We start from the raw sequence: 49,822 nt of genomic DNA on the forward strand, positions 1-49,822 counted from the left end.
CGGGCGGCCCCCCGGCCGCCAACCTGACCCGGCCGGGCGGCAGTCCGGTGCCCGTTCTCGTCTTCCACGGCCCCGACGACGGCATCGCTCCCTGGGACGCCTCGCGGGAGCTGGCCGGGCGGCACCCGGAGACCACCACCCTGCACACCGTCGCGGGCGCCGGGCACGCGGCGATGTGGAACGCCGACCCCGAGGGCTACGAGGAGCAGCTGCGGCGGTTCCTGATGCCGCTGATGTGAGCGGAACACCCCCGGGGCCGAACGGCCGGGGCCGGAAAACCGGCAGGAAACCGGGCGGAACCCGAGCGAAGGCAAACGAAAGCCGGACAGTGCCCGAGTAAAACCCGGGCAAAACCCGAGCAGAAGCAGGGACGAACCAGAGCAGAATCCGGGCAGAACCCGCACGGACCCGGCCGTCCGCGGCCGCGCGCCGGCCGCGGAAACCGGGTGGTCCCGCGGGGTCATCTGGGGCTCTGTGCGGGGGGTTTGGGCTTTCGCGGCCCGAGCGGTGAAACTGCTCCGGTGACGTCCCGAACTCCGCGTGAGCCCCGGTTGCGACTTGTCCCCCTCCCGCCCGCAGGGCACGCCGTCTCGAACCGGCGCCAGAAGGAGGGCAGACGCACGGCGAGGCCGCCGAGAGGCGTCGCCCCCCAGCCCCGGCTCGCCCGCCAGGCCAGGACGCTGCTGTCCGAGGCCGTCCGGCTGGCACGCTGGGCCGACCGCACCGGCACCTCCCCCGAGGCGGACGTCGCCCAGGCCGCCGCCGAACTCGGCCTGACGGTCGGCCAGGTCCGCGACCACTGGAGCCGGGCGCGCCTTGCGGGCCTGGTCGAGACCGGGGTGGAGGCCGGTTCCGACGGCTCCGCGGCCACCGTGCGGGCCGGCTGGCGGCTGCGCGCCTGGGAGCGCGACGACAGCGCCGTGCTGCGCGGCTGGGTCGCGCTCTTCGACGCCTGGTCCCTCGCCCGCCCGGCGCCGCCCGACGCCGACCCCGGCCTCGCCGCCGACGTCGTGGCCGCCGTTCCGCAGCTGCTCTCCGTCATGTTCCTCTCGGACGGGCCGGTCACCGGCGCCGGGCTGATCGACCTGCTGCGGCAGCGCATCACCGAGCTGCGCGCCGAACGCCCCGCCCCCGGCATAGCCGCCACCGGGGAAGGCGAGCCCGCGGCGGCGCGCGTGGCCACGCTCCCGCGCCAGGGCAGGCGCCCGGCGGCGGAGCCAGGGAGCACCGGGAGCACCGCGGGCACCGGGAGCACGGGCGGGGGCGGCGAGGGCGGCGGAGCCGCCGTCCGCGCCGGAGCCGCCGCGGACGAGGCCGAGCTGGTCAGGCTGCTCGGCTGGGCCCTGGACGCGCTGGCCTCCGTCGGGGCGCTCACCCTCCACGCGCGTAGCCGCCACCCCGAGCGGGCCCGGCTGACCGACCTCGGCGGCTGGGCGATGTGGACCAAGCTGGAGCAGATCTGCATCGCGGCCCAGAGCCCGGCCGGCGGCAACATCGAGCAGTCCGCCGTGGCCATGCTGCGCGGCTGCGCCGGCCTCACCCCCGGCCCCGCGCGGGACGAGTACCGCGCCTGGCTCGCCGCCCGCCCCACCGCCCCGGCCGTCACCGAATTGCTGGAGGCGGCCCGCGGGGAGGACGCCCTCATCCGCGGCCTGGCCTTCGAGGCGCTGCGCGTCGTGGGCGCCCCGGCGCTCGCCGCGGTGCGCGCGGTCGTCGACGAGCCGGTGCTCAGGCCGTACGCGCTGCTGTGGCTCGCCGACCACCAGGGCATGGACCCGCGCGACGAGGCGGGCTCGGCCCGGGGCGTGCTCACCCGCGCCGAGGAGACCTGGCTGTGGGTGGACACCGCCTCCGCCGCCCAGGAGCACGGGGCGGAGGGCGTGCTGCTCGACCACCTCGACGCGGCGCCCCAGCCGTCGGTCACGGAGCTGGTGGACGAGATCCGCACCTGCGGGCACCCGCGCACCGTGCAGGTGCTGCTCGCGCTCGCCTCCGCGCACCCCGACCCGGCCGTCACCAAGCGGGTGCGCCGGGCCGCCTTCCAGGTGCACGCCGGCGGCGCCTGAAGGACCGGCGCCGCGCGCGAGCCGCGAAACGAGCCCCCGGGCGAGCCCGGGCGACCCCCCGAGCGGGCCGGGAAAAGCGTTTGCCCCCGCCGTTAGAATGACCGCATGGACATTCAGCTCCTCGACTAGCGGGCGCCCTTCCCCCAGCCGTCCCTGCCTCACGCCTCATCCCGCTGGAGACCGTCCATGATCACCGCAACTGGCATCGAGCTGCGCGCCGGAGCCCGCATCCTCCTGGAGTCCGCCTCCTTCCGCGTGGCCAAGGGCGACCGCGTCGGCCTCGTCGGGCGCAACGGCGCCGGCAAGACCACCCTCACCAAGTGCCTGGCGGGCGAGGGGACGCCGGCCGGGGGCACCATCACGCGCAGCGGAGAGGTCGGCTACCTCCCCCAGGACCCGCGCACCGGCGACCTTGACGTCCTGGCCCGCGACCGCATCCTCGCCGCCCGCGGCCTGGACAGCGTGCTGCGCGGCATGCGGGAGAGCGAGGAGCGGATGGCCGGCGGCCCGGGGGCCACCCGCGACAAGGCGATGCGCAGGTACGAGCGCCTGGAGACCGAGTTCCTCACCAAGGGCGGGTACGCCGCCGAGGCGGAGGCCGCCACCATCGCCGCCAGCCTCGGACTGCCGGAACGGGTGCTGGCCCAGCCGCTCGGCACCCTCTCCGGCGGCCAGCGCCGCCGGGTGGAGCTCGCCCGCATCCTGTTCTCCGACGCGGACGTCCTGCTGCTCGACGAGCCCACCAACCACCTGGACGCCGACTCCATCACCTGGCTGCGCGACTTCCTGCGCACCTACCGCGGCGGGCTCGTGGTGATCTCCCACGACGTCGACCTGGTCGAGACGGTGGTCAACCGGGTCTTCTGCCTGGATGCCAACCGGGCCGCCATCGACGTCTACAACATGGGCTGGAGGCAGTACCAGGCCCAGCGCGAGGCCGACGAGAAGCGGCGCCGCCGCGAACGGGCCAACGCCGAGAAGAAGGCCGCCGCGCTCAACGCGCAGGCCGACAAGATGCGCGCCAAGGCCACCAAGGCCACCGCGGCGCAGAACATGGCCCGCCGCGCCGAGCGGCTGCTGGCGGGACTCGAGGAGGAGCGGGTGCGCGACAAGGTCGCCAAGCTCCGCTTCCCCGACCCCGCCCCCTGCGGCAAGACCCCGCTGACCGCGGAGGGCCTGTCGAAGTCCTACGGCTCGCTGGAGATCTTCACCGACCTCTCGCTCGCCATCGACAAGGGCTCCCGGGTCGTCATCCTCGGCCTCAACGGCGCCGGGAAGACGACCCTGCTGCGGCTGCTCGCCGGGATCGAGAAGCCCGACACCGGCCGGGTCGTCCCCGGCCACGGCCTCAAGCTCGGGTACTACGCGCAGGAACACGAGACCCTCGACCCCGAGCGCACCGTGCTGGAGAACATGCGCTCGGCCGCCCCCGACATGGACCTGGTGGAGGTGCGCAAGATCCTCGGCTCCTTCCTCTTCGGCGGCGACGACGTGGACAAGCCGGCCGGGGTGCTCTCGGGCGGCGAGAAGACCAGGCTGGCGCTGGCCACCCTCGTGGTCTCCTCGGCGAACGTCCTGCTGCTCGACGAGCCCACCAACAACCTCGACCCGGCCAGCCGCGAGGAGATCCTCGGCGCCCTGCGCGGCTTCGCCGGCGCCGTCGTGCTGGTGACCCACGACGAGGGCGCGGTGGACGCGCTCCAGCCCGAGCGGATCATCCTGCTGCCCGACGGCGTGGAGGACCTCTGGAGCCCCGACTACGCGGATCTGGTCGCCCTGGCGTGATCAACCGGGCCACCCGGCATCCGGCGTTTGTGATCACCGTCGGTGGATCATTCGGCCGACCCTTGATCATTCATCTGAGTGAGGCCGCTACGTATCCCGGTGTGTCGGCACGCCGGGCACCCGCCTGGGGGCCCGGGCCGGTCGCGCCGCTGTGACCTGGGCCTTCGCCGCGCCGGCCGGCGCGGGGGCGGGCCGGGAGGCCGCCCCGGGGGCCCGGCCCGTGGTCCGCTTGTCGTACGGACCTCGACGAATGGGTGGCCAGGAAGCTGGATAGGGGTGATCATGAGAGTCCAGAGCGCACTTCCTACGAGGAGGCACGGGTGGCCGAGACTCTGAAGAAGGGCAGCCGGGTGACCGGCCCTGCGCGCGAGAAGCTCGCCGCAGACCTCAAGCGCAAATACGAGTCGGGGGCGAGCATCAGGGCGCTGGCCGAGGAGACCGGCCGGTCCTACGGGTTCGTGCACCGCATGCTCAGCGAGGCGGATGTGACGCTGCGTGGCCGCGGCGGCGCGACGCGCGGCAAGAAGGCACCGACGGCCTGAGGCCGCGCCCGGCTCGCCGGGCCGTACCCGCCCGGCGCACCCCGGGCGGCCGGGCCGCACGGTCTGCCGTTACCCTGCGGGCACTACCGCCGAGTAACCGACCGGAGGCCCTCCATGAGCCTGCTCGACCGCGATGGTGTGCGGGTCACCGTCGACGGCGCCGTGGCGACCGTCGTCCTTACCGACCCCGCCCGGCGCAACGCCCAGACCCCCGCCATGTGGCGGGCCCTCGTGGAGACCGGGCGCCGGCTGCCGGGCGACGTGCGCGTCGTGCTCCTCCGCGCCGAGGGGATCTCCTTCTCGGCCGGGCTCGACCGGCGCGCGTTCGGCCCCGAGGGCATCGACGGCGAGGCCTCCCTGCCACAGCTGGCGCGCCTGCCCGACGCCGAACTGGACGCCGCCATCGCGGGGTACCAGGAGGCGTTCACCTGGTGGCGGCGCAACGACCTGGTGAGCGTGGCCGCCGTCCAGGGGCACGCCATCGGCGCGGGATTCCAGCTTGCCCTCGCCTGTGACCTGCGGATCTGCGCGGACGACGCCCAGTTCGCGATGCGCGAGACCTCGCTGGGCCTGGTGCCCGACCTGGGCGGCACCCGCCCGCTGGTGGAACTCGTCGGCTATGCGCGCGCCCTGGAGATCTGCGCCACGGGCCGCGCGGTGCACGCCGCGGAGGCCGAGCGGATCGGCCTGGCCAACCTCGTGGTGCCCGCCGCGGAACTCGCCGGCGCCGCCGCCGACCTGGCCGCCGCCCTGCTCGCCGCCCCGCGTGACGCCGTCATCGAGACCAAGGCCCTGCTGCGCGGCGCCCTCGGCCAGTCGCACGCGGCCCAGCGCGCGGCCGAACGCGCCGCCCAGGCACGCCGCCTGCGCGACCTGGCGGGCCTGGGGGAGTAGGGCCTGTCGTTCGCGCATCCGGCGACGCGATCCGCTCCCGCAAGAGCCCGCAGAGCCCGGAGAGCCGGGAGAGCCGGAAGAGCCCGGCGAGCCGGGAGAGCCGGGAGAGCCACACGACACGGCCTCGCGGCCCTCAGGCGGGAGGTGGCCCCAGGACGTCGGTGATCAGCAGGGACACGCGGGTGGCCGCGCCCGTGGCCGGTTCCGGCACGGCGCCGGCCGCGGCGGCCCGGATGGCCCGCGCCACGTCCAGGGTTCGCCGGGAGCCGTCCACGACCAGCCCCAGGCGCAGCAGTGGGCCCGAGGAGGTCTCGGTGGCGCTCACGGCCGCGCCGCGGCCGCCGTGGGCGGGGGCGAGGCCCAGGACGCCGGGCACGGCGAGCACCGCCGCGGCCACCGCGCCCTCCGGGCCCATTCCGGGGGCGGCGGACGCGGCCTGCCCGACCCGCGCCCCGGCCCCTGCTTCCCGTTCCTCCGGCACGTCCGCCTGCGCGCCCGGCGGCCCGTCGAGCAGGTCGGCGATCGTCACGTCCACCCCGGCCAGGTCGAGGCCAAGGCGCTCGCGCGCCGCCGAGGCCAGGGCGTGGCGCACCTCGGCCGCCCGCTCGGGCAGCGGGCGGCCCGGAGCCACGGCGCACCGCGCCCGGACCAGAACGGGCCCCGGCGGCAGGGCGCCGGGCGGTGGCGGCACCGCGGGCGGGCCGGCCGCCGCCGGGTCGGCCACGGCCAGCCGCACCCCGTCGAGCCGCACCCCGCGCACGCCCGCGTGGACGGCAGCGCGCAACACCGGAACGGCGGCGCGTTCCGCCACCCATGCGCCGTCCGCCGCGGTGCCCAGCGGCGCGAGCCGACCCAGGCTCAACTCCCGCCGCACCGCCTGCAACAGCCCTTCCGCTTCCATTCGCCACCCACCTTTCGCCCCGTTGACCGGGCTCAACGAGCGCATAGTGGGTACAGCATCTCGTATGTGCGGGCCGTCGCCTCGGCGTTCGGGCGCGTTCGGATATGTTCGGGTGCCGGTGGCCCGGCGGCGCGGGTCAGGCGTAAGGAAGAGTCACCGGGGCAGGGGACTGACCTGGCGTTCGGAAGGGAGCGAGGGCACGTGACCGACACCGTTGCGAACGAGACCACCATCGAGGCGCCCGGGCCCAAACCGCCGGGCACCCGCAGGGGCACGGGCGATCCCGCCACGCGCGGGCGCACGACCATCGCGGACGGGGTCGTGGCGAAGATCGCGGGCATGGCGGCCCGCGACGTGGTGGGCGTGCACGCCATGGGCAGCGGACTCGCCCGCACCTTCGGCGCGGTCCGCGACCGGGTGCCGGGCGGCAGCAAGTCGGCCGCCCGCGGCGTCAAGGCCGAGGTCGGCGAGGTGCAGACGGCGCTCGACCTGGAGATCGTCGTGGAGTACGGGGTCTCCATCGGCGAGGTCTCCCGTACCGTACGGGAGAACGTGATCTCGGCGGTCGAGCGCATGACAGGTCTGGAAGTGGTCGAGGTCAACATCAACGTCGGCGACGTCAAGCTGCCCGACGACGAGGACGAGGACGAACGGCCGCCGTTGCAGTAGGCGCGGCGCGTGCCCGAAGGAGCACACGATGAGCATGGCCCTGGCCGGCATGATCGCCGGCATGGCGCTTGGCTTCGCCGGGTATTTCGGCGGCTTCGCGGCCTTTCTGCTGGTCGCCGCGCTCGGCGCGATCGGCTTCGTTCTCGGCAGGTTCGCCGACGGCGACCTGGAGCTCGGCGACTTCTTCCGGGCCCGGGAGCGCGAGGACAACCGGCGGCGGTGAACGATGGAGACGGTGATTCCCCCCGGGGAGCGGGGGGCGACGCGGATCGCGGAGCGGGTGGTCGCCAAGCTGGCGGCGCAGGCGGCCCGCGAGGCGCTGCGGTCCGAGCCGGACGGGCCGCCGCTGCCGCCCGGCACCGGCGGCTGGGCGGAGGCGACCGCGCAGGTCAGCCGCCCGCCGGGCACGGCGGGGGCCGGGCTGGCCGGCGTCCGGGTCGCCGTGGAACTCGGCTACCCCACGGACATCGCGGCGCGCTGCACCGCCGTCAGGCACCACGTCACGCGCCGGCTCAGGGAGCTGGCCGGGATGGACACTTCGCACGTGACCGTCGCCGTGGAACGGCTGCGCTCGGACCACTTCGGCGGCGAGAGCCAGGGGAGGGTGTGGTGAGCGGGAGATCCGACGCGGGGACGAGATGCGGGAGGCGGCCGTGAGCGAGGAGCCGGCCCCGGCGCCCATGCTGGAGAAGGCGCCCACGCCGGACGAGCGGGAGCGGGAGGACCCGCGGGAGCCGGGCGGCGAGCGCCTCGCCAAGTCCGCCTCGGCCGCCCGCTACGAGCCGGAGGGGGAGCCGCCGGGAGGGGCGGGGCGCTTCTGGTCGGAGCGGCGGGTCGCCGCGGTCCTGGTCTCCTGCGTGCTGCTGATCGCCGCCGGGCTGCTGCTGTACGACATCGCCTCGGTGCGGGCCGACGGGTCCGCCGCCGAGTGGCGCCGCCGCCTGGCCCACGAGCTCGCGACCCGCGAACTCGGCGAAGGCGCCGTGGTCCTGACGGCCCTCGCGGCCACGCTCGCCGGGGCCTGGCTGATCACCCTCGCCGTCACGCCGGGGCTGCGCGGCCTGCTGCCGATGCGGCGGGAGGACGAGGACCTGCGGGCCGGGATCGAACGGTCCGCCGCCGCGGTGGTGTTGCGGGACCGGGCGATGGAGGTCTCGGGGGTGCGCTCGGTGCGGGTGAGCGTCGGCCGGCACCGGGTGCGGGTGCTCGCCGAGTCGCACTTCCGCGACCTCGACGAGGTCAGGAGCGACCTCGACGCCGTGCTCGACCACGGCATCAGGGACCTGGGGCTCGCCAGGCATCCGGCTCTCGCGGTGCACGTGCGCCGCCCCGGCAGAAGGTGAGGTGCCCGCAGTGCTGCGCATCGTGAACCGCGTCCTGCTCGGACTGACGGGACTGGTCCTCCTCGGCTTCGGCCTGGCCGCGCTGATGGCGGCTCTCGATCTGCCCGGGCGCCTCGGCTTCGGCCTGCCCTCCGGCTGGTCCTGGCGCGACCCGCACGACGTGGTGCTGACCGACGCCGACCGGCTGCGCTGGCGGGACGAGGGCTGGTGGTGGCCGACGGTCATCGGCGCGGCGGCCGTGCTCGTGCTGCTCCTGCTGTGGTGGCTGCTCGCCCAGCTGCGGCGCCCGCGGCTGGACGAGGTGGTCGTCGAGTCGGGCGAGGGCGGGGACGGCGTGGCGGCGCTGCTGCACGGGCGCGCCCTGGAGGACGTGGTGGCCGCGGAGGCCGAGTCCCTGCCGGGCATCGACCGGGCCCGGGTCACCCTGACCGGGCGCAGGACCCAGCCCCGCGCGAGGATCGGCCTGCTGCTCGCGCCCCAGGCGGAGCCGGCCGAGGCGGTCCGCCGGCTGCGGGAGGAGGCCGTCGAACACGCCCGCCGGTCCACGGGCCTTGAGGCCCTGCCGGCCGAGGTGCGGCTGCGCTCCGCGCACCACGCGGCGGAACGCGTCTCCTGAACCCCCGCCGCGGCCCGCCCACGGCGTTCCGCGCTCCGGCCCTTCCCACGGTCCCGCCGCCCCTGCGGTCCCCCGGCGTCCGGCGGTCCCCGGGGTTCCCGCGGTTCCGCCGCCCCGCGGCCTTCCGGCGCCACCGGCTGTGCCGGTGCAAGGCGTGCGCCAGGTCACCTGGCGCCGCCGGGCCGCCCGGCCGGCGGCTTCCGCTTCCGCCGGGGCAACGGGCGTGCCGGGACAACGGGCGTGCCGGGGCGCCGGGTTCGTGCGGGCACCCGTCCGGGGCGCCGGGTTCGTGCGGGCACCCGTCCGGGGCGGCCCTGCGCGGAGTGTGCGGCCCGGCGCCTTATCCCGGTGCCGCGGGCACGATCTGCCGCGCCGTGGCACGTCCACCGCGCCGCGTGCGCGGGGGCCGCGCCGGGCGGGCGCGGGGCGGGGGATCAGCGGGGCGCGGGGGAGCCGAGGCGCCCGGCCCCGGCCTCCTTCGTGGCGGCGGGCCCGGCCGCCTCGTCCCCGGGGGCCTGGGCCTCCCCGGCAGCGCCCGCGGCGGCCCCGGAGTTTCCGGCCGTCCCGGCCCCGGCGGCGGCCCCGGTGTCACCGGCGGGCCGGGCCGTACCGGCCGCCGCCCCCGTGCTCCCGGCGGGCTCGGCCGGGCCGGCGGCGCGGCCACCGGCCGCGGGGGCGTCCCCGGCGCCCGAGGGCCCGGGGCCGTCGGCCGCGGCGCGGGCCGCGGGGGGCCTGCGCCGGTCCTGCACCTCGCGGCGCAGCAGGAAGTACCAGCCGACGGGCACGCCCGCGGCGAAGATCCACCACTGGACGGCGTACGCGAAGTGCACGCCGATCCCGGTGTGGTCGGGCTCGGGCAGCAGCTCCGGCTGCGCCTCGGCGTCGCCCGGGGCCGGGGAGGTCTCGGCCAGCTCCAGGTACCCCCCGAGCACCGGCCGGCCCAGCTCCTCGGCCGCCCGCTCGCTGCTGATCAGCATGACCATGCCCTCGGGCAGACCCGAGCGGTCCCTGATCCCCGTGTTCCCGCCGGTCTCGTCCTCCATCAGGCGGCCGGTCACCCGCACCTCGCCCGTGGGCGGCGCGGGCACCTCGGGCACCGCCGTCGGGTCCTCGCCCGGCGCGACCCAGCCCCGGTTGACCAGCACCGCCGTGCCGTCGTCCTGGATCAGCGGGGTGAGGACGTCGTAGCCGTTGGTGCCGTCGCCGTTCGGCCGGTTGCGGACCACCGTCTCGTGCGCCGGGTCGTAGCGCCCGCTCGCGGTCACCGTCCGGTACCTGTCGGAGGGGTCGGGGCCGCCGTCCACCGAGCTCAGCTCGGCCATCGGCACGGCCGGCGCCTCCAGGCTGCGGGTGATCAGGTCGTTGCGCGCCACCCGCTGCTCGTGCCGGTGCAGCTGCCAGAACCCGAGCTCGATCATCGTCGGGATCAGCAGCAGCGCGACGAGGGTGAGGATCACCCACTGCCGTGACAGCAGAAAGCGGTACACAGCCCTCGACCGTACCCGAAGAGGGTCACACCTCCCGCACCGGGGGCGCCGCCGCGGCGCCCCGCCCGGCGGGCCCGGGATCGGCGGGTGCCACGTCCCGCAGCAGCTGCGTGAACGCCGCCTCGTCGAGGATCGGCGTGCCCAGCTCCCTGGCCCTGGTGACCTTGCCCGTCGCCGCCTCCGGGTAGTTCGTCACCAGCAGGCTGGTGAGGCGCGACACGGAGGAGGCGACGTGCAGCCCGGCCTCGAAGGCCTGGTCCTCCAGCAGCTCGCGGTCCACCGAGGTGTCGCCGGAGAAGGCCACCCGCATGCCCTGCCGCAGCCGCCCGCCCGCCTCGAAGCGCCCCGGGTTCGGATACGGGCAGGCCGGGCGCCGCTTCGGCTGCCGCCAGCCGCCCCAGCGCGCGGTGCGCCCGCCGCCGGACGGGGGCGCGTCGGACCACTCGGTGATCGGGCGGCACACCAGCAGGGGCAGCGGCAGCCGCTGCCGCGCCGCCCGGTGCAGGCTGGGCCGGAACGCCTCCGCCAGCACCCTGGCGTCGTCCAGGGCGTGGTGCGCCCGCCGCTGCTCGACCCCGAAGTACGCGGCGAGGCTCTCCAGCTTGTGGTTGGGCAGCGGCAGCCCCAGCGCCTTGGCGAGCAGGATCGTGCACAGCCGCTGCTCCACCGGCGCGGTGCGGGAGGCCCTGGCGTACTCCCTGGCGATCATCGTCCAGTCGAAGACCGCGTTGTGCGCCACGAGCACCCGGCCCGCCAGCCGGGCGGCGAACTCCCCGGCGACCTCGGCGAAGACGGGCGCGTCGGCCAGCATCTCGGCGGTCAGGCCGTGCAGCCAGGTCGGGCCCGGGTCGCGCTCCGGATTGACCAGCGTGTACCAGTGGTCCTCCACCTCGCCGCGGGCCGTCAGCCGGTAGACGGCCGCGGACACGATGCGGTCGCCCGGGGCCAGGCCCGTGGTCTCCACGTCGACCACGGCGTAGCCCTCCGGGTAGCTCTCGGGCCACGCCGCCTCGGCGGGCGGGGCGGCGGCCGGCCCGCCCGGCACCAGGCGCGGGTCCGGCTGCGGTGACGTCTGCTGGACGGGGAGGCGGGCCGCGGGTGCCGTGTGGTCTTCGAGCATGGTCCCTGAGGATACGGGCCCGCACCGACAGTGCCCGCCGCGCGGCGGGGAGTTGAGGCGCCCTCAACCCGCGGCGGGAAGGGTACCGGCGGCAGTTCGGCGGGCTGTCACGGGCGTGACGTACGCTGCGAGACAACTGCCCGAGAGCGGAGGCCGCCCATGCTGCGCGACACCTACGGCCGGATCGCCACGGACCTCAGGGTTTCCCTCACCGACAGGTGCAATCTGCGCTGCACCTACTGCATGCCGGAGGAGGGCCTGTCCTGGCTCGCCAAGCCCGAGTTGCTCACCGACGAGGAGATCGTGCGCCTGGTGCGGATCGCCGTCACCGAACTCGGCGTCACCGAGGTCAGGTTCACCGGCGGCGAGCCCCTCCTGCGCCCGGGCCTGCCCGGCATCGTCGCGCGCTGCGCCGCGCTGCGCCCGCGCCCGCGGCTCTCCCTGACGACCAACGGCATCGGCCTGGAGCGCACCGCCACGGCCCTGCGCGAGGCGGGCCTGGACCGGGTCAACGTCTCGCTCGACACCCTCGACCCCGAGGTCTTCCACCGGCTCACCCGCCGCCGCAGGCACGCCGACGTGCTGCGCGGTCTTGCGGCGGCCAGGGCGGCGGGCCTGGCCCCGGTCAAGGTCAACGCCGTGCTGATGCGCGGGGTGAACGAGGCGGAGGCGCCCGGCCTGCTGGCCTGGGCCCTGGAGCAGGGCTACGAGCTGCGGTTCATCGAGCAGATGCCGCTCGACGCCCAGCACGGCTGGCAGCGCGAGGAGATGGTCACCGCGGAGGAGATCCTGCGGGCGCTGCGCACCCGTTTCACGCTCACCGCCGAGGAGCCGGAGCGGCGCGGCTCGGCGCCCGCGGAGCGCTGGCTGGTGGACGGCGGCCCCTACCGGGTCGGGGTCATCGCCTCGGTCACCCGGCCGTTCTGCCGTGCCTGCGACCGCACCAGGCTGACCGCGGACGGGCAGGTGCGTTCCTGCCTGTTCGCCCGGGAGGAGTCCGACCTGCGGGGGGCGCTGCGGGGCGGCGCGGGGGACGCGGAGATCGCCCGCCTGTGGCGGGAGGCGATGTGGGGGAAGAAGGCCGGTTCTGGGCTGGACGACCCGCGGTTCGTGCAGCCGCAGCGGCCGATGTCAGCGATCGGCGGATGATTCCCACTCGGAAAGCGGCACCACGTCCCTGAGGAAGCCGCGCACCCCGAGGAAGTTCCCCAGGTACTCCCGGTGCTCCGCGCAGGCCACCCACGTCTTGCGGCGTTCCGGGGCGTGCAGCTTGGGGTTGTTCCAGGCGAGCACCCACACCGCGGGCGCCCGGCAGCCCTTTGCCGAGCACACCACCGTCTCCGCCTGCGTCTCGTTCACCACGGAACCCACCCAACCCCCTCTCCTCGCACACACGTGCCTCTCATCCGGCAAAAGGACGACGCCGGGCAGCCACGGGGGGAGCCGCCCGGCGTCGATCGGTCGCTCCGACGGGGGATACGGAGCGCCCTTGCAGTATGACATGCAATGCACCGTTCGGCGCAGCCGAATGCCTCAATTGGCCGGGGCACTTCCCGGCCTTCGCACACGGAAGCCTCAGCTCCGCTTGTGAAGCTCCTCGCCGCCGGGCGGCAGCGCCCGGTGGGCGGTCCCCAGCAGCCCCGAGGGCAGCGCGGAGACGTTCTCCCGGCCCGCGTTGGCGATGACCACGGCGAAGTACGGCAGCACGGCGCCGACGACGAGGGTGACCGCGGCCACGGGCCTGCTGACGTTCCACAGCAGCACGGTCAGCAGCACGGCCGCGGTCCGCACCAGCATGGACAGCACGTAGCGCCGCTGCCGTCCGCGGACGTCGTCCTGCAGGCTCTGCCGCGCCTCGGTGATCCGGAAGACGGCCGGCTCGGGGCCGCCCTTCCGCGCAGAATGCCTCTCGGGCTTCTTCACGGGGTTCCTCACGCGCACGATGCCTCACCACCCGGGACCACGGTACGCCCCCGCCCGGCACCGGCTACCGGCGGACCTCGGCCAGCTTCCGGCCCGCCTTCAGGAACACGCCCTTGGGCTCCTCGCCGGTCCCCTCGGCGCCGGCGAGCGACTCGCCGAGCACCTCGGCGAGCGGGCGCAGCGCGTCCGCCTCCGCGAGCACCCGCTGGCGCTGCTCCCCGCCGGCGAACTCCAGCACGAGCCGCAGCCCGTTCTGCTTCGCCAGCCGCCGGGCCGCCGAGGCGCTCGGCGTGAAGCCGAGCGCGCCGGTGAGCACCGCGGTGACCGGCTCCGCCCCGTGCTCGGCGAGCGTCACCTCGGGCAGCGCCGCCACCTCGGCGAAGCTCTTCCTGGAGAACTGCGCGGCGAAGTCCGCCCTGGCCCGCATCGCGGCCTCCACGCCGTGCAGCGCCGCGACCACCTCCCCGGCCAGCACCTTCTTGAGGTCCATCGGGTGCAGCGAGGAGTCGGCGAGCCGCCCGGTCACCAGCGCGAGCTCCTCGTCCGTCCACTCCGTCCAGGCCCGCAGGTAGGACTCCATCAGCCGGTCGGGGATCGACATGATCTTGCCGAAGACGTCCTCGGCGGTGGCGGTGAGGCCGACGTAGTTGCCCTTGGACTTGGACATCTTGGCGCCGGTGCCGTCGGTGCCCTCGATCAGCGGCATGGTGACGATCAGCTGCGGGTCGAGGCCGTAGATCTCCATGACCCGCCGGCCCATCTGGATGTTCAGCAGCTGGTCGGCGCCGCCCAGCTCGATGTCCGCGTCGATCTCGGCGGAGTCGATCGCCATCGCCACCGGGTAGATCAGCTCCGACATCGCCAGCCCGTGCCCGCCCTCCAGGCGGGTGCGGAAGTCGTCGCGCTGCAGCAGCGCCGAGACCGGCACCTGCGCCAGGATGCCGATCAGCTTGGGCAGCGTGATCCCGGCCAGCCACTCGCTGTTGCGCCGGTACCCGACCCGCTCGAAGTCGAAGAACGGCCGCACCTGCTCGCGGTAGCCCGCCAGGTTGCGCGCGATGTCCTCGTCGGTCAGCGGGGGGCGCTCCTCCGACCTGCCGGTCGGGTCGCCGATCTTCGCGGTGATGTCGCCGATGATCAGCGTCACCTCGTGCCCCATCCGCTGGAAGCGGCTGAGGACGATCATCGGCACCGTGTGACCCAGGTGCACGTCGGCCGCCGTGGGGTCGATGCCGAGCTTGACGTGCAGCCCGCGCCCGGCCGCCCGCGCGGTCTCGATCCGCTGCTCCAGCGTCTCCACCGAGGGCAGCACGTCCACCGCCCTGGCCGCGATCAGCCGGGCCTGCTCCGCCGCGCTCAGGTCCGTCAGGTCGAGATACCGCCGCGAGACCGACTCCTCCAGCAGCCGGCGCACGGTGCTGTCGGAAGAGAGGTCCTGCGCGAGCAGCGCGGAGGCGCGCCGCACGGATTCGCCGAGGCGTGTCACGATCCGTCCTGAGGGTCGGGGAAGCGGGGCCGGAAGCGGCCGGGGGCGCCATTCTACTGGCGCAACGCCGCCGCCCCGCGGGAGTGCCCCGGGGCGCCCGGCGGCCTCAGGCGCCGGGCTTGACGGCCACCCCGGCCCAGAGACTGACCTCGGCGTCGCCGATCGGCTCCGCCGACCCGAGCCCGCTGTCCTTGGGCCGCCACCGGTGGGCCAGGACGAGCCCGGGGGAGACCAGGTCGAGCCCGTCGAAGAGGGCGGCCACCTCCTCGCGGGTACGCAGGTGCAGCGGGGCGCTCGTGCCGCGGTAGACGCGCACGATGCCGTCCCACAGTTCGGGGTCGAGGTCGCGGGTGGCGTGGGTGAGGGCGAGGACGCTGCCGGGCGGCAGCGGGTCGAGCAGCGTGCCGACGATCTCGCGGGGGCCTGCGGGGCCGTCGGGCACGAAGTGCAGCAGCGCGTTCAGGCTGACGGCCACCGGCTCGTCCAGGTCCAGGGTGCTGGTCAGCTCCGGCGCGTTGAGTATGGTCTCGGGGCGGGTGGCGTCCCCGTGGACGTAGGCGATGCGGCCCTCGGGGCGGCCGTCCATCAGGGCCGCGGCGTGGGCGAGGACGATCCGGTCCTTGTCCGCGTAGACGATCCGCGCGTCCGGCCGGATGGACTGCGCCACCTCGTGGAGGTTGGGACTGGTCGGGATGCCGGTGCCGATGTCGAGCCACTGGCGGATGCCGCGCCCGGCCAGGTACTCGGTGACCCGGTGCATGAAGGCGCGGTTCACCCTGGCGACGGTCCTGGCGTGGGGGTGGACGCGCATCGCGGCCTCGGCGGCCTCGCGGTCCAGCGCGTAGTTGGTCTTGCCGCCGAGTAAGTAGTCGTAGATGCGGGCGGAGTGCGCCCGGTCGAGCTGAAGGTCCAGCGTGCCGTCCTGCTCCGTGCCCTCTGCCGTCACGTCCGCCTCCCCGTGTTTCTGGGTCTTTCCGGGTCTGCCTGGGTCTGCCTGCGTCTGTCCGCTTCGGCACGTCGCCGGCCTTCCCCGACCCGGTATGCCGGTGTCAACTCCCGTGTGCGCATGGTAACTCCCGGGTGCCGGCGCGGGGCCGCCCGTGCGGGCCGCCGGCCGGCCCCCGCCCGCGCCCGGCCGGGCCCGCCCGCCGGCGCGCGGCCGCTCACCCCTGCGTGAGGAGCCGCTCGATCAGCCGGGCCGACTCCCGGGGGCCGAGCGCCTGGGCGCGCAGGATCTCGTAGCGCTGGCTGAGGTCGCGCACCGCGTCGCTCCTGGTGCGCAGGGCCCCGAGGTCGTGCGCCTCGACGTAGGCCGCCATCGGCTCGCCCTCGGCCCGCATCAGCAGCAGCGGCCCGCCGGAGCCGGCGTGGTCCTCCCGGTCGGTCGGCATCACCTGGAGCTCGATGTTGCGCTGCTGGCCGAGGCGCAGCAGGTGCTCGCGCTGTCCGCGCAGCACGTCCGCGCCCCCGAAGGGGCGGTGCAGCACGGCCTCCTCGACGACGAAGCTCATGGCCGCGGCGGGCCTGCGCTCCAGCAGGGCCTGCCGGGCGAGGCGGGCCGCGGTGCGCTCCTCGACCGTCTCCTCGTCCAGCATCGGCCGCTGCATGCGGAAGACCGCCCGGGCGTACTCCCTGGTCTGCAGCAGTCCGGGCACCACCTGGTTCTCGTAGGAGTGGTACTCGACCGCCCGCTCCTCCAGCCTGGCCGCGTCGCGGAAGAAGGCCGGCAGGCAGGCCTTGGCGACCTCGCGCTTGGCCAGCTTCAACAGCCCGCCGGCGCGCAGCACCTCGTCGGCGCGGTCGAGGAAGTCCGGCTCGGGCGGGCGCCGCAGGCCCTGCTCGACGGAGATCACCGTGTGCGTGCTGTACCCCACCCTGGCCGCGAACTCCTCGCGTTCCAGCTGGGCGTTCATGCGCAGCGACTTCAGCTGCGCGCCGATGAGCCTGACGATGTCGGGGCCGGCGTCCTCGCCGGCGTCAAGGGGCCTGATGTCCGTCATGGTGCCCACCCTCCGTGCGGTCCGGCGCGAACCTGACGCGTCGGCGCGGCTTCCTACCCACGCGTCTCACTCGCCTCACCCATTGTGTGCAGGCGGAGCGCCCGGCGTGCTGTTGTTGCCGGAAGTCCCGCCGGAAATCCCGGCGGAATTCACGGAGCGGCAACGCGGCGGGAGCGCTTTGAAGCAATGCAAGGGCGCGCGTGAGTCGAGCGCGCCCCCCGTGATTCGCCCTTGTGTTCCCTTGGTTGTTCTCTCCTTCGGTTTCCTCGTTCATTTTTCTGCCTTCTGAAGCACGGACTTCGCGCCGCGCGCCCCTCGTGCACCGTGAACTCGCGTGCTGATTCATGGTTTTCCCCTCACTTCTCGACCCGAGCGCCACGCCTATGGGGAAAGCTGGGGGATCGAGGGGCGAGTGTGAGCCGATGCCAGAGGAGGCAGGAAAACGTGATCCGGTTATTACTCGTGCACGACGACAACCTGGTGCGCTGCGCGCTGGCTTCGCTGCTGGCGGTCCACGAGGATTTCGGCGTGACGACGGTTTCCTGGGCCGAGTTGACCGGCGGCCCGGCCCAGGCCGCCCACGGGGAGGCCGGCCTGTGGCTGCTCGACGTCGCGTGCCCGGGCTCGGCCGGGCTGGCGGAGGCGGTGGCCAGGCGGCGCACGGAGGGCGCCGAGAGCGCGGGGCTGATCGTGCTCGCGCCGGCGGGCAGGCCCGGCCTGCTGCACCGGGCGTTCGAGGCGCGCGCGCAGGGGTACGTCAGCAAGGACGCGCCGCCCGAGCGGCTGATCGAGGCCATCCGCCGGGTCGCGGACGGCGGGCGCTACGTGGACGAGGGGCTGGCCTACGACTTCCTCAGCGCCTCGCGGATGCCGCTGACGCCGCGGGAGCTGAGCGTGCTCTCACTCGCCGCCGACGGCGCCCCCGTGCCCGAGATCGCCAGGTCCCTGTGGCTCGCCGAGGGAACGGTGCGCAACTACCTGGCCGCCGTCATCCGCAAGACCGGCGCCCGCAACCGCGTCGACGCCATACGCATAGCCCGCACCGGCGGCTGGGTCTGAGCCGGGGCGCGGGGCCTCCACGGGCGGGGCGGGCGGCACCGGGGGCAGGCCCATCAGCTCCCGGTAGCCGGCCGAGCGGGCCAGCAGGTCCGCGTGACGGCCGTGCAGCGCCCGCCCGCCGTCCAGCATCAGCACCCGGGCGGCCCGCCGCGCCGAGCCGGGCCGGTGCGCCACGACCAGGAGCGTGCCGCCCGGCCTGGCGGCGAAGGCGCGCTCCGCCCGGGCCTCGGCGGCCGGGTCGAGGTGGCAGGTGGCCTCGTCGAGCAGCGCCAGGGGCGCGGGCGACAGGTAGGCCCTGGCCAGCGCGAGCAGTTGGCGTTCGCCCGCGGAGAGCGCGGCGGGCTCGACCCGCCCGGCGAGGCCCCCGAGCCTGGCGACGAGTTCGGCCGCGCCCACCGCCTCCGCCGCCGCCAGCAGGGCCGCCCCGGGCGTGCCCGGGCCGCACAGGTAGCCGAGGTTGGCGGCGACGCTGCCGGAGAAGACGTACGCCTCCTGCGGGATCACCACCCGCCGGGCCGCCGGCGGCGCGCCCGGCTGCCCGGTCGCGGGCACCCCGCCGAGCAGCACCTCGCCCGCGTCCGGGCGGAGCAGGCCGGCCACGAGTGCGGCCAGGGTGGACTTCCCCGCGCCGCTCGGCCCCACCACCGCCAGGTGCCCGCCCTCGGGCACCACCAGGTCGAGCCCCCGCAGCACCGGCGCGGCCCGCCCGCCGTAGCCGAAGCCGACCCCGCGCAGCTCCAGCGCCCCGCGCCCCCGCGCTCCCGCCCGCGCGCCGGTCGCGGGGGCCGCGCCGCCGCCGGGCGGCTCAGCGCGGCGGGCCGGTGCCGCCTCCCGGCCGCCGGCCGCCGGCCCCGGCGCCGCCCGGCCCCGGGGTGGCGGCCCCGGGGGGCGGTGCCTCGGCGGGGCGGGGGAGTCCAGGAGGCGGGTGAGGACGACCGTCAGCCGGGCACCCGCCCCGCCCAGGCCGTTCACCAGGCTCTGGAGGGCAGGCAGCAGCGCCTGGGTGACCAGGGTCAGGGCGCCGACGAGCTCGCCAGGGGACACGCCGTGCGCCAGCAGCCAGGGCCCGAGGAACAGCAGCGCGAGCAGCGGGCCCCGGCCCCCGACCGCGGGCGCGAGCGTCCTGATCACCCCCCAGCGGGCCAGCGCCACGGCCGCCCGCCGCTCCCGTTCCACGTGCCGCCCCACCTCGGCCGCCGCGCGTTCCTCCGCCCCGCAGGCGGCGATGTCGCGCAGCCCGGCGGCCACCTCGCCCCACGCCCCGGCCAGCGACTCGTCCGCGGCGAGCAGGGCCCGCTGGTGCCGGGCGAGCGGCCCGAGGGACCACAGCAGCAGCCCGAGGCCGAGCAGCAGCGGGGCCGCCACCAGGGGCAGCAGCACCGGAGCCAGCCAGGCGAGACCGCCCAGCGCCCCGGCCAGCGTGACCAGGAAGCCCTGGGCCACCAGCACCAGGCCGGCGAAGCTGTCCCTGGCGATCTCCACCTGATGGGTCAGCCGGGAGACCGCGGCGGTGCCGTCCGCCCGCCCCTCGCGCACCGCCCCGTCCAGGGCGCGGCGCACCACCTCCCGCACCAGGGCGTCGCGCAGCGGCTCGGCGAGCGCCCCCACGGCCCGCTGCACCCCCGCGGTGCCGAGCGCGCCCGCCGCCACCCCGGCGGCGGCCAGGCCGAGCCAGCCGAGGCCGGCGCCCGTGCGCCCCGCGAGAAATCCCTCGTCCAGCGCCCTGGCCAGGCAGGAGCCGAGCAGGAAGGTCTGGCCGCCCTGGAGCAGCGACCAGCAGCCGAGGGCGAGCAGCGTCCGCGGCCGGTCCCCGAGGAAACACAGCCAGGCCCGTGCCGTGCCCCGCCGCGGCGCGGCGCGGCGCCGGGTGCCCCGGGCGGCCCGGCTCACCGGAGGCCGCGCTTCCCGGCCCGCCGCGCCCCGCCCGCCGTGCCGTCCGCCGCCCCTTCTGCCGTCCCGTTCGCCGTCTCGTGCGCCGTCCCGTTCGCCAGGTCGTGCGCCGCCGCGTGCGCCGCCGCGCCTGACGACGCCGCGTGCGCCGCCGCGCCTGACGACGCCGCGTGCGCCGCCGCGCCTGACGACGCCGCGTGCGCCGCCGCGCCTGACGACGCGGCGGGCGCCCCGCCTGACGACGCGGCGGGCGCCCCGCCTGACGACGCGCCCGACGACGCGCCAGGCGCCCCGGCTGACGCCTCATCTGACGCCCCGTCCTGGGGCGCCGCGTCCGCCGCCCACAGCGCGCGGTAGGCGGCGTCCGCCCACAGCGTGCGGTGCGGGGCGAGCGCCCGCACCCGCCCCCCGTCGAGCCAGGCCACCAGGTCCGCCCCGGCGGCCAGGGCCTGGCGGTGGGCCACGATCAGCCGGGTGCGGGCGCCCGCCTCGCCGAGCAGGGCCCGGGTGATGCGCCGCTCCGTGGCGGAGTCCAGGCTCGAGGTCGCGTCGTCGAGCACGAGCAGCCGCCCGCCGTGGGCGAACGCCCGTGCCAGGCCGAGGCGTTGCCGCTCGCCCCCGGACAGCGGGGCCTCGGCGCAGCGGGTGGCGTACCCCTCGGGCAGCCTGCCGACGAACGCGTCGGCCCCGGCCGCGCGGGCCGCCGCCCGCACGCGCCCGGGCGGCAGGGGGCGCGGGCCGTAGCCGATGGCGCCCTCCAGGGTGCCGCCGAGCAGCGCCGGGCGCGCGAAGGCGTAGCCGACGGCGCGGCGCACCTCGGCCCGCTCCAGCGCGTGCAGGGGCACCCCGTCGAGCAGGACCAGGCCCGCGTCGGGCTCGGCCAGCCGCCCGGCGAGCGCCGCGAGCAGCGACTTGCCGGCGCCCGACCTCCCCACCAGCGCCACCGTCGCGCCGCCCGGCACCACCAGGTCGAGGCCGCGCAGCACCTCCCGCCCGCCGCGCCGGGCGGTGACCTGGCGGAACTCAAGGCGGCCCGGGCCCGCCTGCGGCAGCCGGGCCGCGCCCCAGGCGGGGGGCGGCTCGGCGAGGACCTCGCCGAGCCTGGCGGCGGCGGCGCGGGCCCGCAGCAGCAGGTTGAGCCGGCCGAAGGCCGTGCCGATCCCGGCGGCGAGCGCCGCGTAACGGGTGGTGGCCACCCACTCGCCCACGCTGAGGCTCCCTTCGGCGAGCAGCAGGCCACCCGCCGCGAGCACGGCGAGCTGGAGCCCGGGGGAGAGGACCGCGGCCTGCCCGGCGGCCCGGGCGTTGATCCGCCACATGCGGCGGCCCTGGGCGGCCAGCGCGGGCAGCGGCGCGAGCACCCGGTCGCGCTCCCGCCGGGACGTGCCGGCGGCGGCGATGGTGCGGGCCCCGCCGAGCGCCTCCACCAGTCGGGCCGCGAGGCCGGCCTGGAGCTCCTGGTACGCGGCGACGTTCCCGGTGACCGAGCGGGTGAAGGACCGCAGCAGCCACGCCAGGGCGGGCAGCCCGGCCAGGAAGGCGGCGGCCAGCCGCCAGTCGAGCAGGGCGAGGGCGACGGTGGCGCCCAGCGGCGCGGCGGGCGCGGCGAGGGCCTCGCCGAGCGCGGCCGGAAGGGCCCCGGCGTGCACCGCGTTCCCCGTCGCCCTGGTGATCAGGTCGCCGCCGGGAAAACGGGCCGCGGCGTCGGGGCCCAGGGCCAGCAGGTGCCGCAGCAGGCCGCGCCGCAGCCAGGCGGTGGCCCGCGCGCCGGTGGTGCCGGCCAGCAGGGACGCCGCCGCGGAGAGCAGGGTCTGCGCGCCGGCCAGGCCCGCGCAGCGCAGGCTCCAGGCCCGGGTCTCGGCCGCCGGGGCCCCGCTCAGCAGCGCGTCGAGGGTGCGGCCGAGGGCCAGGGGGAACAGCAGCGCGGCCACGGAACCGGCCAGCGACGCCAGGCACAGCACGGCGGCGCGTGCCGCGCCGTGCCGCGCCGTGCGCAGCCACAGCCCGTCGGCAGAACGCCCCAACGCGCCTCTCCTTCCGCGATACGGTGCGCCACGGGGGCGGCCCCGCGCGGTGCTCTCGCGCGGGGCCGCCTTCGTCCGCGGGGGACGGTCAGAGACAGATGATCACGCTCTGCGAGCTGTGGGTGTCGCAGAGCAGGAGGCTGGCGCTGCTCTGGTCGCCGTCGTCGCCGCCGTGCCCGGCGTCCAGGGCGGTCGTCTCCGGCTCCATGGCCTGCAGGTCGAGAAGGGACATGACGTCTTCCTTTCGGTTCGTTTCCGGTCGGCGGCTTGCGCCGACTGCTCGCCGGGTTGCGCTGTTTCCTCCGGCTCGTGCCGGGGGCGGTCGCGGAACTCAGCTCGCGGGGGACGGATGGTGCGTGGTCCGCCCCCGCCCCGGGCCCTGGGGCGCCGGGGCGGAGGGGGTCTGTGGGCGGTCTGCCGTGGGAGGAGAGACCGCGGGGGCGGCGACCGCGTCGAGGAAGGGCAGCCGCGGGGCGGGCCGCGCCCCGCCCGCGTGGTGCGCGGCGCCCAGGGCCAGCAGGCAGCCGGCGGTCCCGGTGGCCAGGTCCATCGACAGGCGCATCATCTGGTCGCCGGGGAAGGCGAGTTCGCCGCGGTAGGACATGGCGTACCAGTCCATGGCCGCGACCTGCCCGGCGAGGCCGTCCGCGCACCGGTCCGCCGCGGCGCCCGCCGGTTCGGCCGCGGCGGCGCGGGCCAGGTACCAGACCATCCCGGCCCGGCCGCGGAAGAGCCCGGGCTGCGCGTAGTAACGCAGCATCGCCGCGGGCAGAATCCGTGCCCGCGCCTCGGCGAACCGCTCCGCCTCGCCGGCCGGCCGGTCCGCGCCCCGGGCCCCGGCGCTGGTGAGGTAGTCGTCGAGCACGGCGGCGACCCCGACGCTGCCCTCGCCGAGGTAGGGCATCAGGCGGTCGCCCTCGTCGAGCAGCCAGACGCCCTGCCGGTCGGGGCGCAGGTGCTCCAGGTCGCGCCGCAGCGCCGTGGCGGCCAGGCCGAGGAACTCGCGGTCGCCGGTGCGGGCCAGGCGCCGCAGGAAGAGCAGGGCCGCGCCGCTCGCGCCGTGGAGCAGCCCGGCGCGGCGGCGACCGGGCGGCTCGGGCGGGCGCGAGGACAGCTCGCGCACGCGCCGGGCCACCAGTGCGGTGGCCCGCGCGGCCTGCGCGGCCAGCTCCGTCTCGCCCGTGGCCGCGGCGAGGTCGTCCAGGACCAGGGCGAGGCCGCAGAGACCGCCGTACAGGTGCGTGGGCAGGCCCTGCCAGCGCTCGCCGAGCGCCCGGTGCGCCAGGTCGAGCGCCGCCTGGCGGTGGCCCAGGTGGTGCAGCACGTACGCCACGCCGAGCAGCCCGTCGTACAGGCCGAGCGGGGTGCCCTCCGGCGGGGCGGCGGCCCGCCGCAGCAGCCAGCGCTCGCCCTCCTCGTAGCGCTCGCCGCAGACCTCGTGCAGGGCGTGCAGGACGCCGGCCGCGCCGTGCGCGAGGCCGAGTCCCCCGCCCGCGGCGAACTGCGCGATGTCGCCGGGAAAGAGCCGGTCCTCGCGGTCCGGGGTGGCGGAGGCCAGCATCGCGCGGACCATGGACTCCCGGGCCCGCGGCCACTCCAGGGCCCGCGGCCACTGCCGCGGGGCCGCGGGTTGCCGCCGGCAACGGGCCGGGGCGCGGCGCGCGCCGTCCGTGCCGCGAATCTCCGCCACGGCCCCGGCGAGGAACGCGTCCGGAATGCCGGGGAACTGCGCGGCGGCGATCTCCGCGAGGTGCTCCGCCTTCGCGGGGTCGATGGCGAGCAGCGTGGTCATCGGGACGAAGAGGGCCAGCCGCAGGCAGGCCAGGGCGTAGCGGTCGACGGCGAAGCCGGTCCGGTCGGCCGGCGCCAGGAAGCCGGGGTGGGCCACGACCTGGCGGCGGTTCTCCGCCACCGTTGCCGCCGCCTCGAAGTCGAGCAGCGTCACCTCGGGCGGGGCCTGCGCCGCCTCGCCCCAGGCGCCCTGCGCCGCGCGCTCGCCGCCCGCCGCCTCGTGCGTCTCGTGCGTCTCGTGCGTCTCGTGCGTCTCGTGCGCCTCGGTGAGGATGACGTTGAACATGTGCAGGTCGTGGAAGACCAGGCCGCGGCCGTGCAGGGCGGTGATCGCGCGCTCCACCGCGGCGTGGACCCCGAGCGCCCAGCGGGTGTACGCGGACAGGGCCGCCGGGTCGGGCTCCCGGGTCAGCAGTGGATGGCGCCGGGCGAAGAAGGAGTTGAGGGTGCGGCCTGGCACGAAGTCCATCACGAGGAAGCGGTGTTCGCCGACCGTCAGCCAGTCCCGTACGGCGGGCGCGACGCCGAGCCCGGCCGCGGCCTCCAGCGCCGCGCGCTCCCGCTTCAGCCGGGTGACCGCGTCGGCCCCGTCCGCCGCGAGACCCGCGTGCGGCCTGGCCTCCTTGAGGACGACCCGCTCCCCGGTGCGGGTGTCGACGCCCCGGTAGACGCCGCCGCCGTTGGAGAAGTGCAGGGCCGCCTCGATCCGGTAGGGCAGCCCCTCCAGGGTCACCGCCTGCCGGGCGGCGAGGTGGGGGCGCAGGAAGGCGGGCAGCGTCACCCAGTCGGGCAGCGCGAAGCCCGGCGTCCTGCGATCGGGCACCAGGCGCCCGTGCGGGTCCTCGACGGCCGGGACCAGGACGCCGGAGCCGTTGTCGGTGCGGCGGGGCACGAAGGCGCCCCAGCGCACGTACAGCGGGCCCTCGCCCCAGCGCAGGTCGGTGAGGATGTAGGGCCCGGGCTCCCCGGCGAGGAGCCCGCCGAGTTCGGTGAGCACCGTGTGCGTCTCGGCCTCGTCCGCGGGATAGAGGGTGGCGAATTTCCCGCTGGACTCGCGTCCGGCGTACTTGGAATTCCGCAGGAAGAGCAGCGGCAGGCTGGGCACGAATTTGAAGGGCAGGCGCCGCGGCACGCAGTAGTCCCACACCTTTTCTGCCAGCGCGGCGGCATTGCCGAGGCAGGCCGAGACGTGGATCTTCCAGCCCTGCCCGGGCAGCGAGGCGGCCACCGGCTGAACGTGCAGCCAGTCGCCGGAACGCCGGGTGCGCCAGCCCGCAGGGACCGGGCGGCGCGCGGCCTCGAACAGGTCTTCCCGCGCCGTGCCTTCCGCCGTGGCATCCGTCCCGGCATCCGCCGTGGCGCCCGCGTTGCGTGCGGCCAGGTCGGGCGTCTCGTAGAAATGCCGGTCCAGCAGGCAGAAGACCTCGTACCGCTTGTCCATGAGCGCCGGAATCCCTCCCGCTTTTCCCCGCCTGCCCGGCCGTTCGCCCCCTCGTTCGCCGCGGGAAGCGAGAAAGAGATTTCCACGGCTGCGGGTTCGCCGACAGTCACGCCTGTCATCGGACGGGCGTGCACTCTGCACGGCCCGCGCCGCCGCCGCGGCCCCCGCGGCGGCGCCCGGAAGCGCGCGGCCGCTGTGGGAAACCCACAGCCGGGCGGCGGCGCGCCTGTCGCGGCCCGCGCTCCGCCGAGGTGGCCGGGGAGGCTAGCGTGGTGCGGGACCAGACGCATCAGGACGGCAGGAAGCAGGTGGCCCCTTGAGCCGCTCGGTACTCGTCACCGGAGGCAACCGCGGAATCGGCCTGGCCATCGCCCGGGCCTTCGCCGAGCACGGCGAGAAGGTCGCATTCACCTACCGCTCGGGAGAGCCCCCGCAGGACCTCGTCGCGCGCGGGTGCCTGCCGGTGAAGTGCGACATCACCGACCCGGAGCAGGTGGAGCAGGCATACAAAGAGATCGAGGAACGGCACGGCAACGTGGAGGTCCTCGTCGCCAACGCCGGGATAAACCGCGACGGGTTGATCCTGCGCATGTCGGACGACGACTTCACCTCCGTCCTCGACACCAACCTCACCGGCACCTTCCGGGTCGTCAAGCGCGCCTCCAAGGGCATGCTGCGCGCCCGCACCGGGCGGATCGTGCTGATCTCCTCGGTCGTCGGCCTGCTCGGCTCCCCGGGGCAGGTCAACTACGCGGCCTCGAAGGCGGGCCTCGTCGGCTTCGCGCGTTCGCTGGCGCGCGAGCTCGGTTCCCGCAACATCACCTGCAACGTGGTCGCCCCCGGCTGGGTGGACACCGACATGTCGCGGGCGGTGAGCGAGCAGCGGCTCGCCGAATCCCTGGCGCAGGTGCCGCTCGGCCGGGCCGCGAACCCGGAGGAAATCGCGGGTGTGGTCCGGTTCCTGGTCTCGGACGACGCCGCTTACATCACTGGAGCCGTCATTCCCGTTGACGGCGGATTGGGCATGGGGCACTGAACATGAGTGGACTTCTCGCCGGCAAGAACATCCTGGTCACCGGGGTCATCACCGACGCCTCGATCGGCTTCCAGGTGGCCAGGCTGGCCCAGGAGGAGGGCGCCGAGGTGGTGCTCACCGGCTTCGGCAGGGTGTCGCTCGTGGAGCGGTTCGCCAAGCGGCTGCCCAAGCCGGTCCCGGTGATCGAGCTCGACGTGCAGAACGGCGAGCACCTGGCCACCCTCGCCGACCGGGTGGCCGAGCAGCTGGGCGAGGGCATGACCCTCGACGGGGTGGTGCACTCCATCGCCTTCGCGCCCCAGGACGCCCTCGGCGGCAACTTCCTCGAAACGCCCTGGGAGTCGGTCGCCACGGCCGTCGAGGTCTCGGCCTACTCGCTGAAGTCGCTGACCATGGCGCTGCTTCCGCTGCTGGAGCGGCGCGGCGGTTCGGTCGTGGGCATGGACTTCGACGCGCGGGTTGCCTGGCCCAAGTACGACTGGATGGGCGTCTCCAAGGCCGCCCTGGAGGCGACGGCCCGTTACCTGGCCAGGGACCTGGGGGAGAAGAACATCCGGGTCAACCTGGTGTCGGCCGGGCCGATCAAGTCGATGGCCGCCAAGTCCATCCCCGGCTTCGACGAGCTGGCCAACGTGTGGAACACCCGCGCCCCGATCGGCTGGGACCTCAGCGACGCGGAGCCCGCCGCGCGCGGCGTGGTGGCCCTGCTGTCCGACTGGTTCCCGAAGACGACCGGCGAGGTCGTCCACGTCGACGGCGGCGTGCACATGATGGGCGCCTGAGCGGCCCCGCACCGGGCCCGCCGCCCTGGACCCGCCCGCGCCTCGCCCCTCCACCGGGGCGGGGCGCGGGCGCGTGTGGGGGCGCGCGGGATGCGTGGGGCGCGTGAGGTCTCAGAGGCAGGCGCCGGCGCGGCAGACCCGCGCGTAGGACCCGGCCTCGGCCGCGGCGGCCCCCGCGTCGCCCCGGCGCACCGCGGCCACCAGGCCGGTGTGGTCCACGTGGTCCTCCGGGCGCAGCACCTCCCCGACGTCGCTGCGCAGGAAGGCCCGCAGCACCGCGCCCAGGTCGGCGTACACCGCGCGGAGCACCTCGTTGTGGGAGGCCCCCACGACCGCCAGGTGGAAGGCGGTGTCGGCGCCGACGAACCGCTCGGCGTCCCCCGAGTCCCAGGCGGCCTCGCGCCGCGCCAGCAGGGACTCCAGCTGCCGCAGCTCCTCCTCCGTGCGCCGCTGCGCCGCCAGCCGCGCGGCCTCGGCCTCCAGCGCGCCGCGCAGTTCCGAGACGTCCCGCGGGTCGGCGTCCGCGAAGCGCCGGTGCATCACCCCGGCCAGCTCGCTGGTGGCCGCCACATAGGTGCCCGAGCCCTGCCTGATGTCGAGCAGGCCGTTGTGCGCGAGCGCCCTGACGGCCTCCCGCACGGTGTTCCTCGCCACACCGAGGCGCTCGACCAGTTCGGGCTCGGTCGGGATGCGCGAGCCCACCGGCCATGCGCCCGAGGTGATTTCCCGGCGCAGCCGGACGATCACCTGGTCGGCGAGGGCGGAGCGGCGGGGCGCGGTCAGTGTCATAACTCTCCCGGAACGTCCGGTCCCCAGGCGAGGGGATTCATCCCATGATTCTATGATTGGGTTCATGGAGTCGATGAGGGACGACCGTACTCCGCCCGCGAACCCGAAGGCCACCGAGGAGCGCACCCCGGCAGCACAGGGCCCGGCGGGCGGCCCTGCCGCACCCCAGGCCACGGCCACCAGGACCGCGCCCGCGGCCCCGCGAGCCGGCGCGGAGCAGGCGGCGGCCGGGCGACCGGCCGCGGCCACCCCGGCCGCCTGGCTGATCGTCGCGGGCCTGTTCCTCGCCGCGTTCAACCTGCGCCCCGCCGTCGCCGGGCTCGGCCCCCTGCTGGAGGAGGTCCGCGACGGGCTCGGCATGAACGGCGCGGTCGCGGGCCTGCTGACCTCGCTGCCCGCGCTCTGCTTCGGCCTGTTCGGCATGGCGGCGCCCCGGCTGGCCCGCCGGCTGGGTCCGGGAACCGTGGTCGCGGCCGGGATGGCCGCCATCGCCGCCGGCCTCGGCCTGCGCGCCGCCTCCGGCTCCACCCCCGTGTTCCTCCTGTTCAGCGCCCTCGCGCTGGCCGGCATCGCCGTCTCCAACGTCCTGATGCCGGTGCTCGTCAAGCGCTACTTCCCCGACCGCGTCGGCGCCATGACCGGCCTGTACTCCACCGCCCTGGCGCTGGGCACCTCGGCCGCCGCCGCGTTCACCATCCCGCTCGCCGACGCCGGGGGCGGCTGGCGTTTCGGCCTCCTCTTCTGGGCGCTCACCGCCGCCGCGGCCGTGCCGGTGTGGTCGGCCGCGCTGCTGCGCCGCCGCGCCGCGGACCGGGCGCGGGAACGCCCGGACCAGAGGCCGGCCGCGGCGGCCCCGCCGGCCGCCCCCGAGGCGCCGTTGCGGCTGTCCCGCTCGCCCACCGCCTGGTCGCTCGCCGTCTTCTTCGGGCTGCAGTCCACCGCGGCCTACATCACCATGGGCTGGGCCCCGCAGATCTACCGCGACGCCGGGGTGCCCGCGACCACCGCCGGGCTGCTCCTCGCCCTCGTCATGGGCGTCGGCGCCCCGCTCGGCTTCGTGCTGCCCACCCTCGCCGCCCGGATGCGCCACCAGGGCCCGCTGGCCGCCGGGCTCGGCGCCTGCGGCCTCGTCGGCTACGCCGGCCTCTGGCTCGCCCCCGCGGGCGGGGCCTGGGCCTGGGCGACCCTGCTCGGCATCGCCAACTGCTGCTTCCCCGTGGCCCTCACCATGATCGGCCTGCGGGCCCGCACCAGCCAGGGCGTCGCCCGGCTGTCGGCCTTCGTGCAGGGCATCGGCTACCTGATCTCCCTGCCGGGCCCGCTGCTCGTCGGCATCCTGAACGAGGCCACGGGCGGCTGGGAGGTGCCCCTGGCCTTCACCACCTGCCTGCTGATCGCCCAGATCGCCGTCGGCCTGCGGGCCGGGCGGGACCGGTGCATCGAGGACGGCGACTGAGTGGAAGACTGGGCACATGCCAGCGCTCGACCCCAACCCCACCGGCGGCCACCGGATGCTGCTGATGATCCTCGGCGCCATGCTCGGCGTGACCGTCCTCATCGGCATCATCGCGACCGTCGCCTCCCCCTGAACCGCCTCCCCCTGCCGCCTTCCGCTCGACCCTGACCCCTGACCCCCGCCCCCCGACCTCGCCGGCCCCGGCGCCCCCGGCCCCCGGCCCCCGGCCGCGCGGCGCGCCCGCCCGTGCCGTGCGCCCGCCCCGCGGCCGGCTCAGGGCGACCGGTCAGGTCCCGGCGCCAGCCGCCGCGCCAGCTCGTCCGGGTGGAGCCCGGCGCGGTCCGCCGCCTCGGTGCGGTAGGCGACGCGGCCCACGACGTGCCCGGTCACCGGGGCCGTCAGCAGCGAGAACACGGCCAGGAGCAGCAGCGAGGGAATCTCCGTGGCCGGGGCGGTGAGCGAGGCCCCCACCACCGTGAGCAGCAGCCCGAGGGTCTGCACCTTCGACGCCGCGTGCAGCCGCGAGACCGTGTCCCGGAAACGCACCAGGCCCACGCCGCTGAGCAGGCAGAACGCGGCCCCCGCGAGCAGCAGCGCGGCCGAGGCCGCCTCCAGGGCCGCCCTCACCGCATGTCCTCGCGCCGCTGGACCAGACGGGCCGCCGCGAGGGTGCCGACGAAGCCCAGCAGCGCCAGCACGATCACCACATGGCCCCCGGCCGCCTCCCCGCGCAGCCGGGAGCCCACCACCGCCCCCGCCACCAGCAGCGTGACCAGCGCGTCCAGCGCCACCACCCGGTCCAGCACCCGCGGCCCGCGCAGCAGCCGCCCCAGCACCAGCAGCCCCGCCGCGACCACCATCGCCAGCGCGGCGAGCGCCGGCCCCCTCACGCCGCCCGCCCGCCGGGCCGGAACACGCGGTGCAGCCGCCGCTCCACATCCGTCACCTCGCGCCGCCGCCGCTCGGCGTCCCCGGGTCCTTCCAGCGGCAGCGCGTGCAGATACAGCAGCCGGCGCGCCCGGTCGACCTCAAGCACGAGCGTGCCCGGCATCGTCAGGCTCAGCAGCGCCGTGGAGACAAGCAGCAGCTCGCTGTCGCCGCGCAGCCGCACCTCCACCACGCCTGTGGAGGCATCGGGCCCCCGGCGCAGCGCCTGCCAGGCCACCACGAACGAGGAGGTCAGCAGCTTGCCCAGCAGGTGCCCCAGCAGCCCGGGCAGCCGCAGCGGGCGGTAGGGCACCACCCAGCCCACCGGCGGCATCCGCGTCAGGGCCGTCACCCCGGCCGCCACCAGGAGGCCCCCGGCCAGGACCGTCCAGGTCGGCCTGCCCCACAGCAGGACCCACAGCAGCACGAGCGCCGACAGCGCAAGAGCGCGGCGCAGCAGCCTGCCGGGCGCGGCGCGGGGAACGTTCCGTGGTCTCATCCGATGCTTCCTCCCAGGACGGCGTGGCGATACCCCTCCCGCTCCAGCAGGGCGTGCGCGGCCCGTTCGCTGATCCCGCTCAGCTCCGCGGCCCCGGCCGCCACCCCCACCCCCACCAGCACGATCGCCGCGGTGGCGCCCAGCATCAGCGCCTCGCCGCGGCGCGGCCCGGGCGGCGGCCGCCGCGGCCCCGCCCCGAACACCGCGCGCCACACCCGCAGCACGGCGTACAGCGTCAGCAGGCTGGTGAGCAGGGCCGCGGCGACCAGTACGGCCGCCGCGCCGCCGCGCCCGGCCGCGGCCCGCAGCAGCGCGAACTTGGCGACGAACCCCGAGGTCGGCGGCAGCCCCGCGATGCTCATCGCCGGCAGCAGGAACAGCACCGCGACGGGCGCCGGGGGCGGGGCCGCCGCGGCCAGCCGGCTGAGCGAGGAGGTGCCCGCGGCCCGCACCGCGAGGCCCACCGCGAGGAACAGGCCGGTCTGCACGGCGATGTGGTGGACCGTGTACAGGACGGTGCCGGTCAGCCCCGCCTCGTCGAAGAGCGCGAGCCCGAAGAGCAGGAAGCCGATGTGGCTGACCAGCACGAAGGACAGCAGCCTGTTGACGTCGTCCTGGGCGAGGGCGCCGAGCCCGCCGACGAGCAGCGTGGCCACCGCGGCGACCGCGAGCAGCGTCCAGTCGCCCTCCCGGGGGAAGAGCAGCGTCTGCGTGCGGACCAGGGCGTAGACGCTGACCTTGGTGAGCAGGGCGGCGAAGAGCGCGGTGACGGGCGCCGGGGCGGTCGGGTAGCTGTCCGGCAGCCAGAAGTGGAGCGGCACCACGGCCGCCTTGATGCCGAACACCACCAGCAGCAGGACGCTGAGCGCGGCCCGCACGTCGCCGGGAACGCCGCCGATCCGCCCGGCGAGGTCGGCGAGGTTGACGGTGCCGGCCGCGGCGTAGCACAGCGCGATGGTGCTCAGGAAGAGCAGCGAGGAGGCGAGGCTGGTCAGCGTGTACGTCATTCCGGCGCGGAGGCGGGTGGGGCCCGCGCCCAGGGTGAGGAGCACGTACGAGGCGGTGAGCATCAGCTCGAAGGCCACGAACAGGTTGAACAGGTCGCCCGCCAGGAAGGCCAGCCCGACGCCCGCGGTCAGCAGCAGGTAGGCCGGGACGAAGGCCACGGAGGAGACGGAGGCGGCGCGGCCGGCGTCGGCGAGGTCCTGCCCCGCGGAGAAGACGAGCACGGCCAGGGCGACCGCGAGCGAGACGGTCAGCAGCAGCGCCGACAGCCGGTCGGCGACCAGGGTGATGCCCAGGGGCGCGGGCCAGCCGCCGAGGGTGGCGGCCCGCGGCCCGCCGCGCTCGGCCAGCACCAGCAGCGCCACCGCGTCGGCCAGCGTGCAGCACAGGACGGCCACGCCGAGCAGCTGCCGCGCCGCGTGCCGGCCCGGCAGGGCGAAGGAGATCCCGGCGGCCGGCACCGGAAGCAGCAGCGGCGCCGCAAGCAGCCAGGCGATCACGGGGCGCGCCCCCCGCCGCCCTGGCCCGTCCGCCCCGCTGCCTCGCCGGGACCGGCGGGCGGGGCCGCGTCCTCCCGGTCGTGCACGGTGCCGATCCGCCGGTCCTCCAGGTCGTCGCGCACCTCGTCGTGCCCGTCGAGCTGCCAGGCGCGGTGCACCAGGGCGAGCAGCAGGGTGGTCACGCCGAAGGTGATGACGATCGCGGTCAGCGCCATCGCCTGCGGCAGCGGATCGGCGAGCCTGCCGTGCCCGGGAACCAGCGGGGCACGCCCCGGGGCGCCGCCGGACAGGAGCAGCAGCAGGTTGGCGGCGTGACCCAGCAGGAGGACGCCGAGCAGCACCCGCATCAGCGCCCGGTCGAGGAGCAGGAAGAAACCCGTCGCGAACAGGCCGCCCACCGTCACGGCCATCGCCAGGTCGAGCGTGGTCATCCGGCCGGCTCCCGGTCCTGGAGCCGGGCCGCGGCCCCGCCCGCCCCCTCTGCCCTGTCCAGCGCGCACAGCAGGGTGAGGCACACCCCGGCGACCAGCAGGTAGACGCCGATGTCGAAGAAGAGGTTGGTGGCGAAGGAGACGGTGCCAAGCGGCGGCAGCCGCAGGTGCAGCTCGGTCGCGGCCAGCGGCGGCGCCCCGAAGGCCAGCGGGGCGAGCGCGACCGCGGCGGCCAGCGCCAGCCCGCCCCCGGCCAGGACCCGCGGCGTGACCCCGGCCGGCAGCACGGCCCCGGCCCGGCGGCCGGCCAGGTACCGCAGGAAGCACGCCTGCCCGGCGACCAGGCCGCCGGCGAAGCCGCCGCCCGGCCGGTAGTGGCCGGCGAACAGCAGGTGGCAGGAGAGCAGCAGCACGGCGGGAAACAGCAGCCTGACCACCGGTTCGAGCAGCAACGACCGCTCCGCCCCGGGCAGCAGGTCCGCCTCGGGCAGCCAGCGCTCGCGCGGCACGTCCCACTCGGCGGCGCGGAAGACGCCCGCCTCCCCGGCCCCCGCGCCGGGCGGGCGGCGCGAGCGGTGGGCGAGCAGCGCCCCGGCCGCGATCGCGGTGCCGAGCAGAACGCTGATCTCGCCGAGCGTGTCCAGCGCCCGGAAGTCGAGCAGCAGCGCGGTGACCGCGTTGTGCGAGCCCGTCTCCCCGGCGCGTTCCAGCACGGTGCGGGAGAGCGCGAGGGACTGCCGCACCGCCGTGGCCGACACCGCGAGGCAGGCCACGCAGGCCCCGGCGAGCACCGCGACGCAGGCGCGCAGGGCCACGAAGGTGCCGTGCGGGCGTTCCGGCGTGAAGCCGGCGGGCAGCCGGCGCAGCACCAGGACCACGATCACCACCGTGAGGGTCTCCACGAGGAACTGGGTGAGCGCCAGATCCGGCGCGCCCTGGACGAGGAACAGCGCGCCCACGGCGTAGCCGGCCGCGCCCGCGAACAGCACCGCGGTGAGCCGGTGCCTGATCACCACGAGCGCCGCGCAGCAGGCCAGCACGAGCAGCGCGAGCGGCAGCTCCACGGGGGAGTGCCAGGGCACGACGTGGGGCAGCGGGGGCCGGTGGACGAGCAGGGAGCCGCCGGGCACCAGCACCACGGTCAGCAGCAGCACCGTCAGATACGCCGGCAGGGAGCCGACCTGGGTGTGCCGGGTGAGCCACACGGCCGCCGCCTGCACCCCGCGCACCGACAGCTCGTACCCGCGCCGCCCCTCGGGCGGGACCGGCAGCCGCCCGGCGGCGCCGGCCAGGGGGCGCCGCGCCAGGTGCAGGGCGATGCCCAGCACCACCGCGGCGGCCGAGAGCAGCAGCGGCCCGCTCAGCCCGTGCCACAGCGCGGTCCGGTAGGGCGGGTGGGCGTCGGCCACCAGCCCCGGCGCGTCGGCGTAGGGCCCGGCCAGGCCGCCGGTGAGCGGATAGCCGATGCCGAAGACGAGGGAGACGGCGGTGAGCAGCCAGATCGGGCCGAGGGCGTCCGCGCCCGGGCGGGCGGGCGAGGAGTCCGCGAGCCCCGGCTTGCGGGCGAAGGCGCCCCACAGGAAGCGCGCCGAGTAGGCCGCGGTCAGCAGCGAGCCGAGGGTCAGGGCGGCCAGCGCCCACCCGCGCCAGGAGAAGGGCGCGTGCGCGTACCCGTCGTAGGCGGCCTCCTTGCCCAGGTATCCGATCAGCGGCGGAAGCCCGGCCATCGACGCGGTGGACACCACGGCCGTCGCGCACAGCCACGGCAGCCGGCGGCCGAGCCCCGACAGCCGCCGCGCGTCCCGGGTGCCGGTGGCGTGTTCGAGGGCGCCGACGGTCAGGAACAGCGAGGACTTGAACGCGGCGTGGGCCAGCGTCATCTCCTCGCCCGCCAGCCCGGTGGTGCGGGTCCCGGTGCCGAACAACGCGAGGAGCAGGCCGAGTTCGCTGACCGTGCCGTGGGCGAGCAGCAGCTTGAGGTCGGTCTGGCGCAGCGCCTGCCAGGCCCCCAGCACGAAGGTCAGCAGCCCGGCCGACACCACCAGCGGCCGCCACGGCCCGAAGCCGGCGAAGCCGGGAGCCAGCCTGGCGACCAGGTACACCCCGCCCTTGACCATGGCCGCCGCGTGCAGGTACGCGCTCACCGGGGCCGGGGCGACCATGGCCGCGGGCAGCCAGGCGGCGAAGGGGCCCTGGGCGGACTTGGTGAACGCCCCCAGCAGGACCAGCAGGAGGGCGACCAGGGCGGGCCCGGTGTGCGGCGGGTCGGCGACCAGACCCGAGAGGCTGGGGGTGCCGGACTCGGCGGCGAGCAGCACCAGGCCGAACAGCATCGGCAGGCCGCCGGCCACCGTGGTGAGCAGCGCCTGCTGGGCGGCCCGGCGGCGCTCCGCCTCCCGCCCGTCGCCGGCAATCAGCAGGAAGGAGATCACCGAGGTGAGCTCCCAGAAGACGTAGAGCGCGATCAGGTCGTCGGCGGTGACCAGGCCGAACATGACGCCGGCGAAGGCGAGCAGCAGCCCGGCCTCCCGCCCGCCGCCGTGGAAGTAGCCGGCGCCGTGGATCAGCACCAGGGCGCCGACGCCGCTGACGAGGAACACCATCAGCAGGGACAGCCCGTCCAGCCGCGCGGCGAAGACCAGGTGCAGCGTCCCGGCCCAGGTCACCGCCTCCCGCGGGGCGCCGCCCCGCAGGACCAGGGGAACCTGCGCCGCGGCCCAGGCCACCGCGGCGAGCGGGGGCAGCGCCGCCAGGTACCAGGCGCCGCGCGGCAGGCGGCGGGCCAGCCCCGGGACCAGCGCGGCCACCAGGAGGTGTGCGGCCAGGAGAGCCGGCACCGTGCCCCTCCTTTCCGCGCCTTCCCGCGCCGTCGGCGGTCCGCTCGTCCGCCGCAGGCGGACGGCACGGTCCCGATCATGGCGGCTGGGGGCGCCGCGGCCCGGCCGGCGCCGCCGGGCCGCGTGTCGCGGCGGGACCCCCGGGGCGGGGCGGCGCCGGGGATGGTGGTGCTGGCACCACCATCCCCTAGGGGGCTGGGTTCAGGGGTCACTGGGTGGCTCACCGGATGGGCCGGGCCCGGCCGCCTCCGTACATTCGAGGCAACGATCAGACGGCGCCCAATCGTGGAGGCGAGGAGCCCATGGCAGCCGACACCCCCAGTCCGGGTCCCGGCCCCGACTTCCGGCTTCGCTGGTGGGCCCTGGCCCTCCCGGCGGTGGCCTTCGCCGCCCTGCTGATGCTGCTCGTGGGCAGCACGGGCGCCGAGGCGAGCGCCCAGCCGCTGCCCGTGACCCGGCTGGTCGACCACCTGCGGGACGCGCTGCTGCCCTGAACCGGGCGAAAGGCGCCGGGTCCCGCCCCCCTCGCGGGATCGTCAACCACCCGCGACCCCTGGCACGTTTCATGCGAAGCTGGGGCACATGAGCGTCGAAGTTCCCCGCAGGATCGTTCTCCTCCGACACGCCAAGGCCGACTGGCCCGAGGTGTCCGACCACGACCGGCCGCTCGCCGAGCGGGGCCGGAAGGACGCCCCGCTGGCCGGACGCTGGCTGGCCGGGGCGGGGGTCACCCCGGAGCTGACCCTCTGCTCGACGGCCGTCCGCACCCGCGAGACCTGGAAGCTGTGCGCTCCCGAGCTGCCCAGGCGGCCGAAGACGAGCTACGACGAACGCCTCTACGATGCCACGCTCGGCGAGCTGATCGCCGTCGTCAACGGAGTCGACGAGGAGGTCAGGGACCTCATGCTCGTCGGCCACAACCCCGGCATGCACGCCCTCGCCGACGCGCTCGCCGGCACCGCGGAGGGCGACACCCTCGCCCGGATGAACACCCGCGGCTTCCCGACCTCGGCGGTCGCCGTCCTCAGCCTGACCGGCAGCTGGAAGACGGTCGAGCACGGCGTGGCCCACCTCGCCGCCTTCTGGACCCCGCACGACTAGCGCCGGGGCCGGGCCCGGGAATGCGGGCGAGCTTCCCGGCCACCGCACCGGCACCCCGCGCCCCGCGGGAGGGGCCTCCCGCGGGCCCGGCGGGCGCCGCAACGCAACCCGGCGCAGGCGCGCGCTCCGCCTCAGTCCTGGGCGTCGGCCGCCTCGACCTCTTCCCTGGTGATGCCGAGCAGGTAGAGCACGGTGTCGAGGAAGGGCACGTTCACCGCCGTGTGCGCCGCCGCCCGCACCAGGGGCTTCGCGTTGAACGCCACCCCGAGCCCCGCCGCGTTGAGCATGTCGAGGTCGTTGGCGCCGTCGCCGATCGCCACGGTCCGCGACAGGGGCACCCCCGCCTGGGAGGCGAAGCTCCGCAGCAGCCTGGCCTTCCCCGGCCGGTCCACCACCTCCCCGGTGACCCGCCCGGTCAGCTTCCCGCCCTCGATCTCCAGGGTGTTGGCGGCGGCGAAATCCAGGCCGAGCGCGTCCCGCAGCCCGTCGGTGACCTGCGTGAAGCCCCCCGAGACCACCCCGACCCGGCAGCCGAGGCGCTTGAGGGTGCGGATCAGCGTCCGCGCCCCCGGGGTCAGCCGCACCTCGGCGCGGACCTTGTCCACCACGGACTCGTCGAGGCCGGCGAGCAGCGCCACCCGGGCGTGCAGCGACTGCGTGAAGTCCAGCTCGCCGCGCATCGCCGCCGCGGTGATCTCGGCCACCCGCTCCTCGCACCCGGCGTGCGCCGCGAAGAGCTCGATCACCTCGTCCTGGATGAGCGTGGAGTCCACGTCCATCACCACCAGCCGCGGCGCCCGCCTGGCCAGCCCCGAGGCGACCACGGCCACGTCCACGGAACGCGCCGCCGCCTCCTTGGCCAGGTGCGTCCTCAGCTCCTCCGTCGGTACCCCGGAGACGTTGAACTCCACCGCGGTGACCGGGTACTTGGCCAGCCGGTTGATGCGGTCGATGTTGCCGCCCACGGCCGCGATCCGAGCGGCGACCGCGGCGGTCACCTCGGCGGTCAGCGGGTTGCCGAGCACCGTCACGTGCGAGCGGCCACTGCCGCGGGAGGGGTTGTCGCCGATGCCCGAGATGATCTCGGCCTGCAGCCGCTGCGCCTCCGCCCAGGCGTGCACCGTGGCGCGCAGCTCGCCCTCGCCGCCGGCGGCGCCCGGGCCCGGCGGGCCGACCAGCGCGCACAGCGTGATCCGGCCGCGCGTGACGACCTGCTCGATGTCGACGACCCGCACCGCGAAGGCGGCCAGGGTCTCGAAGAGCCCGGCGGTCAGGCCGGGCCGGTCCTTGCCGAAGATCTTGACCAGGAGGGTGCGGGCGCCCTCGCCGGCCGGGGGTGCGGAGATCATGGTGCCTCCCACGGTAACCGCCCCGCCCCGGCCGCCCCACCCGGTGTCCGGCTTGTGGACAGCGCCGCCGCGCCCCGCGCGTCCCCGGCTTCCCCCCTCTCTCCACCGGTTTTCCACCGGCTCGTCACGGAGCCGCACACGCATTGCATCAGGTTCGTGACTTCCGGGGGCCGACTTCCCGTGGCCGCCCGCGGCCTGGAATAGTGCCCCCCACGACAACCATCCCTAGACCTCCGGTCGGAGGTTGCTCGGGGGACAACTTTGTGGGGCATGGAGTGCCGGAACTCGTACTGGAACTGAACGGACAAACCTGGACTTTGGACCGCACCAGGTCCTACCACCTCGGCCGGGACCCGCAGGCCGACCTGGTGTTCCAGGACTCCCGCGTCTCCTGGCGGCACGCCAGCGTGCGCTGGGCGGGCCAGGGGTGGGTGCTGGAGGACAACGGCAGCACCAACGGAACGTTTTCGCAGGGGCAGCGCGTGCAGCACCTGCCGCTCGTCCCCGGCACGGTGGTGCACCTGGGCAACGCCACCGACGGGCCGCGGATCACCTGCTCGGCCCCGGCCGCGCAGCAGGCGCCGCCCGCCTACCAGCAGCCCCCGGCGGCCTACGCCCAGCCCCCTGCCTACCCGCAGCAGCAGCCCGCCGCCTATCCGCAGCAGCCCGCCGCGTACCCGCAGGGCACCCCGTCCCACCAGTTCCCGCAGGCCCAGCACGCCCAGCAGGCCCCGCACACTCCGGCCATGCCGGCCGCCGCGCCCGCCTCCCCCGTGCCGCCCTCGGGCCCGCCCGGCGGCGCGCCGGGCGCCGGGGCCCCCGCCGGATTCGGCGGCGGCCCGGCCGACCGCGGCGCCACCAGCCTGCACCGCATAGCCGTCGGCAAGGTGACCCGGATCGGCCGCGCGCTGGAGAACGAGCTGGTCGTCTCCGACCTCCAGGTCTCCCGGCTGCACGCCGAGTTCCTCGCCCACCCCGACGGCCGCTTCGAGATCCGCGACATGGGCAGCCACAACGGCACCTACGTCAACGGCCAGCAGCTCCCCAAGAACGGCCACCGCTACCTCGGCCAGAACGACACCGTCGGCATCGGCCACTCCACCTTCCGGCTGGTGGGCGGCCAGCTCCAGGAGTTCGTCGACACCGGCGAGGTCTCCTTCTCCGCCCGCCACCTGACCGTCAAGGTCAACAACGGCCAGCTGACCATCCTCAACGACGTCTCCTTCGGCGTCCCGGAGAAGTCCCTGATCGGCGTCATCGGCCCCTCGGGCTCCGGCAAGTCCACCCTGCTGCGGGCCCTCACCGGCTACCGCCCCGCCACCTACGGCGAGGTGCTGTACGACCACAGGAACCTGTACACCCACTTCGCCGAGCTGCGCCACCGCATCGGCCTCGTCCCGCAGGACGACATCCTGCACACGGCCCTGCCCATCAGGCAGGCCCTGCGCCTGGCCGCCCAGCTCCGCTTCCCCGGCGACGTCGCCGAGGCCGAGCGCAACGCCAGGGTCGAGGAGGTGCTCGCCGAGCTCAAGCTGAGCCACCACGCCACCAAGCGCATATCCTCGCTCTCGGGCGGGCAGCGCAAGCGGGTCTCCGTCGCGCTCGAACTGCTCACCAAGCCCTCGCTGATCTTCCTCGACGAGCCGACCTCTGGCCTCGACCCGGGCATGGACCGCGACGTGATGCAGCTGCTGCGCGGCCTCGCCGACGACGGCCGCACCGTCCTGGTCGTCACCCACTCGGTGGCCGAGCTCGACCTGTGCGACCGGGTCCTGGTGATGGCCCCCGGCGGCGGCGTCGCCTACTTCGGCCCGCCCAAGGAGGCGCTGAACTTCTTCGGCTACGAGACCTGGGCCGACGTCTTCTCCGCCTTCGAGAACTACCGCGACTACGACTGGATGGGCCGCTGGCGCGGCTCGCAGCACTACCAGATGTACGCGGCCGACCTGGACGCCGTGCAGCCGCAGGCCGCCCAGTTCCAGCCCATGGCCGCGATGCAGCAGAAGGCGCAGAGCTGGGGCTCCCAGGTGTGGACCCTGATGCGCCGCTACGCCGCCGTCATCGTCGCCGACCGCGGCTTCCTCGGCCTGACCGTGGCCCTGCCGATCGTGCTCGGCGCGGTCAGCGCCTTCATCCCGGCCGACTACGGCCTCGGCTACGGACCCCAGGACCGCGGCTTCAGAAACGGCGACGCCAGCATGGTGCTGCTCATCCTGGTCGTCGGCATGTGCTTCTCCGGCGCGGCCAACGCGGTCCGCGAACTGATCAAGGAGCGGGTCATCTACGAGCGAGAACGGGCCGTCGGCCTCTCCCGCTCCGCGTACCTGATGTCGAAGGTCTTCGTCCTGGGCATCGTCACCGTCCTGCAGGCGGCCATCCTCAGCATCATCGGCTTCGCCCCCCGCGACATGCCCGTGGAAGGCGTCATCGTCGAGGACTCGCCGGCGCTGGAGATGACGGTCGTCCTGATGGCCCTGGGCTGCACCTCCATGATGCTCGGCCTGGTCATCTCCGCCCTCGTGCGCACCTCCGAGATGACGATGCCGCTGCTGGTGATGATCTCCGTCATCCAGCTGGTCTTCACCGGCGCCCTGTTCAAGGTGCACGGCAGCCTCGGCGTCGAGCAGCTGTCCTGGCTGATGCCCTCCCGCTGGGCCCTGGCCGGGGTCGGCACCACGGCCGACCTGAACACCCTCACCGCCTCGCCCGAGGAGCCCGACCCCGACCCGATCTGGAAGCACGAGGCCGGGTACTGGCTGCTCGACATGCTGATGCTCGGCCTGCTCGCCGTGATCTGCGGCTACCTGGTGATGAAGTTCCTGCGCCGCCACGAGCCCGAGGTCATGCGCAACTGAGGCGCCCACCTCTTCCCGCGCCCCGGCACCCCGCGCCGGCCCCGCCAGGGCCGGGCCGCGGGGTGCCGCCGTCCCGGGCCCAGGCGCCACCGCGCCCGGCGGCGCGCGACCCCGGCCCCGGCGGCCCGCGGTCCCGCGGGCCGGCCCCCGCCCCGGCGCGGACCCACGAGACCTAGGACCCCGGCCCCACCCCGCACCGGCCCGGGGCCGATCCGCGCCCCCCATCGGCCGCGTTACCGTCTTCGCATGGGCCCGAGAACCGGCCTGGCCGCCGTAAGCGCCGCACTGCTCGCCATGAACCGCACCCTGGAGGTGCGCGACGTCCTGCGCACGATCGTCCGCTGCGCCCGCGAGCTGCTCGACGCCCGCTACGCCGCCCTGGGCGTGCCCGACGGCAACGGCGGCTTCGCCCAGTTCATCGTCGACGGCGTCAGCGACCGGCAGTGGAAGGCCATCGGGCCCCTGCCCAGGCAGCACGGCATCCTCGCCGCCATGCTCAGCGGCGCCACCCCCGTCCGGCTCGCCGACGTCCGCCTCGACCCCCGCTTCGAGGGCTGGCCGGCCGCCCACCCGGAGATGACCGACTTCCTCGGCATGCCCGTGGCCGACGGCCAGGAGGTGCTCGGCGCCCTGTTCCTCGCCAACAAGCGCTGCCCGCCCGGCCGCCCCAAGCCGGAGGGCTGCGGCTTCACCGCCGAGGACGAGGAACTGCTGCACCTGCTGGCCGAGCACGCCGCCATCGCCCTGACCAACGCCAGGGTCTACGAGCGCAGCCGCGAACTCACCATCGCCGACGAACGCGCCAGGCTCGCCCACGAACTGCACGACGCCGTCGCCCAGAAGCTCTTCTCGCTGCGCCTGACCGCGGAGGCCGCCGCCGCCCTCCTCGACCGCGACCCCGAGCGCGCCAGGGCGGAGCTGCGCCAGGTCACCGCCCTGGCCGCGGAGGCCGCCGACGAACTGCGCGCCGCCGTCGTCGAGCTGCGCCCGGCCGCCCTGGAGGAGGACGGCCTGGCCGCCACCCTCCGCGCCCAGACCCGGGTGCTCGACCGCGCCCACCCGGCCCGGGTCCACTTCGCGTGCCTGGACCTGCGGGCGCTGCCCGCCGCCCAGGAGGAGGCCGTGCTCCGCGTCGCCCAGGAGGCCCTGCACAACGCGCTGCGGCACGCCGCCCCCGAGCGGGTGGACGTCACTCTCTTCCGGCGCGGCGCGGCCACCGTGCTGCGGGTGGCGGACGACGGCCGCGGCTTCGACCCGGTGGCCGTCACCGGCGTCGGCCGCCACCTCGGCCTGGTCTCGATGCGGGACCGGGCCGCGGCGGTGGGCGGAACCCTCACCGTGGAGTCGGCGCCCGGCAAGGGCACCCTGATCGAGATGGAGGTGCCAGGTGGCTGAGCCCACGGCCGTCATCCGCGTGCTGCTCGTCGACGACCACCAGGTCGTCAGGCGCGGGCTGCGCACGTTCCTCGAGGTCCAGGACGACATCGAGGTGGTGGGCGAGGCCGCCGACGGCGCCCAGGGCGTCGAGCGGGCCGAGGAGCTGCGGCCCGACGTCATCCTCATGGACGTCAAGATGCCCAACGCCGACGGGGTCGAGGCCCTGCGCCGGCTGCGCGAACTCGGCAACCCGGCCCGCGTCCTGGTCGTCACCAGCTTCGCCGAGCAGCGCACGGTGATACCCGCGCTGCGGGCCGGCGCCGCCGGCTACGTCCACAAGGACATCGACCCCGGCGCCCTGGCCGGCGCCATCCGCTCGGTGCACGCCGGGCACGTCCTCCTCCAGCCCGAGATCGCCGGGGCGCTGCTGGCCGGGGAGCACGGCGGCGGCAACGGCAGGGGCGGCTCGCTCACCGACCGGGAGCGCCAGGTCCTCGCGCTGATCGCCCGCGGCCGCTCCAACCGGGAGATCGCCCGCGGCCTCGTGCTCTCCGAGAAGACCGTCAAGACCCATGTGTCGAACATCCTCATGAAGCTCGATCTGGCCGACCGGACGCAGGCCGCCCTGTGGGCCGTCAGGCACGGCCTCTCCGACTGAAGCCGCCGCCCGCGCAGGTCAACGGCCCTTTCTATCCGAGGAGTTGGCGCACCTCCAAAGGGGGCGTCAGCCCTCGCCTCCGGATTCACCCCCGCGGGTGCAGTTCACCCGTATGGCGCATCCGGCGGGGCGCCCGGCCGTTCTCCAGGGCACGCCGCGGCACCGGCCGCGGCCGAGTGCAAGGAAGGTCGAGAAAAGTGAAGAACCTGAAGAAGGCCGCCGCCGTCACCCTGATGGTCGGCGGGCTCGCCGCCGCCGGCGCGGGCGTCGCCTCCGCCCAGGCCAACGCGGGCGGCGCCGCCGCCGGCTCGCCCGGCGTCGCCTCCGGCAACACGGTCCAGGTGCCCGTGCACGTGCCGGTGAACGCCACGGGCAACAGCGTCAGCGTCATCGGCCTGCTGAACCCCGTGTTCGGCAACGTCAGCGCCAACCACTGACGGCACGCCCGTCCGCCGTGTGAGCCGCGCCGCGGCCGGAACCACCCCCGGCCGCCCCACCGCGCGGCGCCACCCCCGGACGGGCGGGCGGCCCGCCCGCTGACCCGGGCCGCCCGCCCTCCCACGGCCCCACCCCGGCCCGCCCCCGCCCCCGGGCGGCCCCGGGGTGCGGGCCGCCAGGCGCCCACGGCCGCACCCCCACGGCCGCGCCGCCAGGACCCGCGCGCCACCGCCCTGCCCCCGCCGCCGTCCTGACCCGGCAGCCGCCAGGATCCCGCCGCCGCGCTATCCCCGCTGCCGCTCCAGCTCCTCCGCGTACGCGTTGTACGCCGCCACCCGCGCCCGCCTGGCCGCCCGCTCCACCGGCCGCAGCAGCCGGTCCCGCTCGGCCATCTGCCCCGCGCTCACCGCCGCCCCGGGCTCGCTCTCCGCGGCGATCTCCACCAGCGCGCCCACCCGTTGCGCCAGCTCAAGCACCCGCACCGCCCGCGGCGGATACCCGGGCGCCAGCAACTGCCGCCCCCGCTCCATCCGCGCCCGGTAGGCCTCAAGACGCGCCAGCGCCATCGGCCCCGCACCCGCCACGTCCAGCCGCGTCAGCGCCTCGGTGGCGTCCCGCATCACCTCGGCCAGCTCCCGCTCCGCCTCGCCCAGCGAGGGCACGTCCGCCGGCGGGGCCTGCCGCACCGCGCGGCAGCGCCACAGCACCTCGAACAACCCCTCCTCCGGCGCCCCCACGTGGCTCACCTCCGGCGTCAGGCCGAGCGCCGCCCCCGAGGCCAGCACCGCCTCCCCGGCCTCAAGCGCCGCCGCGTTGAACTCGGGCGGCCCGCACAGCCCCAGCGGGTGCCCCGGCGCGGGCAGCGCGATCCGCAGACCCACCACGCCCAGCGCCCGCAGCCGCCCGAGGGCCAGCGTCAGCCCCACGGGACCCGGCTCGCCCGGCAGCCCCGCCACCCGGTGCGTCCAGTCCTCACCCACGGCGCGCGCCGCCGCGTCGTCCGGCGCCGCCAGTCCGGCAAGCAGCGCATTGCCCCAGGCGGCCAGCCGCCCGGCACGAGGTTCATCGAGCATGCCTCTACCTTAGGGAAGGAAGCCCAACAAGCCTCCTGACGAAGAACACCCGGAGGCGGTGGCGTAAGTTGTGACCGAAGGCGACTGCAAGGGGAGAGACCGCGCGCATGAGCGATGTACTGGAGCTGGTGGACGTATCCGTGGTCCGCGATGGCCGGTCTCTGGTGGACAAGGTCTCCTGGTCGATCGCCGAGGGCGAGCGCTGGGTGATCCTCGGCCCCAACGGCGCCGGAAAGACGACCCTGCTGAACATCGCCTCCAGCTACCTCTTCCCCACCTCGGGCACCGTCCAGATCCTCGGCGAGAAGCTCGGCGGCGTCGACGTCTTCGAGCTCAGGCCGCGCATCGGCATGGCGAGCGCCGCCCTCGCCGAGAAGCTGCCGCGCCGCCAGACCGTGCTCCAGTCCGTGCTCACCGCCGCCTACGGCATGACCGCGGGCTGGCAGGAGCGCTACGAGGAGGTCGACGAGCACCGCGCCCGCGCCTTCCTCGACCGGCTGGGGATGAACGAGCACCTCGACCGCAGGTTCGGCACCCTCTCCGAGGGCGAGCGCAAGCGCACCCTCATCGCCCGCGCCCTGATGACCGACCCCGAACTGCTGCTCCTCGACGAGCCGGCCGCGGGACTCGACCTCGGCGGCCGCGAGGACCTGGTGCGCCGCCTCGGCCGGCTGGCCCGCGACCCGTACGCCCCCTCCATGGTGATGGTCACCCACCACGTCGAGGAGATCGCCCCCGGCTTCACCCACGTCCTGCTCATCAACCAGGGCAAGGTGCTCGCCGCCGGGTCCGTCGACGACGTGCTGACCTCGGCCAACCTCTCCCACTGCTTCGGCCTCCCGCTCATCGTCGAGCGCCAGGGCGACCGCTGGACCGCACACGGCCTGCCGCTCGGCTGAACCCGCCACCCCGGCACCCCGTGCACGGGCCCCCGAACCGCGGGCCCCCGAACCGCGGGCCCACGTGCCGCCCGCCCCGGGACGCCGCGCCCCCGCCCGCCCCGCGCCCGTCCCGCCCCACACGTCCGCCAAGTCCCGCGCCGCGCACGGCCCTCGCCTCCCGGCGCGGCCGGACACGGGCCGGGACGAACCCTGTTCGCCGCGTGGCCCGCCGCTCTACCATGACTTTGTGGACTTTTGGGTGTGGTGGCTGATTGCCGCCGGAGGATTCGCGATCGTCCTCGTGCTGACGGCCATGCCGGAGCTCGGCATGCTCGCCGCGGGCGCCGTCGCGGCGGCCCTCACCGCGGGCGTCACCGACAGCCTCATCCTGCAGGTCGTCGTCTTCGCCCTCGTCTCCACGGCCCTCATCGTCGTCGTCCAGCCCATCGCCAGGCGCTCCCGCACCGGGCCGCCCGCGCTGAGCACCGGCGTCGACGCCCTCATGGGGAAGACCGCCATCGTGCTGGAGCGAGTCGACGGCACCAGCGGGCGCATCAAGCTCGCCGGCGAGGAGTGGTCGGCCCGCTCCCTCGGCGAAGACGACACCTACGAGGCGGGCACCCAGGTGAGCGTCGTCGAGATCGACGGCGCCACCGCCATCGTGATGTGATGTGCCGGTCGCCTCACCGACAATCGTTCCAACTCGTCTAGCCGCAGGGGGAGTACACGATGGACGCCATCATCATCGTGCTGATCATCCTGGTGGTGCTGGTCGTCATCGCGCTCGTCCAGACGATCCAGGTGATCCAGCAGGCCAGTGCCGCCATCGTCGAGCGCTTCGGACGCTACACCAGGACCCTGAACGCCGGCCTCAACATCGTCGTGCCGTTCATCGACCGCATCCGCAACCGCATCGACCTCCGCGAGCAGGTCGTGCCGTTCCCGCCCCAGCCCGTGATCACCCAGGACAACCTGGTGGTCAACATCGACACGGTCATCTACTACCAGGTGACCGACGCCAGGGCGGCCACGTACGAGGTGTCCAACTACATCCAGGCCATCGAGCAGCTCACCGTCACCACACTGCGGAACATCATCGGCGGCATGGACCTGGAGCGCACCCTCACCTCCCGCGAGGAGATCAACGCGGCGCTGCGCGGCGTCCTCGACGAGGCGACGGGCAAGTGGGGCATCCGCGTCAACCGCGTCGAGCTGAAGGCGATCGAGCCCCCGACCTCCATCCAGGACTCGATGGAAAAGCAGATGCGCGCCGACCGCGACAAGCGCGCCGCCATCCTCCAGGCCGAGGGCGTCAGGCAGTCCGAGATCCTCCAGGCCGAGGGCGCCAAGCAGTCCGAGATCCTCCGCGCCGAGGGCGACGCCAGGGCCGCCGCCCTGCGCGCCGACGGCGAGGCCCAGGCCATCCGCACCGTGTTCGAGGCCATCCACGCCGGCGACCCGGACCAGAAGCTGCTGTCCTACCAGTACGTCCAGATGCTGCCGAAGATCGCCGAGGGCGAGTCCAACAAGCTGTGGATCGTCCCCAGCGAACTCGGCGAGGCCCTGCGCGGCCTCGGCGGCACGCTCGGCAGGTTCGCGGGCGGCCCCGGCACCCCGGGCGCAGGCAACGGAGGCGGCAGCGGCCCCGCGGGCACCCCGGGCGGCGCCCCCACCGACGGCGGCCCCGCCCTCGACAAGCCCACCCGCCAGCAGCCCCGCATCGAATAGCCGCCCCCACGCGGCCCCCGCGCACGGACGAGCGCGCCCGCCCCACCCCCCACGGGGGCAGGGCGGGCGCGTCCCATGCGGGCCACGGGGCCCGGCTCAGGCCGGGGCCGCCGACCGGGCGAGGGGCAGCGCGGGCACCAGCCAGTCCGGCAGGCCCCCGGCCTCCTGCGCCCCCACCGCCAGCAGCAGCGCGTCGGCAGGCGTCGGCTCGAACGGCTGCGAGAGCAGCCGCATCCCCGCCTGCGCCGGCGTACGGTCCGCCTTCCTGTGGTTGTCCTCGGAGCACGCGGCCACCGTGTTCAGCCAGGTGTCCTGCCCGCCCTGGGAACGCGGCAGCACGTGGTCGATCGTGGTCGCCTTGCGGCCGCAGTACGCGCACCTGTGCCGGTCGCGCACCAGCACCCCGCGCCGCGACCACGGGGCCCGTTGTCGGAAGGGCACCTTCACATAACGCCTGAGCCTGATCACCTGCGGCACCGGCAGGTCCACCGAGGCGGCCCGCACCCGCAGACCCGGGTGCGCGTGCTCCACGTCGGCCTTCTGCTGGAGCACGAGCACCACCGCCCGCCGCAGCGACACCGTCGACAGCGGCTCGTAACTGCCGTTCAGCACAAGGGTCCTGAGCATTCCGCCCACCTCCCGTTCCCGCCCCCGCCCCCGCGGCGGGATCGGGACCACTGTGCCCCCGGCCCGCCGGGCGGACAATGCAATTTCCCGGGGAGGGAACAAGAACGGAAGGTGAAGCGAGGGCAGCCCTTTCCGCGCCGCTACGCCTCCACTTCGTACGTCCCGATCAGCTGCGCCCTTCCGATCGCGTGAAAACGCAGCTGGAAACCGACATAGGCGGGGGAGGCGTTCTCGTCGGCATCGAGGTGCTCGGTGTCCACCGCGTACACGGTGAAGACATAGCGGTGCGGACCGTCCCCGGGCGGCGGCGCGGCCCCGCCGAAGTCCCGCGTCCCGTAGTCGTTCCGCACGTGGACCGCCCCTGCGGGCAGCCCGGCGCACTCCCCGCTCCCGGCCCCGGCGGGCAGCTCGGTCACCGCCGCCGGAATGTCGAACAAGGACCAGTGCCAGAAGCCGCTGCCGGTGGGCGCGTCCGGATCGAAACACGTCACCGCGAAGCTTTTCGTCCCCGCGGGAAAGCCGGACCAGCGCAGGTGCGGCGAGACATTCCCCGCCGCGTACACCTGGTCCTCCTTCAGCCGCGCGCCCTCCCGCACGTCCTCGCTCTCCACCGTGAACGAGGCCACCGGCGGATGGAATGCGTGCGGAAGCGGACGCAGCCGCGGTTCTGCCATGACGGAACCCCTTCGTCGAGTCGATCACTGACCGCCGCTAGCGTAGTCACGGCAGGGCCACGCGGCGCGTGCCGCGGAACGGGCCCACCGGGAGAGCGGAGGACGGCAGGCCAGTGACGGGCGATCCGAAGGCGCCGGCGTACCCCCGCCTGCCGGGCGACTCCCTCGCCGCGCTCCTGGCGGGCACCACCCCGCCCGGCCTCTACCGCTGGACCCCGCCCACCCCCGCCGAGCTCGCCGGGCTGCCGGGCCGCGCCGCGCGGGCCGGCCGGCACGCCGCGGTCCTGGACGCCGCGGGCGTCACCGGCAAGGCCGCCTTCCTCGCGCGCTGCGCCGCGGCCCTCGGCCTGCCCGCCTGGTTCGGCCACAACTGGGACGCACTCCACGACTGCCTCACCGACCTCTCCTGGTGGGAGGCGCCGCGCGGGCGCCTGATCGCGGTGGCCGGCTGGCCGGGCCTGTGCCGCCGCGACCCCGGGACGGCGGCCGGGGCGGCCGGCGTCTTCGAGGACGCCGTCGCCCACTGGCACGGGCGGCCCGGGCCGCTGACCGTCCTCCTCACCGCGGACCCGCCGGCCCACGAACCCCGCGGCGAGGGCGAGGGCGGCCGGGGCCAGGACCCCGGGGACCCCACCTGACCCCGGCCGGTCCGGGAGTGCCGCGAGGGCACGGGACGCGGGAAGGCGGGAACGCGATGCAGACGGCACGGATGCCACAAACGGCGAGGGACAAGGGAACGAGGAACAGGGAGCGGACATGCGCGAGACCGAGCGGGCGCGGCGGGTGCTGCGGCGGGACTTCTTCGACCGCGAGGTCCTGGAGATCGCCCCCGACCTGCTGGGCAGGACCCTGGTGCGGACCACGCCCGAGGGCGTCGTCCGCCTGCGGCTGACCGAGGTCGAGGCCTACGCGGGGGAGATCGACCCCGGCTCCCACGCCTTCCGCGGTCGCACCCGCCGCAACGCCACCATGTACGGCCCCCCGGGCCACGTCTACGTCTACTTCACCTATGGCATGTGGCACTGCATGAACCTGGTCTGCGGCCCCGAGGGACGCGCGAGCGCCGTGCTGCTGCGGGCCGGCGAGGTGCTGGAGGGGGCGGAGCTGGTCCGCCCGCGCCGCCGCTCGGCCCGCGCGGACACGGAACTGGCCAAGGGCCCCGCCCGCCTGGCCACGGCTCTGGGCGTGGACCGCGCCCTGGACGGGGCGGACGTCTGCGCCGCGGACGCGGGGGCGCCGCTGCGGGTGCTGCACGGGACCCCGGCCGACCCGGCCCTGATCCGCACCGGCCCCCGCACCGGCGTCTCGGGCGACGGCGCCGTCCACCCCTGGCGCTTCTGGATCGACAAGGACCCCACGGTCAGCCCCTACCGGGCACACCAGCCGCGGCGCCGGCCGACCCGACTTGACGCGCCCCCGCAGACGCCGTAATGTGGGTCGAGTCGCCTGAGGCGGGATGCGAAAGCGGAGCGTCGAAAGACCAGCCCCGCGCGTCCCTCGGGCGCACCACCATCTCGGATTCGACTGACCCGGACAGGGCTTTTTCGGCATGCCGAAAGCGCCTCTCGCCGGGGCCGGATTAGGAATTGATCCGGAGGTCGGCTAATATGGTGGACACACCGAACGAAGCCCGGTGAGGGTCCGTTCCTTGAGAACTCAACAGCGTGTCTATTCTCGTCAATGCCAGTTTATTGATTGAGTAGTTCATTTTTAGCGAGGATTCTCGCGTGAAGCATTCACGGAGAGTTTGATCCTGGCTCAG

General features: G+C 75.6%; 49 protein-coding genes and 1 pseudogene (1 of these 50 only partly in view). 27 read left to right on the top strand and 23 right to left on the bottom strand.

Features of this window, described 5'->3' with window-relative positions:
* The 5 genes from D7294_RS13665 to D7294_RS13685 all read left to right on the top strand — a co-directional run.
* A protein-coding gene (locus tag D7294_RS13665; RefSeq protein ID WP_120679221.1) for an alpha/beta hydrolase crosses the window boundary here: on the top strand, positions 1 to 239 show its end. It extends 856 nt beyond the left edge of the window; 239 of the gene's 1,095 nt are visible here — the last part of the coding sequence; the start codon falls outside the window, past its left edge; it ends in the stop codon at positions 237 to 239.
* A gap of 282 nt (positions 240 to 521) precedes the next feature.
* The gene (locus tag D7294_RS13670; protein WP_120679224.1) at positions 522 to 2,066 is read left to right on the top strand and encodes a hypothetical protein; all 1,545 of its coding nucleotides are present in this window, start codon (positions 522 to 524) and stop codon (positions 2,064 to 2,066) included.
* Positions 2,067 to 2,252: 186 nt separating this feature from the next.
* A complete protein-coding gene (locus D7294_RS13675; protein ID WP_120679226.1) occupies positions 2,253 to 3,851 on the top strand; it encodes an ABC-F family ATP-binding cassette domain-containing protein in 1,599 nt (532 codons plus the stop codon).
* A 320-nt stretch (positions 3,852 to 4,171) separates the two neighbouring features.
* On the top strand, positions 4,172 to 4,393 hold the full coding sequence (locus tag D7294_RS13680) for a helix-turn-helix domain-containing protein (protein WP_194117749.1): 222 nt from the start codon (positions 4,172 to 4,174) through the stop codon (positions 4,391 to 4,393).
* A 114-nt stretch (positions 4,394 to 4,507) separates the two neighbouring features.
* Positions 4,508 to 5,287, top strand: coding sequence for an enoyl-CoA hydratase/isomerase family protein (locus D7294_RS13685; protein WP_120679228.1), 780 nt, complete (start codon positions 4,508 to 4,510; stop codon positions 5,285 to 5,287).
* A gap of 133 nt (positions 5,288 to 5,420) precedes the next feature.
* Here the strand turns inward: D7294_RS13685 and D7294_RS13690 are convergent, their stop codons facing one another.
* Complete coding sequence (locus D7294_RS13690) at positions 5,421 to 6,188, bottom strand: nucleopolyhedrovirus P10 family protein (RefSeq protein ID WP_120679230.1); 768 nt, start codon at positions 6,186 to 6,188, stop codon at positions 5,421 to 5,423.
* A 201-nt stretch (positions 6,189 to 6,389) separates the two neighbouring features.
* Here D7294_RS13690 and D7294_RS13695 point away from each other — a divergent pair, with 201 nt between their 5' ends.
* Genes D7294_RS13695 through amaP form a run of 5 tightly spaced genes read left to right on the top strand, consistent with a single transcriptional unit; the run spans position 6,390 to position 8,816 of the window.
* A complete protein-coding gene (locus D7294_RS13695) occupies positions 6,390 to 6,857 on the top strand; it encodes an Asp23/Gls24 family envelope stress response protein (protein WP_120679232.1) in 468 nt (155 codons plus the stop codon).
* Positions 6,858 to 6,885: 28 nt separating this feature from the next.
* The gene (locus D7294_RS13700; protein ID WP_120679234.1) at positions 6,886 to 7,080 is read left to right on the top strand and encodes a hypothetical protein; all 195 of its coding nucleotides are present in this window, start codon (positions 6,886 to 6,888) and stop codon (positions 7,078 to 7,080) included.
* Positions 7,081 to 7,083: 3 nt separating this feature from the next.
* Positions 7,084 to 7,470, top strand: coding sequence for an Asp23/Gls24 family envelope stress response protein (locus tag D7294_RS13705; protein WP_120679236.1), 387 nt, complete (start codon positions 7,084 to 7,086; stop codon positions 7,468 to 7,470).
* 25 nt (positions 7,471 to 7,495) lie between these two features.
* Positions 7,496 to 8,200, top strand: a complete 705-nt coding sequence (locus tag D7294_RS13710; protein WP_422070692.1) for a DUF6286 domain-containing protein — start codon at positions 7,496 to 7,498, stop codon at positions 8,198 to 8,200.
* A gap of 10 nt (positions 8,201 to 8,210) precedes the next feature.
* A complete protein-coding gene (gene amaP, locus D7294_RS13715; RefSeq protein ID WP_120679238.1) occupies positions 8,211 to 8,816 on the top strand; it encodes an alkaline shock response membrane anchor protein AmaP in 606 nt (201 codons plus the stop codon).
* Between the two features lie 434 nt (positions 8,817 to 9,250).
* On the opposite strand, the gene D7294_RS13720 is transcribed toward amaP, so the two are convergent.
* Positions 9,251 to 10,303, bottom strand: a complete 1,053-nt coding sequence (locus tag D7294_RS13720) for an SURF1 family cytochrome oxidase biogenesis protein (RefSeq protein ID WP_120679240.1) — start codon at positions 10,301 to 10,303, stop codon at positions 9,251 to 9,253.
* A 25-nt stretch (positions 10,304 to 10,328) separates the two neighbouring features.
* A complete protein-coding gene (locus tag D7294_RS13725) occupies positions 10,329 to 11,423 on the bottom strand; it encodes a DEDDh family exonuclease (protein WP_120679242.1) in 1,095 nt (364 codons plus the stop codon).
* 159 nt (positions 11,424 to 11,582) lie between these two features.
* Between D7294_RS13725 and moaA the strand changes: the two genes are divergently transcribed.
* Positions 11,583 to 12,572: a GTP 3',8-cyclase MoaA gene (gene moaA, locus D7294_RS13730; RefSeq protein WP_120679244.1), complete on the top strand. Its 990-nt coding sequence runs from the start codon at positions 11,583 to 11,585 to the stop codon at positions 12,570 to 12,572.
* Here the strand turns inward: moaA and D7294_RS13735 are convergent.
* The 5 genes from D7294_RS13735 to D7294_RS13755 form a co-directional block, all read right to left on the bottom strand.
* A complete protein-coding gene (locus D7294_RS13735; protein WP_120679246.1) occupies positions 12,555 to 12,794 on the bottom strand; it encodes a hypothetical protein in 240 nt (79 codons plus the stop codon). The genes moaA and D7294_RS13735 overlap by 18 nt on opposite strands.
* Positions 12,795 to 12,998: 204 nt before the next feature.
* A complete protein-coding gene (locus D7294_RS13740) occupies positions 12,999 to 13,346 on the bottom strand; it encodes a DUF3099 domain-containing protein (RefSeq protein ID WP_120679248.1) in 348 nt (115 codons plus the stop codon).
* A 64-nt stretch (positions 13,347 to 13,410) separates the two neighbouring features.
* Positions 13,411 to 14,832 carry a tyrosine--tRNA ligase gene (gene tyrS / locus D7294_RS13745; RefSeq protein ID WP_120679250.1) on the bottom strand — a complete coding sequence of 474 codons (1,422 nt, stop codon included), beginning with the start codon at positions 14,830 to 14,832 and terminating at the stop codon, positions 13,411 to 13,413.
* A gap of 106 nt (positions 14,833 to 14,938) precedes the next feature.
* Positions 14,939 to 15,778 carry an SAM-dependent methyltransferase gene (locus D7294_RS13750; RefSeq protein ID WP_120679252.1) on the bottom strand — a complete coding sequence of 280 codons (840 nt, stop codon included), beginning with the start codon at positions 15,776 to 15,778 and terminating at the stop codon, positions 14,939 to 14,941.
* Between the two features lie 217 nt (positions 15,779 to 15,995).
* Positions 15,996 to 16,832 (bottom strand): helix-turn-helix domain-containing protein, encoded by an 837-nt coding sequence (locus D7294_RS13755; protein ID WP_120679254.1) that lies wholly within the window; start codon positions 16,830 to 16,832, stop codon positions 15,996 to 15,998.
* Positions 16,833 to 17,294: 462 nt separating this feature from the next.
* Between D7294_RS13755 and D7294_RS13760 the strand changes: the two are divergent.
* A pseudogene (locus tag D7294_RS13760) lies at positions 17,295 to 17,810 on the top strand (LuxR C-terminal-related transcriptional regulator); the annotation flags it as partial.
* Here D7294_RS13760 and D7294_RS33855 read toward each other — a convergent pair.
* The 4 genes from D7294_RS33855 to D7294_RS13780 form a co-directional block, all read right to left on the bottom strand.
* Positions 17,733 to 19,781: an ATP-binding cassette domain-containing protein gene (locus D7294_RS33855; RefSeq protein WP_422070693.1), complete on the bottom strand. Its 2,049-nt coding sequence runs from the start codon at positions 19,779 to 19,781 to the stop codon at positions 17,733 to 17,735. The pseudogene D7294_RS13760 and the gene D7294_RS33855 sit on opposite strands and share 78 nt — an antisense overlap.
* Entirely contained in the window at positions 19,778 to 21,805 is a 2,028-nt protein-coding gene (locus D7294_RS13770) for an ABC transporter transmembrane domain-containing protein (protein ID WP_120679258.1), read from the bottom strand. Before D7294_RS13770 ends, D7294_RS33855 begins: the two co-directional genes overlap by 4 nt.
* A gap of 88 nt (positions 21,806 to 21,893) precedes the next feature.
* Positions 21,894 to 22,037, bottom strand: a complete 144-nt coding sequence (locus tag D7294_RS13775; protein WP_120679260.1) for a SapB/AmfS family lanthipeptide — start codon at positions 22,035 to 22,037, stop codon at positions 21,894 to 21,896.
* Between the two features lie 99 nt (positions 22,038 to 22,136).
* Positions 22,137 to 25,037, bottom strand: a complete 2,901-nt coding sequence (locus D7294_RS13780) for a protein kinase/lanthionine synthetase C family protein (RefSeq protein WP_241562330.1) — start codon at positions 25,035 to 25,037, stop codon at positions 22,137 to 22,139.
* Between the two features lie 316 nt (positions 25,038 to 25,353).
* Between D7294_RS13780 and fabG the strand changes: the two genes are divergently transcribed.
* Together fabG and fabI are read left to right on the top strand one after the other, a co-directional pair.
* Positions 25,354 to 26,073 (top strand): 3-oxoacyl-[acyl-carrier-protein] reductase, encoded by a 720-nt coding sequence (gene fabG / locus D7294_RS13785; RefSeq protein ID WP_120679262.1) that lies wholly within the window; start codon positions 25,354 to 25,356, stop codon positions 26,071 to 26,073.
* A 2-nt stretch (positions 26,074 to 26,075) separates the two neighbouring features.
* Positions 26,076 to 26,855: an enoyl-ACP reductase FabI gene (fabI, locus tag D7294_RS13790; protein WP_120679264.1), complete on the top strand. Its 780-nt coding sequence runs from the start codon at positions 26,076 to 26,078 to the stop codon at positions 26,853 to 26,855.
* Between the two features lie 111 nt (positions 26,856 to 26,966).
* Here fabI and D7294_RS13795 read toward each other — a convergent pair whose 3' ends face one another.
* Positions 26,967 to 27,644 carry a FadR/GntR family transcriptional regulator gene (locus D7294_RS13795; RefSeq protein ID WP_120679266.1) on the bottom strand — a complete coding sequence of 226 codons (678 nt, stop codon included), beginning with the start codon at positions 27,642 to 27,644 and terminating at the stop codon, positions 26,967 to 26,969.
* A gap of 73 nt (positions 27,645 to 27,717) precedes the next feature.
* Here D7294_RS13795 and D7294_RS13800 point away from each other — a divergent pair, with 73 nt between their 5' ends.
* Both D7294_RS13800 and D7294_RS33715 read left to right on the top strand, forming a co-directional pair.
* A complete protein-coding gene (locus tag D7294_RS13800) occupies positions 27,718 to 29,100 on the top strand; it encodes a CynX/NimT family MFS transporter (RefSeq protein WP_120679268.1) in 1,383 nt (460 codons plus the stop codon).
* A 16-nt stretch (positions 29,101 to 29,116) separates the two neighbouring features.
* Positions 29,117 to 29,233: an SGM_5486 family transporter-associated protein gene (locus D7294_RS33715; RefSeq protein WP_277751088.1), complete on the top strand. Its 117-nt coding sequence runs from the start codon at positions 29,117 to 29,119 to the stop codon at positions 29,231 to 29,233.
* Positions 29,234 to 29,373: 140 nt separating this feature from the next.
* On the opposite strand, the gene mnhG is transcribed toward D7294_RS33715, so the two are convergent.
* Genes mnhG through mbhE form a run of 6 tightly spaced genes read right to left on the bottom strand, consistent with a single transcriptional unit; the run spans position 29,374 to position 35,299 of the window.
* A complete protein-coding gene (mnhG, locus tag D7294_RS13805) occupies positions 29,374 to 29,727 on the bottom strand; it encodes a monovalent cation/H(+) antiporter subunit G (protein ID WP_120679270.1) in 354 nt (117 codons plus the stop codon).
* Entirely contained in the window at positions 29,724 to 29,990 is a 267-nt protein-coding gene (locus D7294_RS13810) for an MrpF/PhaF family protein (protein ID WP_241562331.1), read from the bottom strand. The genes mnhG and D7294_RS13810 overlap by 4 nt, the downstream gene beginning before the upstream one ends.
* Positions 29,987 to 30,526 (bottom strand): Na+/H+ antiporter subunit E, encoded by a 540-nt coding sequence (locus tag D7294_RS13815; RefSeq protein WP_120679272.1) that lies wholly within the window; start codon positions 30,524 to 30,526, stop codon positions 29,987 to 29,989. Before D7294_RS13815 ends, D7294_RS13810 begins: the two co-directional genes overlap by 4 nt.
* Positions 30,523 to 32,031, bottom strand: coding sequence for a proton-conducting transporter transmembrane domain-containing protein (locus D7294_RS13820; protein ID WP_120679274.1), 1,509 nt, complete (start codon positions 32,029 to 32,031; stop codon positions 30,523 to 30,525). Before D7294_RS13820 ends, D7294_RS13815 begins: the two co-directional genes overlap by 4 nt.
* The gene (locus D7294_RS13825) at positions 32,028 to 32,462 is read right to left on the bottom strand and encodes an NADH-quinone oxidoreductase subunit K (RefSeq protein WP_120679276.1); all 435 of its coding nucleotides are present in this window, start codon (positions 32,460 to 32,462) and stop codon (positions 32,028 to 32,030) included. The genes D7294_RS13820 and D7294_RS13825 overlap by 4 nt, the downstream gene beginning before the upstream one ends.
* On the bottom strand, positions 32,459 to 35,299 hold the full coding sequence (mbhE, locus tag D7294_RS13830) for a hydrogen gas-evolving membrane-bound hydrogenase subunit E (RefSeq protein ID WP_120679278.1): 2,841 nt from the start codon (positions 35,297 to 35,299) through the stop codon (positions 32,459 to 32,461). Before mbhE ends, D7294_RS13825 begins: the two co-directional genes overlap by 4 nt.
* A 302-nt stretch (positions 35,300 to 35,601) precedes the next feature.
* On the opposite strand from mbhE, the gene D7294_RS13835 reads away from it, so the two are divergent.
* Together D7294_RS13835 and D7294_RS13840 are read left to right on the top strand one after the other, a co-directional pair.
* Entirely contained in the window at positions 35,602 to 35,793 is a 192-nt protein-coding gene (locus tag D7294_RS13835; protein ID WP_120679280.1) for a hypothetical protein, read from the top strand.
* A gap of 88 nt (positions 35,794 to 35,881) precedes the next feature.
* Positions 35,882 to 36,400, top strand: a complete 519-nt coding sequence (locus D7294_RS13840; protein WP_120679282.1) for a SixA phosphatase family protein — start codon at positions 35,882 to 35,884, stop codon at positions 36,398 to 36,400.
* A gap of 131 nt (positions 36,401 to 36,531) precedes the next feature.
* On the opposite strand, the gene serB is transcribed toward D7294_RS13840, so the two are convergent.
* Entirely contained in the window at positions 36,532 to 37,749 is a 1,218-nt protein-coding gene (gene serB / locus D7294_RS13845) for a phosphoserine phosphatase SerB (protein WP_120679284.1), read from the bottom strand.
* 275 nt (positions 37,750 to 38,024) lie between these two features.
* Here serB and D7294_RS13850 point away from each other — a divergent pair, with 275 nt between their 5' ends.
* The 4 genes from D7294_RS13850 to D7294_RS13865 all read left to right on the top strand — a co-directional run bounded on the left by D7294_RS13850 (position 38,025) and on the right by D7294_RS13865 (position 43,076).
* Positions 38,025 to 40,604 (top strand): FHA domain-containing protein, encoded by a 2,580-nt coding sequence (locus D7294_RS13850; protein WP_120679286.1) that lies wholly within the window; start codon positions 38,025 to 38,027, stop codon positions 40,602 to 40,604.
* A gap of 246 nt (positions 40,605 to 40,850) precedes the next feature.
* Entirely contained in the window at positions 40,851 to 41,999 is a 1,149-nt protein-coding gene (locus D7294_RS13855) for a GAF domain-containing sensor histidine kinase (RefSeq protein ID WP_120679288.1), read from the top strand.
* Positions 41,992 to 42,639: a response regulator gene (locus tag D7294_RS13860; RefSeq protein WP_120679290.1), complete on the top strand. Its 648-nt coding sequence runs from the start codon at positions 41,992 to 41,994 to the stop codon at positions 42,637 to 42,639. Before D7294_RS13855 ends, D7294_RS13860 begins: the two co-directional genes overlap by 8 nt.
* 197 nt (positions 42,640 to 42,836) lie before the next feature.
* On the top strand, positions 42,837 to 43,076 hold the full coding sequence (locus D7294_RS13865; protein WP_120679291.1) for a chaplin: 240 nt from the start codon (positions 42,837 to 42,839) through the stop codon (positions 43,074 to 43,076).
* Positions 43,077 to 43,361: 285 nt separating this feature from the next.
* Here the strand turns inward: D7294_RS13865 and D7294_RS32475 are convergent, their stop codons facing one another.
* Positions 43,362 to 44,150, bottom strand: a complete 789-nt coding sequence (locus D7294_RS32475) for a hypothetical protein (protein WP_120679293.1) — start codon at positions 44,148 to 44,150, stop codon at positions 43,362 to 43,364.
* 107 nt (positions 44,151 to 44,257) lie between these two features.
* Here D7294_RS32475 and D7294_RS13875 point away from each other — a divergent pair, with 107 nt between their 5' ends.
* From D7294_RS13875 to D7294_RS13885, 3 genes are all read left to right on the top strand, one after another.
* Positions 44,258 to 45,049: an ABC transporter ATP-binding protein gene (locus tag D7294_RS13875; RefSeq protein WP_120679295.1), complete on the top strand. Its 792-nt coding sequence runs from the start codon at positions 44,258 to 44,260 to the stop codon at positions 45,047 to 45,049.
* A 229-nt stretch (positions 45,050 to 45,278) separates the two neighbouring features.
* The gene (locus tag D7294_RS13880; protein ID WP_120679297.1) at positions 45,279 to 45,701 is read left to right on the top strand and encodes an NfeD family protein; all 423 of its coding nucleotides are present in this window, start codon (positions 45,279 to 45,281) and stop codon (positions 45,699 to 45,701) included.
* Between the two features lie 59 nt (positions 45,702 to 45,760).
* Positions 45,761 to 46,759: an SPFH domain-containing protein gene (locus D7294_RS13885; RefSeq protein WP_120679299.1), complete on the top strand. Its 999-nt coding sequence runs from the start codon at positions 45,761 to 45,763 to the stop codon at positions 46,757 to 46,759.
* 96 nt (positions 46,760 to 46,855) lie between these two features.
* Here D7294_RS13885 and D7294_RS13890 read toward each other — a convergent pair whose 3' ends face one another.
* The gene (locus D7294_RS13890; RefSeq protein ID WP_120679301.1) at positions 46,856 to 47,386 is read right to left on the bottom strand and encodes an HNH endonuclease; all 531 of its coding nucleotides are present in this window, start codon (positions 47,384 to 47,386) and stop codon (positions 46,856 to 46,858) included.
* A gap of 140 nt (positions 47,387 to 47,526) precedes the next feature.
* Positions 47,527 to 48,060 carry a YbhB/YbcL family Raf kinase inhibitor-like protein gene (locus tag D7294_RS13895; protein ID WP_120679303.1) on the bottom strand — a complete coding sequence of 178 codons (534 nt, stop codon included), beginning with the start codon at positions 48,058 to 48,060 and terminating at the stop codon, positions 47,527 to 47,529.
* Positions 48,061 to 48,173: 113 nt separating this feature from the next.
* Here D7294_RS13895 and D7294_RS13900 point away from each other — a divergent pair, with 113 nt between their 5' ends.
* Together D7294_RS13900 and D7294_RS13905 are read left to right on the top strand one after the other, a co-directional pair.
* Positions 48,174 to 48,698: a barstar family protein gene (locus D7294_RS13900; protein WP_241562332.1), complete on the top strand. Its 525-nt coding sequence runs from the start codon at positions 48,174 to 48,176 to the stop codon at positions 48,696 to 48,698.
* Between the two features lie 118 nt (positions 48,699 to 48,816).
* A complete protein-coding gene (locus tag D7294_RS13905; protein WP_120679305.1) occupies positions 48,817 to 49,491 on the top strand; it encodes a DNA-3-methyladenine glycosylase in 675 nt (224 codons plus the stop codon).
* Positions 49,492 to 49,822 lie beyond the last annotated feature (331 nt).

The sequence above is a fragment of the Streptomyces hoynatensis genome (genome assembly GCF_003626535.1).
Lineage (GTDB): Bacteria > Actinomycetota > Actinomycetes > Streptomycetales > Streptomycetaceae > Streptomyces > Streptomyces hoynatensis.

Bases quoted from the DNA above. Each gene is read 5' to 3' on its own strand.
- D7294_RS13855 (WP_120679288.1), top strand. From the start codon at position 40,851: ATGGGCCCGAGAACCGGCCTGGCCGCCGTAAGCGCCGCACTGCTCGCC.
- D7294_RS32475 (WP_120679293.1), bottom strand. From the start codon at position 44,150: ATGCTCGATGAACCTCGTGCCGGGCGGCTGGCCGCCTGGGGCAATGCG.
- D7294_RS13825 (WP_120679276.1), bottom strand. From the start codon at position 32,462: ATGACCACGCTCGACCTGGCGATGGCCGTGACGGTGGGCGGCCTGTTC.
- D7294_RS13675 (WP_120679226.1), top strand. From the start codon at position 2,253: ATGATCACCGCAACTGGCATCGAGCTGCGCGCCGGAGCCCGCATCCTC.
- moaA (WP_120679244.1), top strand. From the start codon at position 11,583: ATGCTGCGCGACACCTACGGCCGGATCGCCACGGACCTCAGGGTTTCC.
- D7294_RS13690 (WP_120679230.1), bottom strand. From the start codon at position 6,188: ATGGAAGCGGAAGGGCTGTTGCAGGCGGTGCGGCGGGAGTTGAGCCTG.
- D7294_RS13875 (WP_120679295.1), top strand. From the start codon at position 44,258: ATGAGCGATGTACTGGAGCTGGTGGACGTATCCGTGGTCCGCGATGGC.
- D7294_RS13685 (WP_120679228.1), top strand. From the start codon at position 4,508: ATGAGCCTGCTCGACCGCGATGGTGTGCGGGTCACCGTCGACGGCGCC.
- serB (WP_120679284.1), bottom strand. From the start codon at position 37,749: ATGATCTCCGCACCCCCGGCCGGCGAGGGCGCCCGCACCCTCCTGGTC.
- D7294_RS13840 (WP_120679282.1), top strand. From the start codon at position 35,882: ATGAGCGTCGAAGTTCCCCGCAGGATCGTTCTCCTCCGACACGCCAAG.
- D7294_RS13895 (WP_120679303.1), bottom strand. From the start codon at position 48,060: ATGGCAGAACCGCGGCTGCGTCCGCTTCCGCACGCATTCCATCCGCCG.
- fabI (WP_120679264.1), top strand. From the start codon at position 26,076: ATGAGTGGACTTCTCGCCGGCAAGAACATCCTGGTCACCGGGGTCATC.
- D7294_RS13890 (WP_120679301.1), bottom strand. From the start codon at position 47,386: ATGCTCAGGACCCTTGTGCTGAACGGCAGTTACGAGCCGCTGTCGACG.
- D7294_RS13725 (WP_120679242.1), bottom strand. From the start codon at position 11,423: ATGCTCGAAGACCACACGGCACCCGCGGCCCGCCTCCCCGTCCAGCAG.
- D7294_RS13700 (WP_120679234.1), top strand. From the start codon at position 6,886: ATGAGCATGGCCCTGGCCGGCATGATCGCCGGCATGGCGCTTGGCTTC.
- D7294_RS13705 (WP_120679236.1), top strand. From the start codon at position 7,084: ATGGAGACGGTGATTCCCCCCGGGGAGCGGGGGGCGACGCGGATCGCG.
- D7294_RS13835 (WP_120679280.1), top strand. From the start codon at position 35,602: ATGGCAGCCGACACCCCCAGTCCGGGTCCCGGCCCCGACTTCCGGCTT.
- D7294_RS13800 (WP_120679268.1), top strand. From the start codon at position 27,718: ATGAGGGACGACCGTACTCCGCCCGCGAACCCGAAGGCCACCGAGGAG.
- D7294_RS13905 (WP_120679305.1), top strand. From the start codon at position 48,817: ATGCGCGAGACCGAGCGGGCGCGGCGGGTGCTGCGGCGGGACTTCTTC.
- D7294_RS33715 (WP_277751088.1), top strand. From the start codon at position 29,117: ATGCCAGCGCTCGACCCCAACCCCACCGGCGGCCACCGGATGCTGCTG.
- D7294_RS13780 (WP_241562330.1), bottom strand. From the start codon at position 25,037: ATGGACAAGCGGTACGAGGTCTTCTGCCTGCTGGACCGGCATTTCTAC.
- D7294_RS13795 (WP_120679266.1), bottom strand. From the start codon at position 27,644: ATGACACTGACCGCGCCCCGCCGCTCCGCCCTCGCCGACCAGGTGATC.
- D7294_RS13885 (WP_120679299.1), top strand. From the start codon at position 45,761: ATGGACGCCATCATCATCGTGCTGATCATCCTGGTGGTGCTGGTCGTC.
- D7294_RS13710 (WP_422070692.1), top strand. From the start codon at position 7,496: ATGCGGGAGGCGGCCGTGAGCGAGGAGCCGGCCCCGGCGCCCATGCTG.
- D7294_RS13815 (WP_120679272.1), bottom strand. From the start codon at position 30,526: ATGAGACCACGGAACGTTCCCCGCGCCGCGCCCGGCAGGCTGCTGCGC.
- D7294_RS13775 (WP_120679260.1), bottom strand. From the start codon at position 22,037: ATGTCCCTTCTCGACCTGCAGGCCATGGAGCCGGAGACGACCGCCCTG.
- D7294_RS13755 (WP_120679254.1), bottom strand. From the start codon at position 16,832: ATGACGGACATCAGGCCCCTTGACGCCGGCGAGGACGCCGGCCCCGAC.